The sequence below is a fragment of the Pedobacter sp. WC2423 genome, from assembly GCF_040822065.1.
GTDB lineage: Bacteria > Bacteroidota > Bacteroidia > Sphingobacteriales > Sphingobacteriaceae > Pedobacter.
Genome location: NZ_CP162005.1, coordinates 2,997,636 through 3,055,306, shown reverse-complemented (window position 1 = coordinate 3,055,306; position 57,671 = coordinate 2,997,636). Strand labels below are relative to the sequence as shown.

Below are 57,671 nucleotides of genomic sequence, written 5' to 3'. Positions count from 1 at the left end.
CCGGATAGTTTTCAGTCAATACCATTAATTTACCTAAGGCCTGTCCGATCTGGCCCTGGGCAGCCTGGAATTTTTCCAGCTTTTCAGGAGTTAAGTCATCTGCGCTTACTTTGATCTGGCTGGCTTGTGCACGTGCTTCAATGACAGCTGTCAAAGTACCCTGCTCAAATTTAGCTGCACCTTTTACAGTACTTACCAAATTAGGGATTAAATCAGAACGTCTCTGGTATTGTGTTTCTACCTGATTCCATTTAGTTTTTACATCCTCATCCAATTTAACCATGCTATTATAACCACAACTACTTAAGGTCGTGGTGATGAACAAGGCAGCGATAACTCCTAATATTGCTTTTTTCATTTTTATCATGTTTTGGTTTCTACGTGTTAATTTACACATTAGAACTCAATTTCCGTACCTTTGTTACATTTAGGGAGAAAAACCTGACAACTTGTATGTAAAAATATGATTTCATACGTCTGATGGCCTGTTTTGGCAGGTTCCGGATTATAATCCAGTTTTCTTATCTTTGCAGCCATTCAGGATAAATACCTGACGTAACCTATGCAAAAAGAGATAGAAATAACCATCGCCCCGGAAGAAGCAGGACAGGAAGAACAGCTATTAAACAAGCTTTCCACTGTTTTATCAATAGATAGAGTGCATATCAAAGGATACAAAATCCTTAAAAGATCAATCGACGCCCGTTCCCGAAAAGTTATCTTCAGGATGCAGGTTAAAGTATTCATTGATGAACCCCGCCCCGAAGAAGAATTTACAGTCAATTATCCGGATGTAAGTGACCGGAAAGAGGTTATTATTGTGGGTGCTGGCCCGGCTGGTCTTTTTGCAGCCTTGCAATGTATAGAAAACGGGATGAAACCTATTGTGCTGGAGCGTGGAAAAGACGTAAAACAGCGCAGAAGAGATCTTGCACTGATCAATAAAGAAGGGATCGTTAATACAGAATCAAACTATTGCTACGGAGAAGGTGGTGCGGGAACTTACTCCGACGGAAAGTTATATACCCGGTCTAACAAACGCGGTGATATCAACAAAGTACTCCAGGTTTTTGTTCAGCATGGTGCTACAGCCGACATTCTGGTAGATGCACGCCCGCATATCGGAACTAATAAATTACCACATATTATCACTGCTATCCGCGAAACTATCTTGAAAGCTGGCGGGGAAGTTCATTTTGATCAAAAAGTTACAGATTTTATCATTGAATCCGGAAAGATCAAAGGAGTAGTCGTGAATGAACTTTATACTTTAACTGCTGATTCGGTTATTTTAGCCACCGGACACTCAGCGCGTGATATTTATACTTTATTACATCAAAAAGGGATTTTGGTAGAAGCCAAGCCTTTTGCAATGGGGGTCAGGATCGAACATCCTCAAGCCATTATTGATGAAGCACAATACCATTGTCCGGTTAGAAGCGAATTTTTGCCACCGGCTTATTATAGCCTGGTTGAACAAGTGGGCAGCAGGGGGGTGTTCTCATTTTGTATGTGTCCTGGCGGGATTATCGCACCTTGTGCAACTGATGAGAATGAAATTGTAGTGAACGGCTGGTCACCATCCAAACGTAATAATCCTTTTGCAAACTCGGGAACCGTCGTTCAGGTTACTTTGGAAGATGTCCCCGGTGAAGATCCGCTGCGGATGATGAACTTTCAATCCGAAATCGAAGAAAAGGCTTTTACAATGGGTGGAGGTAATCTGGTGGCTCCCGCGCAGCGGATGATCGATTTTGTGGAAGACCGTCTTTCTGCCGATTTACCAAAGAATTCTTATCTGCCGGGTACTAAAAGTGTCATGCTGAAAGAGATGCTGCCCGATTTTATTGCGACAAGTTTAAAAAATGCACTTCCGCTTTTTGGTAAAAAGATGAAGGGGTATTATACCAATGAAGCCATTCTGGTAGGAATTGAAAGCAGAAGTTCATCACCAGTGAGGATACCAAGAGACAGGGAGACGTTTCAACATCCGGAAGTTACTGGTCTTTATCCTTGCGCTGAGGGTGCCGGTTATGCCGGAGGAATCGTTTCTGCGGCGATAGATGGTGTCAATTGTGCAAACGCGATCCTGAAGTTTAGCTAAACAATTTAAGAAAGGTGCTGTTTTTATCAACAGAATTGCAAGAGGTTTAACGATACCGGAGCGTAAAATAGAGCACAATGAAGAACACATTAATTATAGGTGCAAGTCCTGACCCATCAAGATATGCTTATCTGGCGGCAAAAATGCTGACAGAAAAAGGTCATTCAATTGTTAATGTAGGCATCAAAACCGGCGAAGTTGCTGGTGTTCCAATTGAGAAGCCTTCAGCAATTCATACCGATGTAGATACGATCACTTTATATATCGGGCCGCATTTACAGGCTGATTATTTTGATTATATTCTTAGAACGAAGCCAAAACGAGTGATTTTTAATCCCGGAACTGAAAATGATGAGCTGGAAGCTTTATTAAAAGAAAATAAAATAGAAGCTGTTGAGGCTTGTACACTGGTTTTATTATCTACTGGTCAGTATTAAAGCTATTCTTTTGATATAAGTAACGATGATAAATTACTCCGGAAGCAATTAATAACAGGCTGAAAGAAAGATATAAATTAGCTATTATAGCCATTATTGATAAGATTAGCAGAATGAATAGATGTCTGAGATATCTTTCCATATCTTCTTTAGTAAAATACAGCGACATCCGCAGGTAAAGCAGAATTCCTGAACAAAGTACTAGTCCTTTTAAGGTGTTTAAAATTGAAAATCCTGTAAGGTTACTGTAAAAAAATAGTTCGGGAGCCATGAGCGTCAGCATCGTAATCCATCTGAAAAATAAGCTGAGCCAGTTACTGATGGGAAGACTATTGACAAAGCTCATATAATTCTTCTCAAATTTCAAGGCTGTTGAAATCAGGATGCTATGTGAAATTGTAGCTGTCATTAAACTGAGTAAGTAAATCCTGACATCAGAACCGTTATCGGCAAACATCCAGATGATTCCTTTAAACAGCATAAAAGATAAAACTTTGCAAATGATAAGGGAGAGCGTCTGTTCTTTTAACAGGGCATAGAGCGGCCAGGTCCAATAAGGTTTTTTTACGGAGATTTTTGGATAATTAATTAAACGGATTGCTGGTTTGAAGGCGTAATTGACTGAACGAAAAGTGAAGTAAGCCGGGCTGGCGGATATCAGGATTATATAGCCAGTCAGCGTGGCTGCGGATAGATAAAAGTGTCCATAGATTCCAATTATAATAAGCATTAAATTAATAACATTTAGCGGACTATGTATAAACAAGTACAGGATAATCCAATGCTGCAACTGTACGCTTTTTACAGATGCACTACTGATTTTTACAAAATGATAAGTTGGATCGTTTAATTGCTTTTGTACAAAAAACAGGCATTTGATACTAAAAAGAAGGTTAATCAGTATCAATATCCCAAGAATTATAGGCGATGAATTGATGGTCATCCCTAATGCTATCAGATAATTTTTGAAATGATCTGGTGGTACTGCGCCGAAAATGATATAAAAAACAAAAAGAAACAGTCCGGCGTGTTGTGCGAAAAATTCTCTACCAAAGGTCTTTAACCATAATTTCAGCATAGTTTTAATTGCTGATTCTCAATTTCAAAAATACCGGTCAGGGAAATTCTGGAAGCGTCTGGTTCCTGATGGGATGAAATCAGAAATATTTTTCCTTCCTGAAGATGAGATTTGATCAGTGTATAAAGAACTTCAATAGCAGCCTGATCAATGGTAATCATCAGCTCATCCAGAATATATAATTTCACATGGCCGGTAAATGCACAGATCAATGATAACTTTTTCAGCATTCCACTGGAATATCCTGCGATTTTGTTTTTCATGTAATCTCCCATTTTAAACGCTTCAACTAGTTCGTCAGCAGTTTTTCTACCTGCCTTTCGTATACTTAAATGATATTCTAAAAGATCATTTCCTGTAAGAAACTTTGGATATTGTGGTTCTGCTTCTGCATAACTGAGCAAAGACCGGTAAGCTACCGGATGATTATTCAAAGTGATATGATCAATAGCTACTTCGCCTTTAAACGGGATTTGTCCGGAAATAATCTTAAATAAAGTCGTTTTCCCGGCTCCGTTACTTCCTTTGATTAAATAGATGCCCTCATTTACTTCCCAACGTTCAAATTCAAAGACCATATGGTTACCATATTGCTTGTTCAGATTTTTTAAGCTTAAAGTTGTCATCGTTATATTTTAGATTGGAGAGGACTCACAATGTTACAGCGGGTTATGATATCTTTTGATAGGATTAATTGCTAAAAGCATAAAACTTTGATAATTGATTAGTATTTTAGATAAATAGGATACTTGATGAGAAGAAATGCAAATTAAATGAAGAACCTGTCCCTGCTTAAAATAATTGTTTTTTATCTGTCGCTGGGATGTATAGCACTTCTTGTTGGGCATGGACTGATTAACTGGACTTCCATTGTTCTCAAATATGAGACGCTCTTAAACTCTCATATCCTGCTGGATTTGATATTGATGGTCATTGGAGCATTGATCCTGTTTTTCACGATCAGGTTTTACCAGAAAAATCAGGAGGCTACCGAGTTAAATTATCAAAGACTATTTAATTCCAGCCCGCTTCCAATTTATGTAGTGGCCAAATCAAATTTTAAAATTCTTTCTGTAAATGCAGCAATGACAAAATTGTATGGTTATACATTAGATGAATTTTCAGAGATGACCACATTGGATATCCGTCCGGAACAAGAGCATCAACGTATCAGGGATTTAATGGATCACTGTAGGGAGACTGACCTTGATTCTGAGGTCTGGTTGCACCGGAAGAAAAATGGAGAATGTTTTTATGTGAAAATAACTTTTCATCGTGTTCCTTTATTGAAGGATGGAGCATATCTGGTCATGGTCTTAGATATAGACAAGTCAATTAAAGATGAAAAGAAGATTAATGATTTGCTTCATTTGTATGAAATGGTCAACCATGCAACCAATGATGTAATCTGGGATTATGATTTCGTATCTGATCAGGTGAAATGGATGCAGGGGTATAATGAAACTTATGGGTATTCAAAAGATTCAAGTCATGATATTTTCAGGGCCATGGAAAAGATCCATCCTGATGATCGTTTATCGGTCATGGAATCCTTTCAGAAAATCCTGACGGATAAACAGAAATATTTTTTTGCGGAATACCGGTATATGTGTGCTGATGGTTCTTTCAAATATATAAGGGATCGTGGTTATGCGATTTTTGATCAGTGTGGAGAACCTGTCCGGATGATAGGGGCGATGCAGGATATTGATAAACAAAAAAAATATGAGCAGCAGTTGTTAAGCCAGAATGAGCAGCTTAAAGAGATTGCCTGGCTGAATTCTCATCAGGTGAGAAGGCCACTCAGTAATATACTTGCACTGATTAGTTTGATTAAGGATTCTCCGGTTAACCAGGATGTGCTGGAATTAATAAACTTTCTTGCGATATCTTCTAAAGAATTAGATGATGCGGTCATTATGATCAACAAGCAAACTATGGAAGGGAAGGCGCCCCAGCTTTCTTAGGATGTTGCTTGATCTCCTTATAGCTTAAGATTTTATTTTTTAATGAATCAGCCCGTTAGCTATGGGCTTGATACTATTTTGATTTGATTTTTTTTGATAAACCAGATACATATTGTGTAGGGGATAAGCAAATTACCACAAATCTATTTTCTTCACGAGCATAATAAGTCATTTTATATAGTGTTTTTGTCTGTTTCTTCTTCAGCAGGTTGCTTTTGAGGTGGAAGTCAAGTGAAATCAGTAAAATTCTCCTGTCATGTCAAGTGATTTGAGTACACTTATGGTATAGAAGTACTACTGTAGTGTATTAGAACGACCTTGAAAAGATCTTGGGATGAGGTTGGAATGACTGTGGTCATTGCAAGGTCATTCCAACCTCATCCCAACCTCATTCCAAGGTCATTTCAAGGCACTATTTAACCCCTTTTAAATACCTGTTTTATACGACGAGGCCATGTTTTGAGTTTTTCTGTACTTTATATCGTCTGATCATGAGGTTTGGAGGCTGGAATTGCTGTGCAGCCTGTCGGTTTTGGAATTCCTTTTGAACCGTTTAAAGCACCAATTAGCTATAGGCTGTAAAGGTTTCTGGCGGTTTTTAAAATCAATCCAGGCTGGTTGCTGCTGCGGGGGGATTTAGTTTGAAGTATTTCGTGTTGAGAATCATGCAGTTAGGGATTGTATACAATTATAAGTGCGTTATTGTTTGGTGGGCGGTATAATTTTCCTACTTTTGCATCCCGCTTCGGAGGAAGGGAAAGAGTGAAAAAGATGTAGTGCTGAAGATTGAAAGGATGTGAAGTAGAGGTTGTTGTTAAGCTCCTGGGAAGGAATTAAAACTTTCTGAAAATAAAAAATAAAAAGCTTGACAAAACGAAAAAGATTTCTACCTTTGCAGTCCCAACAAAAACGGGAAGATCACTAACGGATGTTAGCAGATCACAATAACAAGACTGAAACGATGAAATACCGGAAATGAATCAGGAACATGAAGACCTGAGAAATAGAAGGAATAACATTGCAACATATAAAGACTGGCCGTGAGGTACTGTCGAGAAGTTCATTAAAGAGATGTCATTTACAAACGTAGCGAGGTAAGCTAGTACAAGTTCAAAGTACATGAACCGCGCGAGTTTTTTAAGTCTATTCTGACAGACAAATAAGAATAAGACTATTATTAATACAAGTTAAGAATGGTCAGTGTTCAAACATAACATTTTACAATGGAGAGTTTGATCCTGGCTCAGGATGAACGCTAGCGGCAGGCCTAATACATGCAAGTCGAACGATACTCTTTAGCTTGCTAGAGAGGAAAGTGGCGCACGGGTGCGTAACGCGTATGCAACCTACCTTAATCAGGGGGATAGCCCGAAGAAATTCGGATTAACACCGCATAAAATCACAGCACAGCATTGTGCAATGATCAAATATTTATAGGATTAAGATGGGCATGCGTGACATTAGTTAGTTGGCGGGGTAACGGCCCACCAAGACCACGATGTCTAGGGGATCTGAGAGGATGACCCCCCACACTGGTACTGAGACACGGACCAGACTCCTACGGGAGGCAGCAGTAAGGAATATTGGTCAATGGAGGCAACTCTGAACCAGCCATGCCGCGTGCAGGAAGACAGCCCTCTGGGTCGTAAACTGCTTTTATTCGGGAATAAACCTATCTACGTGTAGATAGCTGAATGTACCGAAGGAATAAGGATCGGCTAACTCCGTGCCAGCAGCCGCGGTAATACGGAGGATCCAAGCGTTATCCGGATTTATTGGGTTTAAAGGGTGCGTAGGCGGCTTTTTAAGTCAGGGGTGAAAGACGGTGGCTCAACCATCGCAGTGCCCTTGATACTGAAGAGCTTGAATGAACTAGAGGTAGGCGGAATGTGACAAGTAGCGGTGAAATGCATAGATATGTCACAGAACACCGATTGCGAAGGCAGCTTACTATGGTTAAATTGACGCTGAGGCACGAAAGCGTGGGGATCAAACAGGATTAGATACCCTGGTAGTCCACGCCCTAAACGATGAATACTCGCTGTTAGCGATACACAGTTAGCGGCTAAGCGAAAGCGTTAAGTATTCCACCTGGGGAGTACGGTCGCAAGATTGAAACTCAAAGGAATTGACGGGGGCCCGCACAAGCGGAGGAGCATGTGGTTTAATTCGATGATACGCGAGGAACCTTACCCGGGCTTGAAAGTTAGTGAATCATTTAGAGATAGATGAGTCCGCAAGGACACGAAACTAGGTGCTGCATGGCTGTCGTCAGCTCGTGCCGTGAGGTGTTGGGTTAAGTCCCGCAACGAGCGCAACCCCTATGTTTAGTTGCCAGCACGTAATGGTGGGGACTCTAAACAGACTGCCTGTGCAAACAGAGAGGAAGGAGGGGACGACGTCAAGTCATCATGGCCCTTACGTCCGGGGCTACACACGTGCTACAATGGATGGTACAGAGGGCAGCAAGCTGGTAACAGCAAGCAAATCTCCAAAAGCCATTCACAGTTCGGATAGAGGTCTGCAACTCGACCTCTTGAAGTTGGATTCGCTAGTAATCGTATATCAGCAATGATACGGTGAATACGTTCCCGGGCCTTGTACACACCGCCCGTCAAGCCATGGAAGTTGGGGGTACCTAAAGTATGTAACCGCAAGGAGCGTCCTAGGGTAAAACCGATAACTGGGGCTAAGTCGTAACAAGGTAGCCGTACCGGAAGGTGCGGCTGGAATACCTCCTTTCTGGAGTAAGATAGATAACTCGCTGCGTAAATGATATACTATACCCATACAAACAGTAATAGTATATAAGTAAATGACAATAAAATCTCAAAAGAAAAACCCATAGGATGAAACATCAACATTAGTGTTGTTCACCTACTGAAAGAAGGAATTGACCGAGGAAAAGGAATTGTGCTGAGACACCTCAACAACAACCCTGACCCAGTTAAATAGTCCCGTAGCTCAGTTGGTTAGAGCACTACACTGATAATGTAGGGGTCAGCAGTTCAAATCTGCTCGGGACTACATTATATATTCTAAGGGGGATTAGCTCAGCTGGCTAGAGCGCCTGCCTTGCACGCAGGAGGTCAACGGTTCGACTCCGTTATTCTCCACGATTGTCCCGTAGTTAAGATAAAAGCTACAGGAAATAGGGTAAGATGGTAGCAATACTATAGTACCCGGGACAATAAAGTTCTTTGACATATTGGAAGAAGTTAATAAAGAAGAGCAAACAACAATAGAGACGTTGTTAGCTTGAAGGAAACACAAGTGTATTTATACACGAACTGAATCCGTAAGGGTTAATAACAGATTAAAAAAAGCATTTCCATAGGCGCAAAAGGCTATGGAGAGAAGAAAGTAAGAAAGAGTACACAGGGGATGCCTTGGCTCTCAGAGGCGATGAAGGACGTGATAAGCTGCGATAAGCTCCGGGGATTAGCAAATATGAATTAATCCGGAGATTTCCGAATGGGGAAACCTGGCTAGTTGAAGACTAGTCGCATTACGATGCGCAAACCTGCCGAACTGAAACATCTAAGTAAGCAGAGGAAGAGAAAATAATAATGATTTCCTAAGTAGTGGCGAGCGAACGGGAAAGAGCCCAAACCAGTTATGTTACGGCATAGCTGGGGTTGTAGGACTACAATATGGCATTAATGAAATGAAGTGGAACAGGATGGGAAGCCTGGCAAAATAGCGTGAGAGCCGCGTACACGTAAGTAACATTAGTCTAGTAGTATCCTGAGTACCGCGAGGTCGGAGACGCCTTGTGGGAATCTGCCGGCACCATCCGGTAAGGCTAAATACTCCTGAGAGACCGATAGTGAACCAGTACCGTGAGGGAAAGGTGAAAAGAACCCCGAACAGGGGAGTGAAATAGAACCTGAAACTGTGTACTTACAAGCGGTCGGAGCGTCCAGGTGGCGTGACGGCGTGCCTTTTGCATAATGAGCCTACGAGTTACTCTTCTCTGGCAAGGTTAAGTGTTTAAGACACGCAGCCGAAGCGAAAGCGAGTCTGAACAGGGCGTATAGTCAGGGGAGGTAGACGCGAAACCTTGTGATCTACCCATGGACAGGTTGAAGGTGCGGTAACACGTACTGGAGGACCGAACCGATAAACGTTGAAAAGTTTCCGGATGATCTGTGGGTAGGGGTGAAAGGCTAATCAAACTGGGAAATAGCTCGTACTCCCCGAAATGTTTTTAGGAACAGCGTGGTGGTTAAGTTTATTAGAGGTAGAGCTACTGATTGGGTGCGGGGGAGTCAAATCCTACCAAATCCAGACAAACTCCGAATGCTAATAAATATACACTGCAGTGAGGCCCGGGGTGCTAAGGTCACGGGCCGAGAGGGAAAGAACCCAGACCATCAGCTAAGGTCCCCAAGTTACTACTAAGTTGAACTAACGAGGTGCGATTGCCTAGACAGCTAGGATGTTGGCTTGGAAGCAGCCATTCATTTAAAGAGTGCGTAACAGCTCACTAGTCGAGCGATCGTGCATGGATAATAAACGGGCATAAAGTAGTACACCGAAGCTATGGGTAATATTAATATTACGGTAGGGGAGCATTCCAGCGGCAGCGAAGTTTTGGCGTAAGCCAGGGTGGAGCTTCTGGAAAAGCAAATGTAGGCATAAGTAACGATAAGGCAGGCGAGAAACCTGCCCACCGAAAGGATAAGGTTTCCTGATCAACGCTAATCGGATCAGGGTTAGTCGGGGCCTAAGGAGAACCCGAAGGGGAAATTCGATGGACAACTGGTTAATATTCCAGTACTTTTTATAACTGCGATGTGGGGACGGAGTAGTGACACTGCCGCGATCTGACGGAATAGATCGTTAAAGACTGTAGGTATAGGAGAGGTAGGCAAATCCGCCACTCTTGCTGAAGGTCGATAGTACCGCAAGCCTTCGGGTAAGTGGATAGCGCAGGTAATCAGACTTCCAAGAAAAACCGCTAAGCTTCAGGTTATAAAAACCCGTACCGCAAACCGACACAGGTATCCGGGAAGAGAATTCTAAGGTGCTCGAGTGAATCATGGCTAAGGAACTCGGCAAAATGGCCCTGTAACTTCGGGAGAAGGGGCGCTGACAGCAATGTCAGCCGCAGTGAAAAGGCCCAGGCGACTGTTTAACAAAAACACATGGCTTTGCAAAATCGAAAGATGAAGTATAAGGCCTGACACCTGCCCGGTGCTGGAAGGTTAAGAGGGGATGTCATCTGTTAAAGGAGAAGCATTGAATCGAAGCCCCAGTAAACGGCGGCCGTAACTATAACGGTCCTAAGGTAGCGAAATTCCTTGTCGGGTAAGTTCCGACCTGCACGAATGGTGTAACGATCTGGGCGCTGTCTCAGCCATGAGCTCGGTGAAATTGTGGTCCCGGTGAAGACGCCGGGTACCCGCAACGGGACGGAAAGACCCCATGCACCTTCACTACAATTTAACATTGACATTGGATACAGGATGTGTAGGATAGGTGGGAGACTATGAAGCGGCATCGCCAGGTGTTGTGGAGTCAACGTTGAAATACCACCCTTTTTGTATTCGGTGTCTAACCCTTGAATGAGGGGACATTGTTTGATGGGTAGTTTGACTGGGGTGGTCGCCTCCAAAAAGGTAACGGAGGCTTTCAAAGGTAAGCTCAATACGCTTGGTAACCGTATGAGGAGTGCAATAGCATAAGCTTGCTTGACTGTGAGGCAGACAAGCCGAGCAGGGTCGAAAGACGGATATAGTGATCCGGTGGTTCTGCATGGAAGGGCCATCGCTCAAAGGATAAAAGGTACGCTGGGGATAACAGGCTGATCTCCCCCAAGAGCTCATATCGACGGGGAGGTTTGGCACCTCGATGTCGGCTCGTCACATCCTGGGGCTGGAGAAGGTCCCAAGGGTTCGGCTGTTCGCCGATTAAAGTGGCACGCGAGCTGGGTTCAGAACGTCGCGAGACAGTTCGGTCCCTATCTGTTGTGGGCGTAGGAATTTTGAGTGGGGCTGACCTTAGTACGAGAGGACCGGGTTGGACTAACCTCTAGTGAATCTGTTGTTCCGCCAGGGGCATTGCAGAGTAGCTACGTTGGGAATAGATAAGCGCTGAAAGCATCTAAGTGCGAAACTAGCCACGAGATGAGAATTCCATATAGGACCGTAGCAGACTACTACGTTGATAGGTTACAGATGTAAAGCTGGTGACAGCATAGTCGAGTAATACTAATCATCCGAAGCTTTCAAGAGCAATAAACTGTTGTTTGTTCTTCATAACTAACTTCTTTCAATAATATGTCATCGTTTGATGGACCGGAGTTAAAACAGGAAAAGCAGTGATGCGGATCCTTTAAGCCCGGGAACGGAAAACAATTATAATATCAATCGAGCGATAATAACAAAAGCTATATAAATTAATAGCTGAAAATAACAAAAGCTGGATAAAGACATTTAGGTGCCTATATCGGTGGTGTCCACCTCTTCCCATTCCGAACAGAGAAGTTAAGCCCACCAGAGCCGATGGTACTGCGGTAACACGTGGGAGAGTAGGTCGGTGCCAAATCTTAAAGAAAGCCTGTAGGAAACTACAGGCTTTTCTTGTTATAAGCCTTTTTATATATTAATCATGGCTTTTAGCGCCGGGTCTGAAAAGAATATATAAATCTTTTTTATTTGCTCTAAATACGTTTTTTTAATTTGAGCAGCACAACATGCTTGTCATCACCTCTGTAGATTTCAATCAATAATTGTTTCCCATTGTGATCTTTTAGCATTTCTGTAAGATCATTCAGTTTATAGTGTATCACACTGGCAAAGTTTATAGCAGTGATCTCATCATTTTCTTTTAATCCAGCTTCTTCTGCAGGAGAACCAATTTCAATTCTGCCAATATAGTAACGATCTTTTATTCCTTGTATCACGTAAATTTCAAGACCAGACATGTCATGCTCAAATTTTGGAACATCATTATTGTTCTTCTTCAGGTATAAGAATCCGCCTGTATAATCAAACGTAACCAAAAAATGCCGGAGTATGTCAGAGCCCAGGCTACCATTCCTGGTCCTTCCTTCCATTGTAGAACGTTCAGTATTATATTCAGGAAAACCTGTCAGCACTTCGTTCAAAGTATAAGTTCCAAGTTTAATTGCATAAATTCTACCCATTGAGCCATTAATGATACCGTTAATTCCAACACCCAGATTGGCGGGGATTGTTTTTACAGGCAATGGGAAAGGTTTATTCTGCAGAGATTCCATCATTAGCGGATGGCTGGAGCCATTATCAATTAGCAGATCAACATCCATAGTGCCTAGTTCACTGGTTTGTATTTGTGTGGTTAAATAGGGTTTTCCACCTGTAATTTGTATCGGAATACTTGTCCCTTTATGCTCAAGTTTAGTGTCAGGATTATAAAACGTAAGCTTATTCGTATAATAATTGATTTTTACTGTAAAACTATTGAAAAAATAGTAGCCCAAAATACCGTAAATTTTAATACCAAGATAACTGGACAGATCGAAAATGTCTTTTTTAAAGATCGCAGTAGGGATATTTTTAATCGTAGCTTTGCCTATTTTGGCAGTGATATTTCTGGTTAAAACAGCTTCAATATTGTCACCGAATCCATATCCCTGAACCTTTACGGTCTGAGCTCTTTGGAGATCCAGATTCTCCAGAAAAGTAGTATCCGTAATAATCATTTGCGCCACGCCTGTGTCTAAGAGAAAATTATATGGTCCCTTGCCGTTGATGTACAGCGGAACTATAATCAGATTTTTGACCAGGGTAAAAGGAATGGACTGTTTTCTCCGCTTTCCGCTGAACTCAAATTTCTGTGCATAGACAGGAGGAGCTATTACAAACAGCAGGTATAACATTACGCCTCCGGTAAGCAATAACTGAGCATAGTTAATTTTCCTGGAGCGTTTTTGGATCATTATCATACCGGTTATAATTTCCAGAAAATATACCTTTTGAAAAATATAAGACAGATATACCCCAATGAGAGCTGGGGAAAGCTAAGCTTAGCAACAAGAAGTATATTTGGTTAGAAATTCTTTATATTAAATATACAAAAAATAATTGTTAAGCTAAGATTGGATAATTTGTTATTTATAGCGTTAATGTGATATTTTTAGCTATCTTTGAGCCATCAATAAGACATAAAAACATTGACTTGCGTAAGCAAAGATTGTTCGAAAATATTTAGGTGTCTATATCGGTGGTGTCCACCTCTTCCCATTCCGAACAGAGAAGTTAAGCCCACCAGAGCCGATGGTACTGCGGTAACACGTGGGAGAGTAGGTCGGTGCCAAATCTTAAAGAAAGCCTGTAGGAAACTACAGGCTTTTCTTGTTATAAACCATTTTTTTATTGGATTTAATGTTCCATAATTGGCTGTTTTATAGTATTAATTTACGAAGACATCAGTTGTTTTAACAGGGCCAGTGGTTACTATCTCTGTCATGCCCGCGATTTTAAACCCTTATCATTCAGGCACTCTATAAACTGGATGTAAAACAATAAAATATCATAAGTTAAGCCCAAAGAATATAGCTAGTTTTGTGCCGTCAATTGAAAATGAAATGAAATTAGCAATTAATGGTTTTGGCAGGATAGGGCGTATATTTTTGCGTACTGCTCTGGAAAAAAATATCAATGTGGTCGCTATAAACGATCTTGGTGATCCGGCAACTTTAGCGCACTTGTTTAAATATGATACTGTGCACCGTGGTTTTAAAGGAAAGGTGACTTTTGACCAGGAAGCACTGATTATTAACGGAAAACGAATTTACGTTTACCGCGAAGCCCATCCGGAAAATCTACCCTGGAAAGCTTTGGATATAGACATTGTACTCGAATCTACTGGTAAATTTACAACCAGAACAGGAGCAGGCAAACATTTACTGGCGGGTGCAAAACAGGTACTGATCTCTGCCCCGGCAGACAAAGACATTCCTATGTTCGTACTCGGAGTGAATGATTCCGTCCTGGACTTAACTGCAGAAATCATTTCCAATGCTTCCTGTACCACAAATAATGTAGCGCCAATGGTAAAGATCCTCGATGATAAATGGGGAATTCTTGACGGTTATATTACCACAATCCATTCTATGACTGGTGACCAAAACCTGCATGATGCGCCGCATAAAGATTTAAGAAGAGCAAGAGCTGCATCTGCTTCGATTATACCTACCAGTACAGGTGCTGCAAAAGCAATCACTAATATTTTTCCTCACCTGGAAGGTAAACTGGGAGGAGCAGGTATCCGTGTTCCGGTATTAAATGGTTCATTGACTGATTTTACCTGTATTCTTAAAGAGAAAGCGACTATAGAAGAAATAAATGCGGCTTTTAAATCTGCTGCTGAAAATGAAATGAAAACTGTACTGGAGTATACGGAAGATCCGATTGTTTCAGTAGATATTCTGGATAATCAGCACTCTTGTATTTTTGATGCGCAACTTACCTCTATCGTTGGTGACCTGGTTAAAGTAGTAGGATGGTATGATAATGAGTCTGGTTATTCCGCAAGACTGGCAGACCTGGTACTTAAAATCTCAGAAAATCATAATTAGAATAATTTTTTGCAATCAATGAGCTTAGATCGGTTCATGCTTCTTATATTTGGTGTAATGCAAGGACTCTTGCTGTAGGTTTTACAGCAGATCAGGGTTTGAAGTCATTTCTGAGGAATGCTGAATTTCAGGAGCCGGCCCGCATTTTGATAGGTTTAGCCAAATAGCCAGAAAATAAATTTATAACGTTAAAGTTGTGATTCATCGTAGATGATGCACATGACTTTTTTTAACACCTAAAAATTAGATACAAGATGAAAACAATTGACCAATGTGATTTCAAGGATAAGAAAGCTTTAGTAAGGGTAGATTTTAACGTGCCTTTAGATAAGGATTTCAATATTACAGACGACAAAAGAATGCGTGCTGCATTACCAACGATCACTAAAATTTTGAATGATGGTGGCGCTGTGATTTTAATGTCACACTTAGGCCGTCCAAAAGGAGGTCCTGAAAATCAATTTTCGCTGAAACATATTTTAGGTGATTTATCAAGAATGCTTGATCTTGAAGTTAAATTTGCTGATGATTGTATTGGTACTTCTGCTGTTGAGGCAGCAAGAAACCTTGTTCCGGGACAGGTTTTATTATTAGAAAACCTTCGTTTTTACAAAGAAGAAGAAAAAGGAGATAAAGATTTTGCAGCTAAGCTTGCAAAGTTAGGTGATGTATATGTAAATGATGCTTTTGGTACAGCTCACCGTGCGCATGCTTCTACTTCAATTATTGCTGAGTTTTTTCCAACAGAAAAATACTTTGGTTATCTGATGGCTGAAGAGCTGAAAAATGCAGAAAAAATCAACCACAATGCAGAGAAACCTTTCACTGCGATTATGGGTGGCGCGAAAGTATCAGACAAAATCCTTTTGATCGAGAGCTTACTTGAAAAAGTAGATAACCTGATTATTGGTGGTGGTATGGCTTATACTTTCAGTAAAGCACAAGGTGGTGAAATCGGTACTTCTTTATTGGAAGCAGATCGTATGGAGCTTTGTTTGCAATTGCTGGAAAAAGCGAAAGCAAAAGGTGTAAATATCATTTTACCACTGGATACTGTTATCGCTGATAAATTTGACAATAACGCTGAAAAGAAAAATGTTGATGCAGGTCATATCCCGGCAGACTGGATGGGATTAGATATTGGTCCTAAGTCTGTTGAGCTTTTTTCTGAAGTCATTAAGAAATCAAAAACGTTATTATGGAATGGTCCGATGGGTGTTTTTGAAATGGCTAATTTTGAGCAGGGTACGCGTGCAGTTGCGAACGCTGTTGTAGCGGCCACAAAAGAAAATGGTGCATTTTCTTTAATTGGTGGTGGTGACTCTGCTGCTGCGATAGCTAAATTCAACCTGGAAGATGAAGTAAGTTATGTTTCTACCGGTGGTGGTGCATTGCTTGAATACATGGAAGGTAAAGAACTGCCTGGTGTTAAGGCTATTAACGGATAAGGTTAAATCCAGTAAAATTTCCACAGGATCATGATCCTTTTTGAAGAGCCTGTATCATAAATCATGATTCAGGCTCTTCTTCGTTTTAAAGGACTTCTTTCTTCCTGATCTTAAGTAATTTAGGGCAAAATATTTCTGCTGATATTTGATTTAACAACTTGATTTTCATATATTTAAGCTGCAAACATTAGTAGAATATGTCAGTAAGAAAACCTATTTTCAGACCCTACCACCAGGATCAGCTCATGGCGCTCCCGCCTAATCTTGATGATCTAATCCCTACAGACCATACCGTAAGAATCGTCAATGATGTGATCAATGCAATCAATGTTGAACCACTTCTAAAAGCCTATCACGTACGTGGTGGCTCTAATTATCACCCGCTTATGCTTTTAAAAGTATTGGTTTATGGATATCTCACCAATATTTATTCCAGTCGTAAGTTAGCTGAAGCCTGCAGGGAAAGAGTTCCTTTTATGTGGCTGAGCGCGATGAATAAGCCTGACCACAATACGATCAACCGTTTTCGTGGGGTACGCCTTAAACATGCACTTCGCAGTGTTTTTGAAGAAGTTGTTAAGCTGCTGGCCAAAGAAGAGCTGCTGAGTATTGACCAGGTTTATACCGATGGGACCAAGATTGAAGCTAATGCCAATAAGTACACTTTTGTCTGGAAGAAATCAATCCAGACCAACAAGGAAAAGATGAAAAAGCAATTGGACGAGATCTGGAATTACGCACAAAGTGTTGCAGCCGATGAGGATATGATGCCTGAGCCACCCACTGCGACCACGATCAATAAGGAAAGTGTTAAGGCTACTGTTGAAAAGCTCAATAAAGTTCTGGCAGACAATGATCAGGTTGATAAAAAGGTAAAAGCAAAGCTCAGGTACATTAACCAGAACTTTCCTGTAAATATTGATAAATATGAGCAGCAGGAGGTTATTCTTGGAGAAAGAAACAGCTATAGCAAAACCGATACTGATGCTACATTTATGAGAATGAAGGAGGATCACATGTTAAATGGTCAGCTCAAACCGGCATATAATATTCAGATATCGACTTCTAACCAGTTCATTGTAAATTACACCATCCACCCAAATCCAACGGATACCACCACTTTAAAAACTCATCTGGAGCAGCATGAAAGTAGCTTTGGCAAAGTACCCAAAACCCTTACTGCAGATGCAGGATACGGCTCAGAAGAGAACTATACGCTGCTTGAAGGAAAGCAAATGGAAGCTTATGTGAAATACAATCTGTTTGACAAGGGCCAAAATGATACCTATAACAAAAAATACCCTTTTGCCGCAGATAAGTTGTTTTACAATAATCAGCTGGACGTTTATATCTGCCCGATGGGACAGCAGATGCATTACATCGGTGACACCACTAAAAAAACAACTACCGGATTCAAGCAGATCTACAGAAACTACCAGGCTAAAAACTGCAGTAAATGTCCTTTAAACGGCATTTGCCATAAATCAAAAACCAACCGCATCATGGAGATAAATGTTAACCTGAAAAGGTTAAAACAAAAGGCTCATGAACTGTTAAATACTGAAGAAGGAATAAGACATCGAAAAAAGCGATGCTTCGATGTTGAACCGGTCTTTGCAAATATTAAACAGAATCACGGATTCCGCCGCTTCATGCTCCGGGGCAAAGAGAAAGTGGAGATAGAATGGGGTTTATTAGCTATCGCACAGAACTTAAGGAAAAAAGCAGCCTAAGAAAGGCACTTTTTGCTGTTATTAGTCGAAATAACCAGTACAAATCCCAAAACTCCAAAATGGAGTAGTTATAAAATACTAAACACATAAAAAAGGCTGATCATTTTTTTTATCAATGATACAGCCTCTTTTTGCATGTATGGTGGTAGAATGTGGGACCTGATTTATGTTGATAACTTTTTTGTGGTAGATTGTGGTAAAAAGTGGTAGAAGTATCTATTTTTACACTACATAAAAAGTGTAGATACTAAAATGGTTCAACTACTTGGAGAATTTGATTGTAAATTGGATACGAAAGGCCGCATGATGGTCCCTTCGAATCTGAAAAAACAATTGCCAAACGTTGAGCAAGAGGGACTTGTGATAAACAGAGGTTTTGAAAAGCATTTAGTGATTTACCCTAAAAAAGTGTGGGAAGGCATAGTGGAAGAGCTGAGTAAACTGAACCAGTACGAGAAGAAAACGAGAGAATTTATTCGGTTTTTTACCCGTGGTGCGACGGAATTGACGCTGGATGCTTCGGGTAGAGTCAATCTTCCGAAGTCATTATTGGAATTTGCAGGTATAGATGGCGAAGTAATCCTGTCTTGTCAGTTTGATAAAATAGAGCTTTGGTCTAAAACTGCGTACGACAATTTACTGGACAGTGAGCCGGAAGATTTTGCAAATCTGGCAGAAGAAGTGATGGGAAATAAAAACAGGGGGGAAGATGGAAAATAATTATCATGTACCAGTACTTTTGCAGGAATGTATTGACGGGTTGAATATCAAACCTGATGGCGTATATGTGGATGTTACTTTTGGCGGAGGTGGCCATTCAAGAGAAATCTTGTCTAAACTGGGCAAAGACGGTGTACTCATCGCTTTTGATCAGGATCCTGATGCGCAACGTAACAAGATTGATGATCCCCGCTTTTTATTTGTTGATCAGAATTTCGCTTTCTTAAAAAATAATCTTCGTTTATTAGGTTATAAGCAGGTAGATGGTATTCTGGCTGATCTTGGTGTTTCTTCACATCAATTTAATGAGCCTGAAAGAGGCTTTTCTACCCGTTTCGAATCTTCTTTGGATATGCGTATGGATAAACAAGGCAAGCTTACTGCTGCTGATGTTTTAAATACTTATACTGAAGATAAACTGCATAAAATATTTGGGATCTACGGTGAGGTTAAAAATGCGAAATCATTGGCCAGAGCGGTGGTAACATCCCGTGCAGGACAGCCTATTGTAACCCTGGCTGATTTTAAAGCTGCCGCAGGAGCGCACATCCCTAAAGGAAAAGAAAATAAATACATGGCACAGGTATTTCAGGCTTTACGTATCGAAGTGAACGCGGAGATCGAGGTACTGGAAAACTTTTTACTGCAAACTGCTGAGGTGTTAAGCCCGGGTGGCAGATTGGTGGTGATGTCTTACCATTCACTGGAAGACAGGCCGGTAAAGAATTTTATTGCTAAAGGAAAAATCAGAGGCGAAGCAGATAAAGACTTCTTTGGTAATGAAGAAAAGCCATATAAAGTGATTACGCGTAAAGCAGTGATTGCTGAACAGGACGAGCTGGAAAGAAACAGCAGATCCAGAAGTGCAAAATTGAGAATTGGAGAAAGGATCTAAGATATGAACAACCAGTTCAGAGCAGATGAGGTAGAGGACGAAGAGGAATTACCAGAAGAACCGGTAATTCGCTTAAAAAAGCCTAAAAAAGAAAAGAAGGAGTCTGAAAATGCTAACCTTTTCTTTAAAAAGCTTTTTGTGGATGGTGTAGTGACTAAAGAAGCCGCTACTGCCATGTTGCCTTTTCTTATCTTTTTGTCGCTGTTAACGATGCTTTACATCGCAAACAGCCATATGGCGGTTAAAAATATAAGGGATATAGATAAACTTAATAAAGAAGTAAAAGAACTGAGCTGGGAATATAAGTCACTGAAAGCTGATCTAATGTTCAAAAGCAAGTTAACAGAAGTAGCTAAAAAAGTAGATACGTTAGGCATTAAGGAGCTAACAGAGCCTCCTAAAAAAATTATCATAAATAGTGATGAACATTAGAGCTAACATACTATTACGTGTTTATTTGTCCTTCGGACTGATTGTACTGCTTGCCGTGGCAGTATTGGTCAGATTATGCGATGTACAATTTGTAGAGGGGCATAAATGGCGTGCCATGGCCGACAGTCTCTCTACAAAGTATATCAATGTGGATGCTGCACGTGGTAATATTTATTCTAATGATGGAAGCCTGTTAGCTACATCTGTACCAGAGTATGAACTGAGAATGGATTTGTACGCTGGCGGAATTAGTGAGAATAAAGTTTTTTATGCCAAGGTGGATTCTCTGGCTATGAAACTTTCACAGTTTTTTGTGGATAAAACACCAAAGGAATATTCACGTATGCTGCGTACTGCCAGAGCAGACAGCGTCAGATATTTATTGATCAAGCGTAAAGTGAATTATCAGCAGCTCAAAGAATTGAGGACTTTCCCATTATATAATATTGGAAAGTACAGTGGTGGTTTAATGGCCATTCAGCAGAATAAAAGAATTTTGCCTTTTCAGAACCTTGCAAAAAGGACGATCGGGTATAAAAATGAAAACGTTTCCAATGGCGTAGGGCTGGAAGGGGCTTACGGAAATTATATTAATGGGGAAAGTGGTAAAAGATTAGTTCAACGTATTGCTGGTGGTGTCTGGATGCCGGTTAATGATGAGGCTGAAATTGCTCCTAAAGAAGGGGCTGATATCATTTCTACGATCGATATCAATATGCAGGATCTGGCACAGAGCGCATTAGAGAAACAAATGATTAAAAGTGATGCAGATCATGGGACAGTGATTTTGATGGAGGTGGAAACTGGTGAAGTCAGAGCAGTTGCGAATTTTACCAGGGAGAGTGAAGGTGTTTACAAAGAGATGTTCAATTACGCGATAGGTGGAAGCCAGGATCCGGGATCTACTTTTAAACTGGCCTCTTATATGGCTTTGCTGGAAGATAAAAAAATAGATACGAATACTACGGTGGATACTGGAAATGGTGTTTACAGGCTTTATAACCATAATATAAAAGATTCCCATGGGAGCGTAGGAGTGGTCACTGCTAAAAAGGCATTTGAGGTTTCATCCAATACGGCGGTAGCCAAATTTGTTTATAGCGCTTATAAAGATGACCCTAAAGAATTTACGGATCATTTATATAAGATCCATATGAATGAAAAGCTGGGACTGCAAATTCCCGGGGAAACCAAACCTGTCATTAAGAATCCTGCCTATAAATCCTGGAGTGGTCTGACTTTAGCGCAGATGGCTTATGGTTATGAAATGCAGATTACTCCGCTGCAGATTTTGACGTTTTATAATGCCATCGCTAACGATGGAAAATATATAGCACCAATTTTTGTAAAAGAAATCAGAAGGTTGGGAAACCCGATTGAACAGTTTCATGCCAGGGTAATCAGTGAGCGGGTTTGTTCTGAAACGACAGTGAAAAAATTACAGGCGATGCTGGAAGGTGTGGTCACAGAAGGTACTGGTAAACTGATGGGATCTCCGTTTTACCGGGTAGCTGGTAAAACAGGTACTGCACAGGTAGCTGATGGAAATAAAGGTTATAAAGCTAAGAGAAGTTATCAGGCTTCTTTTTGTGGTTACTTCCCGGCTGATAAGCCTAAGTACTCTATTATGGTTTCTATCAACGGACCTAAAAATGGCTATTACGGGGGATCAGTTGCCGGGCCGGTATTTAAAGAAATTGCAGATCGTATTTACGCAAGTGATGCGCAGATGTATAACAATGTGACTGACCATCTGGTTGGAAACACAAAAAGTCCTGAAGCGAAAGCAGGACAGAGTAAGGCAGTGAAAAGTGTTTACAATGCCCTGGGAATTAAAGCCCTTTATGCTGCGAAATCTGACTATTTCAATAGTGTGGATACCAGCAATGGAATTGTTTACCAGGAATATAGTTCTGTGAAAGGTATGATGCCTAATGTAAGCGGAATGGGCTTAAAAGATGCTTTATATCTTTTAGGGAATGCCGGTTTAAAAACACAGGTTAAGGGAAGTGGAAAAGTAATAAGCCAGTCGATTCCTTCAGGGATGAAAATTGGAAGAGGATTATTGGTACAATTAGAATTGAAATAAGATGCAGTTGCAGGATGTTTTATATGGAGTGGCGATTAAAAACCTGATTGGAAAAACCAACAGGGTAATTAGTGCGCTTACGTTTGACTCACGTGAGGTGCAGCAAGGTGCTGTATTTTTTGCGGTAAAGGGAACTTTGTCGGACGGACATACTTTTATTAACCAGACTATTGCTGCCGGAGCAACAGTTATTCTTTGTGAAGAAACACCGGCAGTGGTAAATCCTGAGGTGACTTATATCGTGGTAGAAAATACTTCGGTGGCATTGGGGATAATGGCATCCAATTATTATGGAAATCCTTCTTCTTCGTTGAAACTGGTTGGAATTACCGGAACAAATGGGAAAACAACCATTGCTACTATTTTATTTAAATTATTCAGAGGCCTTGGTTTCCATACCGGATTAATTTCTACGGTACAAAATCAGGTGAATGATCAAATCATTGCGGCTACACATACCACACCAAATCCATTGGCGCTGAATCAGCTCCTGAAGCAAATGGTAGAGCTGGGTTGTACTTACTGCTTTATGGAAGTAAGTTCTCATGCGATGGTGCAACACAGAATAGAAGGATTGACTTTTGCAGGCGGTGTGTTTTCAAACATCACACATGATCATCTTGATTTTCATCAAACATTTGACAATTATATAAAAGCTAAGAAATCATTTTTTGATGGTCTTCCAAAAGGTTCTTTCGCGCTGACCAATTCCGATGATAAAAACGGGATGGTGATGCTTCAGAATACGAAGGCTTCTAAAAAAACTTATGCCTTAAAGCAACTGGCTGATTATAAAGTAAGCATTATTGAAAACAGGTTCAGTGGCCTGAATCTTGAAATTGACCATACCGATGTGTTTTTCAAACTGGTAGGTTCATTCAATGCTTATAACCTGGCTGCCGTTTATGGTACGGCTATTTTATTGGGTCAGGATAAGCTTCAGGTATTAACGCTATTGAGCAACTTAACTGGTGCTGAAGGCAGATTTGAAGAAATACCTAACTCCAAACAGATTATTGGCCTGGTGGATTATGCACATACACCTGACGCTGTTCAGAATGTATTGAGTACAATTCATGATATCAGAAAAGGGACAGAGCAGGTAATTACAGTAATTGGTTGCGGTGGAGACAGAGATAAAACCAAACGTCCGGTAATGGCTCAGGTAGCTTGTGACTGGAGCGATAAAGTAATCCTGACTTCAGATAATCCAAGAACGGAAGATCCGCATCAGATTCTGGCGGATATGGAAGCTGGTGTATCGCCAACTAACCGCAGAAAAACATTAACGATTGCAGACCGCAAGGAAGCTATAAAAACAGCTTGTCATTTAGCCAGACCAGGTGATATTATCCTGATTGCGGGTAAAGGACATGAAAAATACCAGGATATCAATGGAGTAAAGTATCATTTTGATGATAAAGAAGTGTTAATGGAACAATTAAACTTAATCAGCTAATGCTATATTATCTATTTGAATATTTAAATGCACATTACGAATTTCCTGGATTAAGGTTGTTCCAGTATATTACTTTCCGTACTTCACTGGCGATTATCATTTCGTTGATTATTACCACTGTTTTCGGAAGAAGAATTATCAACTATCTGCACAAAATGCAGGTGGGGGAAACAGTAAGGAATTTAGGTCTGGAAGGACAAATGCAGAAACAAGGTACGCCAACTATGGGCGGGGTAATGATTCTGATGGGTATCCTGATCCCGACTTTATTACTGGCCAACCTGACTAATGTATACGTGTTACTGATGATTGTAACGACGGTATGGATGGGAGCAGTAGGTTTTGTGGATGATTATATTAAAGTATTTAAGAAAAATAAAGAAGGCCTTGCAGGAAGGTTTAAAATTGTCGGACAGGTAGGATTAGCGTTAATCATTGGCTGGACGATGTATTTCAATCCTAATATCGTAGTCAGACAAACTGTGGATGAAACCGGGGTGAGCAAAAATTCGGCGCCGATGGTATTGAGACAAAAGGGAGAGAAATTCTATTACACACAGGATGTAAAATCAACAATTACCAATATTCCTTTTTATAAAAATAATGAATTTGATTATGCTAAGGTACTTAAGTTTTTAGGCCCTGGTTATGAGAAATATGCAGTTTTCGTTTTTATCCTTTTTGTGGTGATTATCATCACAGCGGTTTCTAACGGCGCAAATTTAACGGATGGAATAGATGGCCTGGCAACGGGTACTTCTGCGATTATAGGGATTACGCTGGGCTTACTGGCTTACGTTTCGGGTAATACGGTGATTGCGGATTACCTGAATATCCTGTATATCCCCAATTCCGGTGAGCTGATGATTTTTGCGGGTGCATTTGTGGGCGCTTGTGTCGGATTTTTGTGGTATAATTCTTACCCTGCACAGGTTTTTATGGGGGATACAGGAAGTCTCGCTATTGGTGGGATTATCGCTGCTCTGGCAATTATGATCAGGAAAGAATTACTGATCCCGATTTTATGCGGGGTATTCCTGATTGAGGTAACTTCGGTTATGCTCCAGGTATCTTACTTTAAATATACTAAAAGGCGCTTTGGAGAGGGCAGAAGGATTTTTCTGATGTCGCCGTTGCACCACCATTACCAGAAAAAAGGATACCATGAAGCGAAAATTGTTACACGCTTCTGGATTGTAGGAATATTATTGGCCATCATCACCATCATCACTTTAAAACTGAGATAATGGAAAAGCAAAGAATCGTCATACTTGGAGCTGGTGAAAGCGGGGTAGGTGCAGCAATATTGGCACAGAAGCAGGGCTTTGATGTTTTTGTTTCAGATTTCGGGGCAATTGCCGGCCGTTATAAAGAAACATTAGTGGAACTGAATATTGCATTTGAAGAGAAGCAGCATACAGCTTCATCAATCATGAATGCAAATGAAGTGATCAAGAGCCCTGGAATTGCTGATTCTGTATCTATTATCAAAGAACTGAAGAAGAAAAATATTCCGGTGATCTCAGAAATTGAGTTTGCTAAAAGATATACAACGGCAAAAACTATTTGTATTACCGGTTCAAATGGTAAAACAACCACAACGATGCTGACTTACCATATCCTTAAAAAAGCAGGCTTAAATGTTGGCCTTGCAGGTAACATAGGACATAGTTTTGCAGCACAGGTAGCGACAGAGAATTTCGATTGGTATGTACTGGAAATATCGAGCTTTATGCTGGATGATATGTATGATTTCAGAGCTGATATCGCTGTACTTTTAAACATTACGCCTGACCATCTGGACAGGTACGATTACAAAATGACAAATTACGCAGCTTCAAAAATGCGTATTGTACAGAATCAGAGACCTGAAGATCATTTTATCTTTTGTGCCGATGATGAAGAAACCCTGAAGGCTTTAAAAGGCACGAAGGTGAATTCACAGAAATGTCCATTCTCTATTCGTAAAAAGGTAGAGGGCGGAGCTTATCTGGAAGGCAACAATATTCATATCAATATAAATCCAAAAGACCATTTAACCATGTCAATTTCAGAGTTAGCTTTACAAGGCAAGCATAATATCTACAACTCTATGGCTTCGGGCATAGTCGCTAAAGTGTTGGAAATCCGCAATGCGACCATCAGAGAAAGTATGGGAGATATTAAAAATATTGAACACCGGTTAGAGCATGTCGCCAGGATTTCGGGTGTGGATTACATCAATGATTCAAAAGCAACCAATGTGAATTCTACCTGGTATGCGCTGGAAAGTGTAAATACCGACGTGATCCTGATTATGGGTGGTGTGGATAAGGGTAATGATTATGATATGCTGAAAGACCTGGTGAAGCAAAAAGTGAAAGCTATTGTTTGCCTGGGTAAAAATAATAAACGTATTCACGAAGCTTTTGAGAATGATGTGGAAATTATTGTCAATACGTTCTCTGCAAATGAAGCCGTACAGGTAGCTTATCACCTGGCAACAAAAGGGAATACCGTGTTGTTGTCACCAGCTTGTGCAAGTTTTGATTTGTTTAAGAATTATGAAGACCGTGGAAACCAATTCAAAATGGCTGTAAAAGAATTATAAAAATGGGTACAGTACAGGCGCTTTTAGAGAAAACAAAAGGGGACCGCTGGATATGGCTGATCATTATCCTGTTGTCTCTGATCTCTATTTTTGCGGTTTATAGTGCAACTGGAACACTAGCTTATAAACAGGGCAAAACTGTAGAGAAAATACTGCTCACCAAACACTTGATTTTTGTGGTGATGGGGATTGGTATGATCTATATTGCGCATTTAGTGGATTATCAATATTATGCTGGGATTTCAAAAATCCTGATGATTATTACGATTCCGCTGTTGTTTTATACGCTGGTTTTCGGAACGAGCCTGAATGATGCTTCCAGGTGGGTTAAGATTCCTATTATCGGATTGACTTTTCAAACCTCCGATTTGGCAAAACTTGCGCTGATTACATTTCTGGCCAGGATGCTGACCAAGAAGCAGGAAAATATTAAAGATGTGAAGACTTCATTTATTCCGATTATGGGCTCTGTTTGTGTGGTCTTTGTTTTGATTGCACTGGCCAATTTATCAACAGCGCTGATGTTGTTTGGGGTAAGTATCTTATTATTAATTATAGGCCGGATCAGTATCAAACAAATCCTGGTGGTTTGTGCCGGCGGTTTTGTGCTGCTGATGTTTGTTGTTTTCCTGGGGCCGAGACGAGAGACTTACAAGTCACGTGTCAATTCTTATTTGCATCCTGAAACTCAGCATTCAGATAAAACATACCAGGCAGATCAGGCTAAAATTGCATTGGCATCTGGTGGGATTTTTGGAAAAGGGCCGGGAAATAGTACCCAGCGTAACTTCCTGCCTCATCCCTATTCCGATTTTATCTTTGCGATTATCGTAGAGGAGTATGGTTTGTTTGGGGCATTGATTATTATCGTCCTGTACCTGGTACTGCTGTACCGGTGCGTCAGGATTGTCACGCAGAGTCCGAAGGCCTTTGGGGCACTGCTCGCCGCCGGACTGAGTTTTAGTTTGACGATACAGGCTTTTGCAAACATGGCGGTAGCCGTAGGTTTAGGACCCGTAACAGGTGTCCCTTTGCCGTTAGTAAGCATGGGTGGTACTTCGATGATTTTCACGAGTATCGCTTTTGGAATTATCCTGAGCGTAAGCAGGGATGTAGAAGAGAATGGTAAAAAAGGGTTAAGCGAAGATCTGGCTAAACCAGCAAGTAAAGTAAATAAAGTGATTGTAGGTGAGTTACCTGCAATGACATAAAATATATAAAATGGGACCAACAAAAATAATCATTTCAGGAGGCGGTACTGGCGGACATATTTTTCCTGCCATTGCGATCGCAAATGCGCTCAAACGCATAGAGCCTGAGTGTGAAATATTATTTGTAGGCGCAACAGGCAGAATGGAAATGGAAAAAGTTCCTGCTGCCGGGTACAAAATTGTAGGCTTGAATATCAGTGGGATTCAAAGGGGATCAATACTCAAAAATCTCAGTTTACCTTTTAAACTGATTGACAGCATGCAAAAAGCATTGAAGCTGATTGCAACCTTTAAGCCTGATGTGGTAGTTGGTGTTGGTGGTTATGCTTCGGGGCCGATTTTATTTGCGGCTTCCTGGAAGAATGTTCCATACCTGATACAAGAGCAGAATTCATATGCTGGTATGACCAACAAAAGACTAGGGAAAAAGGCTTCGAAAATATGTGTTGCTTTTGATGGAATGGAGCAATTCTTTCCGGCTGATCGTATATTAAAAACGGGTAATCCGGTACGTAAAGATGTAGTTGAGATTTACAATAAGCGTTTCCACGGATCGGAATTGCTGAAACTGGATCCGCTAAAGAAAACTGTTCTGGTTACAGGGGGGAGTCTTGGTGCTGCCACATTGAATAAAAGTATTGAAAAGCATTTACAGGATTTTATAGCTCAGGATGTACAGTTAATCTGGCAAACTGGTAAATATTATTATGCAGGAATTATACAGCGTCTTGGCGCAAGTTTTCATCCGAATGTACGGATACTGGAATTTCTGAATCAGATGGATCTGGCTTATGCAGCTGCCGATGTGATTATCTCAAGAGCGGGAGCAGGAACAATTGCTGAACTCTGCCTGATTAAAAAACCAGTAATCCTGGTGCCTTCGCCTAATGTGGCTGAAGATCATCAGACTAAAAATGCCATGGCATTGGTGAAAAGAAATGCAGCTCTTTTAATCAATGACCGCTCTGCGGAGGATACTTTGGTTACGCAGGCGCTGGAATTATTAAAAGATGAAGTTCGTTGTGAACAGTTGTCGGTAAATATCGGGGAGATGGCTTTGCCACAAGCTGATGAACTGATTGCAAGCGAAGTATTTAAACTAGCAGTAAAGAAAGATATATAAATGGAACTGGATTTAATCAAACGCGTTTATTTTATTGGTGCCGGTGGTATCGGAATGAGTGCGCTTGCGCGTTACTTTAACAAACGCGGCTGCCTGGTTGGCGGATATGATAAAACCCGGACTGTTTTAACCAGCCACCTGGAAGCGGAAGGAATTCTGATTTCTTATGCGGATGAGCTGAGTACATTGCCTTCGGAATTTGAAGTGACAACGGCAGATACGCTGATTGTCTATACGCCTGCGATTCCGAAAGATTCAGTATTGCTGAATTATTTCAGAGCTAATGGTTTCAATTTGCAGAAACGTTCCCAGGTATTGGGGATCATTAGTAAAGGACAATTTTGTATTGCTGTTGCGGGTACGCATGGTAAAACAACTACCTCTTCTATTGTTGCACATATTCTGACGGATACAGGTTATGGATGTACTGCTTTTTTAGGTGGAATTACCACAAACTATCAAAGTAACTTCCTGCTTGGTGATAACAATGTTGTAGTGGTGGAGGCAGATGAGTATGATCGTTCTTTCTTAACCTTACACCCGGATATCGCAGTGATTACTTCTATGGATGCAGATCACCTGGATATTTATGGAGATGCAGCACAATTAGAGGAATCATTTCAGTTGTTTGCAAAACAGTTAAAGCCTGGGGGAACTTTGTTCTTTAAACAAGGATTACCGATTGCTGAGGGAATAAGTTATGGCAGTGATACAGTTGCTGCTGTACAAGCCTTAAATATCAGGGTAGAGCAAGGGAATTTTGTTTTTGATTATCAGGACGAAAGTGTGAGTATTACGGATATACCGTTGATGCTTCCTGGAAAACATAATGTAGAAAATGCTACTGTAGCGATGGCAGCTGCGTTGAAACTGGGGATTGATCCGGTCAAAGTGAAAGCTGCTGTTGCGAATTTTAAAGGCGTAAAAAGACGTTTTGAATATGTTGTCAGGGAAGATAAGCATATTTATATTGATGACTATGCACATCATCCTGAAGAGTTGCGTGCTTGTTTTCATGCGGTCAGACAATTATATCCGGACAAGAAGATGACTGTTGTATTTCAACCGCATCTTTTTAGCCGTACACGTGACTTCGCAACTGAGTTTGCGGAAGTTTTAAGTACGGTTGATGAATTGTTGCTGCTGGATATTTACCCTGCAAGAGAATTACCGATGGAAGGAATTACTTCCGCATTTTTAAGAGCGAAGCTAACGCTTGAAAACAGTGAGGTGTATTCGAAAGAAGAAGTGCTGAGATATGTAAAGGAAAACCAACCTGAATTATTGGTTACTGTGGGAGCAGGAGATATTGATACTTTGATTCAACCGTTAAAAAATATTTTGACCAATGTTTAAAAGGATTGACTGGAAATTTGTTTTCAAATGTTTTGCCTGGATTTTTTGTCTTGGCGGAATAGTTACCCTTATGAGCTTTATATCGGTAAAAAAACATACTGTCAATGTAACAAATATTAAAATCCTTATCCCTGGAGCAGATAATTTTATCGAAAGAGAGGAAATTGATGCGATATTGAAACAGAGTCAGGGACAATTAATTGGTCGTAAACTGGAAGGCATTAACCTGCACGCAATTGAAGAAAAAATTAAGTCAAATCCCTATATAGCTTTGTCTACAGTTTATGCAGATATGGACGGTGTAATTCATATTGAAATTAGTCAGAGACAACCTTTATTGAGAATTATAAGTTCGAGCGGACAAGATTTTTATATCGATAAATATGGACTTAAAATGCCTGTGTCTCCGAACTTTACGGCAAATGTTGTGGTCGCAAATGGTAAGATTCTGGAGCACTTTAGTGGCAGGGTAGATACCTTGATTACCAAGATGGCTTCAGATTTGTATAAAACGGCATTGTTTTTGAAAAAAGATACTTTGTGGGACTCACAAATTGAACAAATATTTGTTAATGATAAAGATGATATCGAATTGATACCAAGAGTGGGTAACCAGCGTATCATTTTAGGAAATGCGGATTCTCTTCAAACGAAAATGACCAACCTGAGGACCTTTTATAAAGAGGCCATGCCAAAGGTAGGATGGGACACGTATAAAACCATAAACATAAAATACACCAATCAGATTGTTTGTGAAAAAAGCAATATGGATTCCATATTGGGGTCGGCTGGTAAAACCAGACCTGCAAAACCAACAATTGCTTCTGCAAGGAAAGTAATGGATTCGCTGGTGAGGGCTGAGGTTGCAGCGGAGCTCCGGAATAATCCACAGGGAATTCCAGAGGGTGAGTCTGCGGAAAAAGTAAATACGCCGGCTGTAGTTAAAGCGACACCAAAACCAGGGATGGTGATCCATAAACCGGTAAAGGTTGTGCCGCGTCCGGCAAAAGCTGCCGTAGTGAAACCGGTACATAAACCTGTAAAAACAGAAAATAAGCCAGTAACGCCTGAAAAAAAGTGGGTGAAACCTGAGCATAAACCAGTGAAAGCTGGACAAAAATCAGTAAAGGCTGTCATTAAGCCAGCTGTAGCAAAACCAGTAAAAGCTAAAGTGACAACAAAACCAGTAAAAGAAACAAAACACACCAGTGATAATAATTAGTATATAATTCGACAAATAAATATAGTTATGGGCAAAGAAAAAACCACCGTTCAGTCTCCAATTGTAGTGGGGTTGGACATCGGTACCACAAAAATCTGTGTGATAGTTGGTCGCAGAACACAGCATGGCAAGATTGAGGTTTTGGGTATTGGGAAAGCAGAGTCTGCGGGCGTAACCCGTGGTGTGGTTTCCAACATACAAAAAACTGTACAGGGTATTTCACAGGCCGTTGAATTGGCGAGCGGTCAGTCCAATGTGGAAGTACGTGTTGTAAATGTTGGTATTGCAGGTCAGCATATCAAGAGTTTGCAGCACCGTGGAATCCTGACCAGAAGAGAACTGAATAATGAGATCAGTAAAAAAGATCTGGATAAGTTAATTGATGATATGTTCAAACTGGTTATGCCCCCGGGAGAAGAGATCATTCATGTACTGCCTCAGGAATTTACTGTCGATAATGAACCGGGAGTTAAAGATCCGATTGGTATGGCAGGTGTTCGTTTAGAAGCGAATTTCCATATCATTTCAGGTCAGGTAACCGCGGTGAAAAATATTATGAGATGTGTAACCAATGCTGGTTTACAAACTCAGGAACTGATTTTAGAGCCGCTTGCATCTTCAGAATCTGTTTTAAGTGATGAAGAAAAAGAAGCTGGAATTGCTTTGGTGGATATAGGTGGTGGTACTACTGATATCGCTATTTTCCATGAAGGTATTATCCGTCATACTGCGGTTATCCCTTTCGGTGGAAATAGTGTGACTGAAGATATTCGTGAAGGCTGTTCAGTAATGAGAAATCAGGCTGAACTGTTGAAGACACGTTTCGGTTCTGCTTTAGCTGAAGAAAATAAAGAAAACGAAATTATTTGTGTACCAGGTCTGCGTGGCAGAGAACCAAAAGAAATTTCAGTAAAAAACCTTGCTTATGTGATCCAGGCCCGTATGGAAGAAATCATTGAGCACGTTTATTACGAGATAAAATCTTCTGGTTATGAGAAAAAACTAATCGGTGGTGTAGTAATTACCGGTGGCGGAGCGTTATTAAAGCATCTCTCTCAATTGGTTGAATATGTTACAGGACTGGATTGTCGTGTAGGTTATCCGAATGAACATTTGTCGAAATATGAGGATATGCCAAAAACTATTTATGATGACCTGAAAAGCCCGATGTACGCGACCAGTGTTGGCTTGCTGATTAAAGGAATTCAAAAAGCTGAAGAGTTAATTGAAGAGTTGAAGCAGCCTGGTGTTTATGTCGAGAGACCAGCAGTTGTAAAAGATAAAGTGAAGCGCCCGGGAGGTGGATTATTTGATAAATTACTGGCAAAAACCAAGGATTTCATCAAAGACGACATGAACGTAAGCGATGAGGATTATATAAAACCGTAATATTTATCCACAATGGACGATTTTTCCACATTTTTAACACTTGTGGAAAACGTGTGTTGAAAAAGTGTTAATATTACATTGAGAGATGAACAGGTAAAACCAATTTTTAAGTAACTGATTCATAAATATATGTATTTTGAAATGTTAAAAGATAAGTCATCAATCATCAAGGTAATTGGTGTTGGTGGCGGTGGTGGTAATGCGGTTAACCATATGTACCGTCAAGGAATTGCAGGTGTAGACTTTATAATCTGTAACACTGATGCCCAGGCATTGGAGTTCAGTCCTATACCGAATAAAGTACAGTTGGGTGCAAGTTTGACCGAAGGAATGGGTGCAGGCTCAATTCCGGAAGTGGGGAAAAATTCGGCTATTGAAAATATAGACGATATCAAAAGCATGTTAGGCAGTACTACAAAAATGCTGTTTATTACTGCGGGTATGGGTGGCGGAACAGGAACTGGTGCTAGTCCGATCATTGCGCAGGCAGCGAAAGAACTTGACATTTTAACTGTTGCTATTATCACAACCCCTTTCTCTTTCGAAGGTAAAAGACGTAAAATGCAGGCTGAAGATGGTCTGGATGAACTGAAGAAATACGTGGATTCTTATCTGGTTATTTCTAATGATCGTTTACGTGAAATATTTGGTAACCTCACTTTAGGTTCCGCTTTCGCACAGGCAGATGATATTTTAACTACTGCAGCAAAAGGTATTGCCGAAATTATAACAGTTCCGGGTTATATCAACGTGGATTTCAAGGATGTGCGTACAGTGATGAAAGACAGCGGTGTTTCTATCATGGGTAGTTTTGCCTGTGAAGGGGAAAACCGTGCTTTGAGTGCTGTTGAAGGTGCATTAGCTTCTCCGCTGTTGAAAGACAATGAGATTGAAGGAGCAAGATACATCCTGCTGAACATCAGTTCCGGTTTAAAAGAAGTGACCATGGATGAAGTGGCTATTATCACGGATTATATTCAGGATAAGGCTGGTTTAACTGCAGATTTGATCTGGGGTAACTGTATTGACGAAAATCTGGGTGAAAAACTTTCAGTAACGATTATTGCGACAGGGTTCCAGACTACGGAACAACGTGCACATGATAAAAAGAACGTAAAGAAAATTTCTTTGCTGACTCCTGAAGAAGCTCCGCTGGTAAAACCATTAGAGCCTGTTAACTCATTTATTGAGCCAAAAGCAGGTGCTTACACGAATGAACCGGTGATGAAACTGAAAGATGATCTGAAACAATCTGATCTGTTCGGTGACATGTACAGTGGGAACAGGAACAGAAGAGATGACGCGGATAGCGGAATTATCAGACATACTTTAGTAGAAGAAGAATCTGCACCTGCGGAAAATAAACAGGAAGCAGGAACAGATTTTGAATTGAAAACATCAGAAACTGATTTCGTTTTTGAAGCACCTAAATCAAATTATAATGAACCTGCTGTGCCTGCACAAGAGGAAATCATTGTACCTGGTCTGGATGATGACAAAAGTGATGAATCTATTGAAGACCAGCTGAAAAAATCTAAAGAAAGGATTATGAGGCTGAAAGATCTGAGCATGAAATTGCGTACAACCAATGGATTGCAGGAGCTTGAAAACGAACCTGCTTATAAACGTAAACAAACGCAGTTGCAACAGGTACAGCATTCTTCGGAATCGCAGGTATCTAGGTTTACTTTAAGCAATGATGAGGAAGGCAGTACAGAGATCAGACCTAACAATTCATTTCTTCATGATAACGTTGATTAATCAATCGCTATAGAAAAATAAATTAAAAGCCTTAGCAATTCATTGTTAAGGCTTTTTTGGCATAATAATGGATTGCTGGACAGCGGGATTACTGGTTTTCAGGCAATCTTGTATTTCAGCCCCAGAAAGCTTAAATTTGCATAAAATAATAAGACAACTTAAAGACAGATACATTGGATATTTTTGAAAAGATAGCAAAGCATATGGGCCCGCTTGGGCAACACCAAAAATGGTCACATGGATATTTTTCCTTTCCGAAGTTAGAAGGAGCCATTGCGCCGCATATGAATTTTCGGGGTAAAGAACATTTGGTTTGGAGTTTAAATAATTATCTGGGATTAGCTAATCACCCGGAAGTAAGGGAAGCGGATGCAAAAGGTGCAGCCGATTTTGGTATGGCTTATCCGATGGGTGCCAGAATGATGTCTGGAAATTCTAAATATCATGAGCAATTAGAACAGGAACTTGCAGAATTTGTTGGTAAGCCTGATGCATTCCTGCTGAACTATGGTTACCAGGGAATGTTGTCTATCATTGATTGTCTGGTAGACAGAAATGATGTGATTGTTTATGATGGAGAGTGCCATGCTTGTATTATCGATGGTTTGCGTCTTCATTTAGGTAAACGTTTTGTTTATCAGCATAATGATATTGACAGCGCCCGCAAACAACTGGAACGTGCTACTAAATTGGTAGACAGCTCAGGAGGAGGTATTCTTGTGATTACTGAAGGGGTTTTCGGAATGTCTGGTGCACAGGGTAAACTAAAGGAAATTATTGAATTGAAAAAAGACTTCAATTTCCGTTTGTTAATTGATGATGCACATGGATTTGGTACAATGGGTAAAACTGGTGCCGGAACACATGAAGAACAGGATTGTATTGAAGGTGTGGATATCTATTTCGGAACATTCGCAAAGTCAATGGCCGGAATCGGTGCTTTTGTTGCTTCTTCAGAAGAAATAACTAATTTTTTCCGTTATAACATGCGTTCTCAGACTTTTGCGAAAGCATTGCCAATGCCAATGGTCATTGGTTTACTGAAGCGTTTAGAACTGCTTAAAAATAATCCTGAGCTTAGAGAGAAACTCTGGAATATCGCAACTACTTTACAGAAAGGATTAAGAGCACGTGGTTTTGATTTAGGAATTACCAATACGATGGTTACTCCTGTATTTTTAAAAGGTGAATTGCTGCAGGCTACTGCATTGACAATGGATCTTCGCGAAAACTATAGTATCTTCTGTTCTATTGTCGTGTATCCGGTTATTCCTAAGGGCCTAATTGAACTTAGACTGATACCAACTGCAATGCATACTTTAGAAGACGTGGAGCGCACACTGGAAGCTTTCAGTGAGGTTGCAGAGAAGTTGAAAAGCGGCTATTATAATGACAATAAATTCAGCCCGGAATAGCTGATTTCAATAAATAAAAAAAGGCCCTTTACTTAACTGTAAAGGGCCTTTTTTGTTTTGCTTATTTTGTATCTTGTTGTTTATCAATGATATATCTTATGTTTTTTGATGAATTTGTGAATAACCATGCTTTTTGTGGATAAAAACAGGGTTTTCCTCGTCCTAATTGTGCTATTAATCTTTCATTTATTAGAATAAACCGCTTACATTAGTAATTGAGTATTAATCAACCCTAAAAAATAAACCAAAAAGGTAATTAGAAATGAAAAAATTTGATGAGTTAAAAAAGCTTGTTACCACATTAGAAGCTGATGCAGACAAGTTTTACAACAAAGCCAACAGTGCTGCCGGAACACGTGTCCGTAAAGGAATGCAGGATCTTAAAAACATAGCTCAGGCTATTCGTTTAGAGATTCAGGAGACCAAAAACAAAGAGGCTTAAACCCATTTTCCTGGTTTGAATTTTATAGCGCCCCGGTAATACCGGGGCGTTTTTTTTAGCGCTGTTTTAAGCTGAAGCTTAAAGGCTGATTTGTTTGATTTGAGTGCTGATCAGCTGAACGAGGCGGCCGGATGCGGGTACTAATGGTAAACGTACCTGATCGCCACAAATGTTAAAGTATTTTAAAGCAGCTTTAATTCCTGCCGGGTTACCTTCTTCGAAAACCAGCCTTGTGAATTCAACTACTTTCAGGTGAAGTACCTGAGCAGCTTTGAAATCACCTTTAAGAGATAATCTGATCATTTCTGAGAATAAAAGAGGGAATGCATTTCCAATTACAGAAATTACACCTGCTGCGCCTAATGAAATCATGGGTAAGGCAACAGGATCATCACCAGAGATCAATAAGAAGTCTGCTGGTTTATCTCTCATAATCTGATTGAACTGGTCAAAGCTTCCTGAGGCTTCTTTGGTTCCGATTATATTTTTACAGTCTGTTGCTAAACGGCAGGTTGTTTCTGCACTTACATTACTTGCAGTACGGCCCGGGACATTGTAAAGCAATACATCCAGGTCTGTAGACTCACTGATTGCTTTATAGTGCTGATATATTCCTTCTTGTGTAGGTTTATTATAGTATGGACTTGCTGAAAGTATCGCGTCATAACCTGAAGCGTCAAATTCTTTGATCTCCTGAATAACTTCTGCTGTATTGTTACCGCCGATACCAGCAATCAATGGTAATCTGCCGTTGTTTATTTCTGCTGTAAATGCCGAGATCTTCTTCTTTTCGTCCTTATTGAGTGTTGCTGTTTCACCTGTAGTACCTAACGATACCAGGTATTCTACCTTACCGTCAATCTGATAGTTGATCAGTTTTTTCAAACCGTCGTAATCTACCGATCCGTCTGTGTTAAATGGTGTAACGAGAGCTACACCTGTTCCATGAAATTTGTTCATTTTTTTAATCTTTATTCAACATCTCTAATAAGTCGTTCTCCGAAATCAGGGGAACATTCAACTTCTGGGCTTTCTCTAATTTTGAGGGACCCATATTGTCACCTGCGAGCAGATAATTCAATTTAGCGGAAATACTACTTAATATCTTTCCACCATTGTTTTCAATCAGATCTTTCAGTTCTTCTCTGCTGTATTGTTCGAAAACTCCCGAAATTACGAATGTTTTTCCAGTTAATTTGTCACTATCAAGTGTTATTATGGTCTGAATGGCCTCAAATTGTAATCCATGTGCTTTTAACTGGTTAATCTGATCAATATGAGCCTGTTTACTGAAGTATTCCAGTATACTTTCTGCTATACGGCCCCCAATTTCATCAATTGCTGTTAATTCTTCAAGTGTAGCAGCAATTAAGCGATCAATATTTCCGGTTCCGATGGCTAGTTTCCTGGCCACTGTTTCTCCGACATATCTGATCCCCAAACCAAAAAGTACCTTTTCAAAGGGCATCTGTTTAGATAATTCTATGCCTTTTAACATGTTTTCAATAGAACGTTCTCCGAACCTTTCTATATTCTTTAGTTCTTCAGCTCTGTCTTTTAAAGTATATAAGTCACTGATATGGCTTAATAAGCCTCTGTGGTAAAAAGATTCTATGGTTTCATCACCTAATCCATCAATGTTCATCGCTTTTCTGGAAATGAAATGCTGAATTTTACCCACAATCTGCGGACGGCAGCCTTCATCATTCAGACAGTAAAAAGCAACTTCTCCTTCTTTACGAACTAGTGTAGTACCGCATTCAGGGCAGATAACGGGATAAATAATGGGTTGTGCGCCTTCTTTTCTTTTTTCCAGGTTCACCCCGATGATCTTTGGAATAATTTCACCCCCTTTTTCTACAAATACACTGTCTCCAATGTGTAAGCCCAATCTTTCGATCTCATTGGCATTATGCAGTGTAGCCCGCTTAACCGTTGTTCCGGCAAGTTGTACTGGTTTTAAGTTCGCTACAGGAGTTACTGCGCCGGTACGTCCAACCTGGTAGCTTACGCTTTCCAGCATAGTTTCTACTTCTTGTGCTTTATATTTATAGGATATTGCCCAGCGTGGAGATTTAGCGGTAAAGCCTAGTTCCTGCTGCTGAGTAAAGCTGTTGACTTTAATAACAATCCCGTCAATGTCATAGCTGAGTTTGAAACGTTCATTTTCCCAGTAATGGATAAATTCCAGTACTTCTTCAATACTGCTGCTCAGTTTAGTATGTTCAGAAACATGAAAACCCCATTTGTTAAGTTCCTGCAGGCTTTCCCAATGTGTTTTGAAATATTCTTTTTCAGTATGCAGCGAATAAAAGAAAGCATCAAGAGGTCTTTTAGCTACTTCTTTGGGATCCTGCATTTTTATCGTCCCTGAAGCAAAGTTCCTTGGATTTGCATAAGGTATTTCTCCAAGTTCTTCTCTTTCTTTGTTCAGCCTTTCAAAGGCTGCACTGTGCATTAATATTTCCCCTCTGATCTCAAATAATGCAGGTGTGTTTGCTTTTTTCAGGTGGTGGGGAATATTGCTGATGGTTTTTACATTGGCCGTAACGTCATCACCTTTAGTTCCGTCTCCACGGGTAACTGCTCTTAAGAGTTTGTTATCCTGGTAAGTCAGACTAATAGAAAGTCCGTCGAATTTCAGTTCGCATACGTACTCAAAATTATCACCTATTGATTTTTTGATCCTTTCGTCGAAATCACGGAGATCCTGTTCGTTATAGGTGTTACCCAATGAAAGCATTGGCCATCTGTGTTTAACGGTGACGAAGTTTTTGGTGATATCACCCCCAACTTTCAGCGTCGGAGAGTCAGGATCAGCAAATTCGGGATGTTCTTTTTCAAGTTTTCCCAAGGCTTCCAGTTTCTTGTCAAACTCGTAATCGGCAATGGTTGGCATTGCGAGTACATAATAATTATAACTGTGCTGGTTAAGTTCATTAACCAACGCGTCCATAGTGTCTTTAATAGTGGATTGCGACATAAGGCGAAGTTACTAAATCGGCTGATTTGCTTGTTTATTTTAATGGTTTTTTTTGTATTCAGAAGGATTGTCCGGCCAGTTCAAGCTCGATCTGATCGAATATAGTCAGAAATCCCTGCTTGTCCAGCTGCTGCTTAAATTCCTGGAGCTTCTGCGTTAAGATTTCCAGCTGCTCTTCTGTAAATGGATTAAGCCATAACCGCATACAAATGCGGTTGAGTGCATAGGTAATATGCTCAATTTTCTCATAGCTGAATAGGTATTCACTGGAAATAAACTTGTCCAGAAAATGAGCAAAACGGGGCTGATCTGTTAATCCGGCATATTTTAAAAAACCAGTCAGCGATTCAGTATGGGCATGGCCGAGCTGCTGATAAAAAAGTGCAGTGTCTACTTTTTTCTGGGTTAACAGCAGGTGATCAAGGACTAGTTCCAAACCGATATGCGCTAAAAAGAATGGCTTAACCGGGCCGGTTTGCAGGGCTGGTAAAATCAGTTGTTTAAGGATAGCGGTTTGTTCTTTAAAAAAATCGGAAGAATGAAATAAACGGTCTACTTCCAGATGTCTTTTCCATCCGCTAAGCAGGGCGGCATATTCAGGGACATCCCTGAAAAGGTATTCATCTTTTTGCGGATTGAGGTTCCAGTCTTTGTCTGCATTTTTAATCAGGTCGGGCAGTACCACGCCCATCACCATATAATCATTGGAGTTTTGCCGTTCAAAATAAAAGTGCGAAAGAAAGTTCATTGTTCTAAAAATAGCGATTTTTTAATGAGCCGGCCGGAGAAATGGCGCAGATAACCCATAATTATTTATACCTGACAAGAATCTGTCCAAGATCAGCTTTTATGGGCTGCTAAGTTTAAACGGTTTCTTATCTTTGCCGAAATTATAAAGCGATGACCAATTTTGTTGATGAATTAAGATGGAGAGGCATGTTACATGATATCATGCCCAATGCAGAAGATAAATTAAATGAAGGCATGTGCTCAGGATATATAGGTTTTGATCCTACGGCTGATTCGTTACATGTTGGTCACCTGACACAGATTATGACATTAATCCACTTTCAGCGTGCTGGTCACAAGCCTTATGCACTTGTTGGCGGAGCGACTGGTATGGTCGGTGATCCGTCTGGTAAATCTGAGGAAAGAAACTTACTGACTGAAGAAATACTGGCCCATAACCTGGATGGAATTAAAAAACAGCTGAATCAATTCTTAAACTTCAGCGCGGCAGGTAATGGAGCGGTGATGGTGAACAATGCAGATTGGTTTAAAAGCTTCAGTTTCCTTGATTTTATCAGAGACGTAGGTAAACACATCACTGTGAACTATATGATGGCCAAAGACAGCGTGAAAAAGCGTTTGGAGGGTGATACCGGGATGTCTTTTACAGAATTCAGTTACCAGCTGATCCAGGGTTATGATTTCTATTATTTATGGAAAAATAATAACTGTACAATCCAGATGGGCGGTTCTGATCAATGGGGAAATATAGTGACCGGAACAGAATTCATCAGAAGAAAAGACAGAGGTACAGCTTATGGATTGACTACACAACTGATCAAAAAATCGGACGGTACTAAATTCGGAAAAACGGAAAGCGGAGCAATCTGGTTAGATCCGGAGAAAACTTCTCCTTATAAATATTACCAGTTCTGGTTGAACGCGACAGATTCGGATGCGAAATCATGGATACGTATCTTCACTTTGCTGAATCAGCAGGAATTGGAGAAATTAGAGTCTGAACATGATGCAGCCCCTCATTTGAGAATTTTGCAGAAAGCACTGGCTACTGATATTACCATCAGAACACACTCTGAGGCTGCTTTGGAAACGGCGGTGAAAACTTCCGAATTCTTGTTCGGTAATGGTTCTTTATCATTTTTGGAGAGCCTGAGCTCTGCACATATACTGGAAATCTTTGAAGGTGTACCTCAGTTTGTAATTAGCCGTGAAGAATTAGCATCAGGTATAGATGTAGCTACTTTACTGGCAGAGAAAACGACGGTATTTCCATCTAAAGGTGAAGTGAAGAAAACTATCCAGGGTGGTGGATTGAGTATGAATAAAGAAAAAGTAGCAGAGGTTACTGCCAGTTATACGGTCAGCAACCTGATCAATGACAAATATATTATCGTTCAGAAAGGTAAAAAGAACTATTTCCTGTTAATAGCGGAGTAGTTTACTGAACCAGCAGGTTACAACCTCTGATGTCTGCATTGTCAAAACGGCCAAGTACTTCAAAGGAACCGCCAGGCAATAACCGGCCCAGATCTTGTGTAGCGATGAACGAGCAGGAGTTAATATTGGCAAGATCAATAATATTAATGCCTCCTGTCTGATTAGAATTGAGGAGTGTTAGGGGATCATTCGTGTCCCTTAACACAATCTTCATCCAGTTTGGACAATCAAATATACCTTCTCCTGAAGAATAAGCTTGTGAAAGCAGCTCAGTCATTCCGTATTCACTGTGAATAGCAGCTACACCAAATCCGCTTTTTAATATTTCGTGTAGTTCTTCTCTGACCATTTCTTTCCTTTTTCCTTTCATACCTCCTGTTTCCATCACGATTAATTCGGGAAAGTCCAGCTGATGGGTTTCAAGAAAGTCAAGCAGGGCATAAGTAACACCAATTAACAGCGTTGGCTGACCTGCTTTTTTTAAATAGGTTAACTTTTGGAAAAGCGCTTCGTGGTTATGTAAGAAATAACCGCTATCGGGATGTTTGCTTTGATTCAGCAATGCATCAATCATATAGATTAGCGAAGAACCATCTCTTTCCAGATAGGATGGAAGTAAGGCCAGCAGACAGGTGTCTGTAACCGGACCATAAAATTGCTCAAATGCTTTGTTAAAGCTTTCTTCGTATACACTCAGGTCTGTCACCGCATGTTTACTTTGCACCATTCCTGTAGTTCCGGAACTGCTGAAAACAATCTCCTCTGGTTCATTAGTACTGACTACGCGGTGGCTTTTGAAAAAGCTGATCGGTAAATAGGGGATATCGGCTACCTGTGTGATCTGTTCAGGTTTGACATTCAGGTGGGTGATAAACTGACGATAAGGTACACAAAACTCCGCCTGGTATTTGAAAATGGCCAGTGCGGTTTCATTAAACTGTTGTGCGTTGCGGATAGAAAATATTTGAGGAATTAAAGCTTTCACGCCGCAAAAATACATAAACAGTTAGATAAATCTTATGCCGTTGTTTTTTTTACCAGTACTGCTTTTCTGAACTGGTAACCACAGTAACCGCTTACCGCAGCCACAAAGCCGCCCAGCAATGCTGAAACCAACAGGACTAACCACCAGGTATGGAGACCAAACATCTCTGCCACACGCGAAACCAGCAGGTTATGATTCGGCAGGCTCTGATATAAAGCGACGCCTGTCCATAATAGCGCAATCGCAAAGAAAGGTTGCCACAAAGATAGTTTTGCTGTTTTACCGATTAACCCGCAGGTCGCAAAAGAAAGGATGACGATGATCCACCAGGGTAAAATCATTTGTAATAAAAAAGAGGCGATAAGTATAACGAGAAAGACCATGTGCTATTTTTTAGAAATTTTTAAACGTGAAAGAACTTTACCCTGGGTATCCTCTGCCGATTGCATCAGGTAGAGGTCATATAATTTGCCATCTGCCCAGGTACTCAGCATATCATCATAGAAAAAGCTGCCTGGATTACCCGATTGTCCGCCTGGATATACGCCGTGACCTTTTGGCGTTTTTCCAAGCTCAACGACCATTCTCCAGGATGGGCCATTTTTTTCGTCTAAGGCATTAATGGTGCTTTTCGCCCCTCCGATCAGCAGTGTTTCAGAGCCCATTCCCGGTATATTCGCTAAGTGAGGTACATGTGTTTGTTTCACATTAGCCCATTGCCATCTTTTACCAATCGGCCCGTATTTCCTTTCCAGACTATCACAGGTGTATTTAAAAGCCTCATTAACGAGGTCATTTAAGGTTTCCTTTTGTGGAGTATTCACATTATCGAACCATTTTGAACCCGGGTCTTTTAAAATCAATTCTACAGTCCGGTCTTTGGAAGGGTATCGCATGGGTACAGAGGCAATCGTAAATTCATCATCCCAGATGTCTTTAAACAAGCGTTTAGTCCACAGATCGAAAATACTGCCGCCAATTGCTTTAGCTGTAAAGAACTTATCCCATTTAGTGGTGATTTCCAATGCTTCTTTTTGTGTTGCATTGAGTTTTGCCGGGTCAATTTTTGAAATTAGTGCGGGTAGCAGGTCCTGCGCCAGAATACTATAACTGTCGCTTTGCATGATCCGGATACTGTCGGCTGTTGCTTTTGTCATTGCTTTCAGCCTGTCATTAATTCTTTTACCACGTTCATAGGAACCAAATTCCCAATTGATATAATAAGGGTAGGATGGGTCAGTAGAGGATTGATTTGCTGAGCTGACAAAGTTTCTTTCCGGATTCTTAACGGTTGGATTCTCTGCGTAGGGTATCCATCCCTGCCAGTCATTTTTTGGATCGGAGCCATCGAGTATAAATTTACCCTGACCTTTCCATTTCAATGGAAATTTTCCATTTGCTGTAATGGCAATATCATTTGCTGAGGAAGCAAAAATAAAGTTCTGTGCAGGTGCTGTATAGTAAGTAAGTGCTTTCCGGTAGTCATTGTAATTTTTACCTCTGTTCAATAAATAGAAAGTCATCAGCTCATTTGATTTATCATGCGCTATCCAGCGCAGTGCATTACCGGTTGGCACATTGTCGGCCATGCTGAGTTTTTCTGGTTTTTGAAAATAAACAACCGGGCCATGATGGGTATAAAAAACGGTATCTATTTCATTTTTAGCACCTCTGATTTTTATCGTTTCCAGTCTAACGGTTGTGTTTTTCCAGGTATTGTTATATTTATATTGCTTATGCGCAGCGTCTTTAAATTTGATCTGGTAGAAATCCAGGACGTCTGCGGCAACATTGGTTACGCCCCATGCAATGTCTTTATTGAAACCAATCGTGATACCCGGAGCACCAGGTAGTGAGACGCCATAGGCGTTAAGTCCGGGTGCATTTAACTGGATCTGATACCAGATAGAAGGTAAGGTTAAATTCAGGTGAGGGTCATTGGCGAGAATCGGATATCCTGAAGCTGTTTTAGCACCAGAGAGTGCCCAGTTATTACTTCCGATCCCATCTTCCAATACTTTGGTTTTTACTTTACCTGTGGTCATTTCAGTAAAACTGGCAGGTGTTTTTGGAAGTTGCAGGGGGTTGAAATCCCATTGGGTACCTGCAGGGATAATCGGATCTTCACGGAAGGGATAATCAGGGAATAAATCGGCTGTTATTTCAGGCCCGTATTTTTTCAGGATGTTACTCATGTAAAATTCGTCTGAACCCATAGCCAGTACGGCCGACATTTGTTTGAGGAGCAAGGCACATTTAAGGGGTGTCCAGTCTTCGGGCGTGAAATCCAGTATCTTATATTCTAATGGAAGCTGCGCACTGGAAAGCGAATGGATATAGTCATTAATTCCGGCGGTATAGGCTTCAATCATGGCTTTTGATCTGGGGTCTTCCATCATTCCTTTTAAAGAGTTTTCAGCGCCATAAACCATTCCCATACGGCGTTGGTATCTATCTACTTCAATAGCTTTGGCTCCTACCACTTCAGAGAGTCTGCCGGCTGCAAAACGGGTCTGGAAATCCATTTGCCATAAACGGTTCATCGCGGTAATATAGCCTTGTGTATAATAAACATCGTGGTCATTTCCGGCGAAAATATGAGGGATCATCCGGTCATCAAAAACTACTTCTACAGTTTGTTCGGCCCCTTTTAGACGGATTGCACTTTTTTTGGCAATACTCATCTTTTCTGCATTCTGCCAGAAACCGGTAAATGGGTTAAGGAATTTTAAAAGCGGGGGTAAGGAACCAAATTTAGTGTTGAGTACAAAGGCTAACAGTATAGGTATAATGACGCAAATGAATGCTTTAAATTTGTTCTTCATATGAGATTGAATTACCGGTTAAAGAATTGGTATTCTATGGCAATTTAAGATAAAAGTGTATGGATTGCTAATCTTAATCATATTTGTGATTTTCGGCTGAATAGGAGTGCTGATTTGTTCCATAAAAAGCTAAATAGATTCAGCTAACGGCATTTTGATTTTGCCGGTTAGAATTTCTCTTTGAATTATATCTGAAAAATCTTGTGTTTTGGCATAATAATTAACACTTTAGCTTGGTCAATCAGACAGTTTACACATATAAACAGATTACGGAAACCTTTTTATGGAAGAATTCGAAGAGCAAGGAAACGAAATAACGGACAGCGAAAATATCAAGGAAATAGTTGAATCCACTATTCAGCATTTAAACAATCCGGTATTAGCTTTAAAACCGATAGTTAAGAAATATCTAACGCAAGTTCGGGAAGTCCGTCAGGATGGGAACAAATTTTTCTTCTCAGACGGGGAAGCCAGCGTAGAGGTCAGAGTAGTGAGTAACGAAATTATACGTGTCAGACTCGCACCTCACAGTGTTTTTCTGGAAGATTTCTCTTATGCTGTTCCGGTTGTGGATCAGAAAGTAAGTACTTTCAATTTCGATGAGGAAGAAGATTATTATGCGATAGCAACCAATACGGTAACCTGTAAAATCAGAAAAGAGGATTTTCATATTTCATTTACGGAAAATCTGTCTCAGCTTGTAATGAGTGAGGACGCCTCTCCAATGCACTGGGAAGAAAATGCGGACTTTGGTGGGTACTATGTTTTTGCTACTAAGAAATGTTTTCCGGAAGAGAACTTTTTCGGCCTTGGTGATAAATCAGGAAATATGAACCTGCGCGGCCGTCATTTTCAAAACTGGAATACGGATGCTTATTCTTTTGGATGGGATCAGGATCCTTTATACAGAACAATCCCATTTTATACCGGCGTTCATCAAAAATCTGCTTACGGTATTTTCTTTGATAATACTTTCCGCTCTTATTTTGACTTTGGTAAAGAAGACAATGATAAGACCAGCTTCTGGTCGGATGGTGGTGAGTTGCAATATTATTATATCCATGGGCCACATATGATGGATGTGGTTAAACGTTATCAAACTTTAACCGGAACGCATCCTATGCCTCCTAAATGGGCATTGGGGTATCATCAGTGCCGTTGGAGTTATTATCCGGAAACCAAGGTAAAAGCCATTGCAGAAGGGTTCCGTTCCAGGGATATTCCTTGTGATGCGATTTACTTCGATATCGATTATATGGATGGCTATCGTTGTTTTACCTGGAATAAAAAACACTTCCCTGATCCAAGGAAAATGATCAAAGAATTAGCAGACGATGGATTTAAAACCGTTGTGATGATTGATCCGGGAATAAAAGTGGATGATAATTACTGGGTTTTTAAAGAAGGAAAAGAGAACAATTATTTCTGTAGAAGGAGCGACGATTATTTTATGGAGGGTCATGTGTGGCCAGGCAGATGCCAGTTCCCTGATTTCACGAATCCGGCGGTAAGAGAATGGTGGGGCGGATTATATAAAGAGCTTGTAGACATGGGGGTTGCAGGGGTTTGGAATGATATGAATGAGCCGGCAGTATTCGGCGCAGGAACTTTTCCAAACGATGTACGTCATAATTACGATGGGCACAGAGGTTCGCACCGGAAGGCTCATAATGTTTATGGGATGCAGATGGTACGTTCAACTTATGACGGCTTAAAAAAGCTGATGCGTAATAAGCGTCCTTTTACGATTACCCGTGCAGGATATGCCGGAATGCAGCGTTATGGTTGTGTATGGACAGGTGATAATGTAGCAAGTTGGGAACATTTAAAAATAGGAAATATACAGTGTCAGCGGATGTCAGTTTCGGGAGTTCCTTTTTGCGGAACGGATATCGGAGGATTTAGTGGTGAACCGGATGGAGAGTTATTTACCCGCTGGATTCAGCTGGGAACATTTTCTCCTTTTATGCGGGCACACTCTGCGGGTGATACAGCCGAAAGAGAGCCATGGAGTTTTGGAGAGCCTTATACCGCGATCAACCGGAAGTTTATTGAATTGAGATACCGTTTAATGCCTTATTTTTATTCTGTATTCTGGGAGCATCACCGTTATGGTTTCCCGATTCTGAGACCTTTGGTGATGTTGGAGCAGGAAAACGTAAGCAATCATTTCAGACAAGATGAATTTGCTTATGGAGATAAAATACTGGTTTGCCCGATTTTAGAGCAAGGTGCTGTTTCAAGAACGGTGTATTTGCCAAAAGGACAGTGGTATAACATCTGGACGCATGAATTGCTTGCTGGGGAAAACGAGCATTTAGTAGACGCGCCATTAGAGAGTATGCCTATTTTTATTAAGGCGGGCGCTGTTATTCCGGAGTATCCGGTGATGCAGTATGTGGGAGAAAAACATATAGACGAAGTATTGCTGAATATCTTCTATGCGGACTATGAAGTGAATTCATTCTTCTTTGAGGATCATGGCGATACTTTTGCCTATGAGCAGGATATTTATTCGGAGAAAAAGTTTACAGTTAAAGGAAATGATCGCCGCCTGCTGATCCAGCAGAAGCTGGAAGGCTTATATACACCGAATTATGAAACCTATGATTACAACATAATTGGCATTCCTTTTGGAGTTAAGAAGGTCATTGTAGACGGATTGGAAATTAAAGACTATTTTACTGACGATAGAAACTGCTTACGTTTCAAAAGCAATAAGAACTTCTCTGTGATACAAATTCAGGGAGAAATATAACCTTAAAATAATGGCTAAAGCGAATCAGGGTAAACCTGTTAAAGAAAATATTGCCGTATCTGCAGATGCACCTGTCTGGATTTTTAGTTTACTGACAGACTTTGACGTCGCTTTATTTATTTCAGGCAAACATTTTCGTTTGTATGAAAAAATGGGAGCGCACCTTTTAAGTGTAAATAATAACAAAGGAACTTATTTTTCAGTATGGGCGCCTAATGCGCATGATGTATATGTGGCCGGAGATTTTAACCAGTGGCACGCAACTTCACACCGGTTATATAAACGACTGGATGAATCGGGAATCTGGGAAGGTTTTATTCCCGCAGTAGGAAAAGGAGCAGTTTATAAGTATTTTATCAAAGGGTTTGACGGGAAAGAATATGAAAAGGGAGATCCTTTTGCAACCCGGTGGGAGCATCCGCCGCAAACAGCTTCAGTAGTGTGGGATACGGATTATACCTGGAAAGATAAAGCATGGCTGAAGAAACGTCCTGTATTAAATGCACTGGATCAGCCAATGTCTGTTTATGAAGTACATCTGGGTTCATGGCAGCGCGATCCTTCAGAACCCGACCGGATTTTAACTTATAAAGAAATAGCCAATAGCCTGGTGCCCTATGTACTGGAAATGGGCTTTACCCATGTCGAGCTGATGCCGATTATGGAGTATCCTTATTATCCTTCGTGGGGTTATCAGATTACCGGATATTTTGCAGCCAGTTCCAGGCATGGAACACCACAGGAGCTGATGTACCTGATAGAACAGTTTCACAAAAATGATATTGCCGTAATTCTGGACTGGGTACCTTCACATTTTCCGGGAGATGCGCATGGATTGTTCCATTTTGATGGGACACATTTATATGAACATGCGGATATGCGTAAGGGCTTTCATCCGGACTGGAAATCATATATATTCAATTATGACAGAAATGAAGTCCGTTCTTTCCTGATCAGTAATGCCATGTACTGGCTGGATCAGTTTCATGCGGATGGTTTACGTGTAGATGCAGTAGCTTCTATGTTATATTTTGATTTCTCCCGGAAATCAGGGGATGCAGCAACTAATGAATTTGGTGGTTCAGAAAATCTGGGAGCTATTCAGTTTCTAAAAGATCTGAATGAATCTATTTATACAAATTTTAAAGGTGTTCATACGATTGCTGAAGAAAGCAGTACTTACCCGGGGGTAACACATCCGGTAGCTGAAGGAGGTTTGGGCTTTGGAATGAAATGGATGATGGGCTGGATGAACGATACGCTGAAGTATTTCAAAACTGATCCGATAGACAGGAAGTATAATCACCATCAGCTGACTTTTAGTATTACTTATGCATTTTCTGAGAAGTTTATGCTGCCATTTTCTCATGATGAGGTGGTGCATGGTAAATCTTCTATAATTTATAAAATGCCGGGTGATGAGTGGAGAAAACATGCAAATCTGCGTCTTTTATATGCTTATATGTTTACTCAGCCTGGTACAAAACTTCTTTTTATGGGAAATGAGTTTGCACAGAACGGGGAATGGAATTTTACCAATTCACTGGACTGGGACTTATTGCGGTATAAGTCTCATTCAGGGATGCAGACTTATGTGAAGGCGCTTAATAAATTATACCGGACAGAGCCGGGACTGCATGATTTTAATTTTTCTGCTGAAGGGTTTGAATGGATCAGTGCAGATGACAGGGATCATTCTATTTACGTTTATACGCGTAAAGGGCATAAAGCAAAGGATACCTTGATCATCATTTTAAATATGACTCCTGTTTACAGACAGAATTATAAAATAGGTTTACCGTTTAAAGCTTCGTGGAAAGAAATCTTTAACAGTGATGCGACGGAGTATTTTGGTAGTGGTAAACTCAATACAACTGCTTTTCTGCCAGAAGCAGCTTCGGTGAATGGAAGGGAGTATGCTATTTCGGTTAATATTGCGCCTTTGGGTGCAATGATATTAAAAACAGTATAACAGATGGAAATCCGGATAGAAACGGAAAGGTTGATACTCCGGGAATATGTGCAAGCAGACTGGGTGGCTGTCCATGAATACGCAAGCCAGGAGAATATCCTGGTTTATGAAAACTGGGGGCCTAATACGCAGGCTGATACCTTAATTTTTATTGAAGAAGCCCTCAGACAGAAAGAAATTTTACCCAGAACCAGCTTCGAACTGGCTATTGTACTGAAAGAGGAAAACAGGCTGATTGGGGGCTGTGGTTTTAGATTTGACAAGCAGGAAGCACATAAAGGAAATTTAGGTTATATTGTTAATCCGTTATATTGGAGAATGGGATATGCTAAAGAAGCTACAAATGGTTTGATCCGGTTTGTAGCTTCCGAATTAAGCATAAAGACTATTGAGGCAACTTGTGATGTTTTAAATCTTGCCTCCCAGGCCGTATTAAAGCATTGTGGTTTCTTCAGAATCAAGTTAATTAAGAAACACTTTGAGATGAAAGGAAGAGTCAGGGATACTTTTGTTTACGAGAGAAATACTTAGCACTCTGTTTTCGCCACCACAATCCGTTTCGTTTATCAGTCAGGTTATAGGCATTCAGCTGGATGTTATATTTTCCGCTGCGGTAGTTAAATTTTGTACTGCTTATGATGAATATGCTTTAAATGCTTTCAAAACGAATGGTATTGATTACATTTTAAAGCCATTTACAAATGGTATCAGCAAAGAAAAGACTCCTCAGGTTCTGGATTGGCTGGCCAGAAAATAGTAGCATGTTTACCGGTTATTTTTGACCGTTCACCGCCAATTTTGTGCATTTCGGCCTTAAATGCCTTTGGATAGTTGATTTGTTAGCTCATCTTTAGCTTAGCAGTTTCTGCCAGCCCACAGCAAATTATTCGTGAGCAGGGCTGAATCTTGAACTATTTAACTATAAATGATGAATGTAATTATATTTAAAACATCAGTCCAGGACAAAGGTGATCTGGATTGTGTGAGGCCAGCGCTCGATGTCTTTCTGGGGGAAAAGAACTGGACATTCGATTTAGAAGATATAGATAAAATTCTGAGAGTAGTGAGCCCGGTAATCTGTACGATTGCAGTAGAACAGTTACTGCTGGAAAAGGGATTCTTGTGTATAGAAATGCCTTATTCTCTGGATGAGTTTAATACTTAAAACCAGAAAGGGATCTTCCTTGTGGAAAATCCCTGTTCTAACTACCTATGAATCTGTTTGAACAGATGTTATTTTAAGTTTCCGTAGTACTCTACGAATTTAGCTAATGCTGAAGAATAGCCCCATTCGTTATCATACCATGAAACAACTTTAACGAAGTTATCATTCAATGCAATACCTGCGTTTGCATCAAAGATAGAAGCGTGGTCATCACCAATAAAGTCAGAAGAAACCACTTCATCTTCAGTGTAACCTAACACACCTTTTAATTCACCTTCAGAAGCTGCTTTCATCGCGTCTTTAATCTGTTGGTAAGTAGCAGGTCTTTCTAAACGTACAGTTAAATCTACTACTGATACATCAGCAACCGGAACACGGAAAGCCATACCAGTCAATTTACCTTTTAATTCAGGAATAACCTTAGTTACTGCTTTAGCAGCGCCTGTAGCAGAAGGAATGATGTTAGAGAAACCACCACGTCCGCCTCTCCAGTCTTTTGCAGAAGGACCATCAACAGTTTTCTGTGTAGCAGTAACTGCATGTACAGTACTCATTAAGCCTTCAGCAATACCCCAGTTGTCATTTAACACCTTCGCGATTGGCGCAAGGCAGTTAGTAGTACAAGAAGCATTAGAAACAACAGTTTGATCTGCTGTTAATTTATCATGATTCACACCCATTACGTAAGTAGGGATTGAATCATCTTTAGCCGGAGCAGAAAGAACAACTCTTTTTGCACCTGCAGTAAGGTGTTTCTCTGCATCAGCCTGAGTTAAGAATAACCCTGTAGACTCAATAACAGTTTCAACACCTACTTCATTCCATTTTAAGTTAGCTGGGTCTCTCTCAGCTGTAATACGGATAGTTTTTCCGTTAACGACTAAATGTCCGTCAACTACTTCGATAGTTCCATCAAAACGACCATGCGTAGAATCATACTTCAACATATAGGCCATGTAATCTGGCTCTACAAGATCATTTATTGCAACGATGTCCAGACCTCTTTTTAACGCAGCTCTAAAAACTAATCTGCCGATACGGCCAAAACCGTTTATTCCAATCTTTGTCATTATTATTAATTTGAATAGTAATTAAGTAAATTATATATTGGTTCTTTGGTAATCGTAGTAATTTCAAAACCATTCTTCTTTGCCACAGCACGCAAACGGTCTTGAAAGTTCCCTGCCACTATCCCTACAAAATGTACTTCCTCACCAGGATGAAGTTTGATTGTCGGTAACAGGTAAGTATCTATATAACGCTGAAATCCGTTATCTAGTAGCTGCTGAATATATTCATGTTCCCTGTTTTCTATAAAGAAGTCCAGGAAAGAGCTCAGAAACTGCTGAGCCATAGTTTTCTTGTATACTTTATCCAGTATTTCTGACCTGTTGAGGTCATACTTTTTACTGAATTTTTTCATCAGATCGGCTGGCAGCTTCTCCTGAAGGTAATATTTCAGGATCATTTTACCCAGGTAGGTAGCGGAACCTTCATCACTGAGAATAAAACCCAGGCCGTAGTTATTAGGTTCAGGTTTTGTACCGTCAAAATAAGCACAGTTAGCGCCACTTCCAAGGATACCGACAACTCCGCTTTTATTGAAACAGGCAGCGATAGCAGCACCATATAGATCATCCTGAACAGTGATCTTACTATATTTAAAGAACATCCTTAAAGAAGCTACTAGTTCATTCCGGCGGTCTAAGGAAGTTGCTCCGGCGGCAAAAACATGGATCTTTTTAATCTGTTCTGCATTGTTGATTAAAATAGATTTCTTATTCAACTGCTGCAACAACGATTTCTGATCTACAAAAAATGGATTTATACCGGGCATACTACATTCTGCAATGGTTTTCCCATCTTTAGCTATTTTCCACAGGGCAGTTTTTGAGCCGCTATATACTACCGCTATCATGTTAAATTGATAAAACTTTAGTCATTTCCAAAAGATCACTTTCTAATTTAAAACTATGCTCTGTCAACGCTTCGTCCAAGCTGGTTAACCTGATATCATTGCCACGTAAGCCTACCATCTGCTGTGTACTGCCTTTCAGCAATTCATTTACAGCGGCGTAACCTAAACGGCTTCCTAAAATCCTGTCAAAACTGCTCGGGCTTCCGCCGCGTTGCAAGTGTCCTAATATAGTGACCTTTGTGTCATAATGATTGAACTTTTCTTTAACATGCTTTGCAATGTCATATGCGCCACCTTGTTTATGCCCTTCGGACACAATTACAATGCTGGATGATTTTTTTGTTGCTGCCCCGATTTCCAATTGTTTAATCAGTTCATCAAGACTTGTTGCTTTCTCTGGTAGCAAGACCGCTTCAGCTCCACAGGCAATAGCACTTCTTAAAGCGATACAACCCGAATCCCGGCCCATTACTTCTACGAAAAATAAACGGTCATGTGAATCTGCAGTGTCCCTGATCTTATCTATAGCTTCAATAACGGTGTTAATTGCAGTATCATAGCCTAAAGTAAAATCAGATCCGTATAAGTCATTGTCGATTGTACCAGGAATGGCAATTACATTGATATGATGTCTTTGAGCAAAACGACGGGCTCCGGTAAAAGTACCATCTCCGCCAATCACAACAAGGGCATCTATTTGGTGCAGTTTAAGGTGCTCATAAGCAAGATCCATTCCTTCGTCGGTTTTAAACTCTAAACAGCGTGCTGTTTTAAGTACTGTTCCGCCTAAATGGATTATGTTGCTCACTGAACGGGCATCCATAGGAATAATATTGTTAGTTATTAATCCTTGATAACCTTGCAAAACTCCAAACATATTTATACCATTGTAAATACCGGTACGTACTACTGCTCTGATGCATGCGTTCATTCCGGGAGCGTCACCCCCAGATGTCAATACAGCGATATTTTTGATATTTGGTTTCATCTGTTTATATTACGAATATACCGTGTAGATATTACACTAAGTAATTTATTTTGATTTATTTTATGTAAATCGCAAACAAGTATATTAATTTGCTTTAGTTTTTAAAAATTTAATGTTTTGAAAGAAGTCTTACCACAGCTTAATTCCACCTTCTCAATTGATTGTGTTTTATTCGGATTTGATGAAGGAGAATTAAAAGTTCTGCTGATTGAAAGGAATGAAGAACCTTTTAAAGATTGGTGGGCCCTTCCGGGGTATCTGGTCAATGAGAACGAAAGTCTGGATCAGTCCGCGGCCCGTATCTTGCACGAACTCACGGGGATAGAGAATGTATACATGGAACAGTTTTATACTTTTGGTGATGTAGGCCGTCACCCTCAGGGGAGAATTATATCCGTAGCTTATTATGCGATGTTGCGGTTGGGGGGAGATAAAGCGCTTAAACCGATCAGCAATTATGCAAAACAAGCGCACTGGATTAATGTCAAGGATTTACCTCCGCTGGCATTTGACCATCAAAAAATATTTGATCAGGGACTTGAAAAAATAAAAAGAAGGATCAAACATCAGCCAATTGCTTTTGAATTACTTCCTGAGAAATTCACTTTGACACAGTTGCAAAATGTGTATGAAGTGATTTTGGGCAAGAAATTAGATAAAAGGAATTTCAGGAAAAAGATGCTGAGCTTTAATGTTTTGAAAGATCTGAATGAAAAGCAAAAAGGGGTTTCTTTCCGCGCAGCAACCTTATACCGTTTTGATAAAAGAAAATATGGAAAGTTATTTGGAAAAGAAATCTCTTTTTAAATTTCCCTCTTTCCTGTTTTAACTAAAAAAATCCCGGTTATTTATAACCGGGATTTTTAATATCGCTTGTTTTTTTTCTATTTCAGACTTCTGGCTGGTTGCATATGGTAATCAACAAGATCATCTATAGGGGAACGGATAATTTTTCCTACGCCCATTTCATATCTGTCTGCAACAATACTTAAAATATCTCTGAAACTATAACCTACAGAACCTACACAGTTCAGGCTGTATTCTTTATAATTCGGGTAATGGATAACCAGGTTTTCAAAGAATGCTGTAAAAGCATATTCAACTGTAGAGAATGCATAATCCTCGTAGTTATCTTTGAAATCATATAGGAATTTACTAAATCCTGCACAAAAACGATTTGGAAGAGGTTTGTTGTAAATATGATCAAAGATATCTTCGTTCGTCAAAGCGAAGTTGTCATAAAAACTTTCTCTCAAGCCTTTAGGCATGTAACCTTTCATGTAATCCCCAAGGATACGTTTACCGATATAGCAACCGCTACCTTCATCTCCCAGGAAATATCCCAGAGAATCAATGTTTAAAGAGATATCACTTCCGTCATAAAGACATGAGTTTGTACCTGTACCTAAAATTGCGGCAAAACCTGGTTCATCACCTAGTAATGCTCTGCAAGAAGCCAGTAAATCATGTCCAATAAAGATAATTGCATTAGGGAAAACCTGTCCCATAGCATCCGCTACAATTTTTTTATTCGCGTCAGTTGAACAACCTGCGCCGTAATAATATACTTCTGTTAGCTTATCTGCCTCTAAATGATCTGGTAAAGATTTTTTTAAAGATTCAACGATATAATCTGTACGGGAAAAATACGGATTGTAACCTTCGGTATTAAAATGAATTTTTCTACCAGCTTCATTAATTAAGCACCAATTGGTTTTGGTTGAACCACCATCTGCAATAACTATCATCTTAATTTGTTTTTTTTGGGGTAAAAGTAAATATTCCTGACACTTCAAACATGTTTTTTTCCATTTTCAGTTTTTTTTCTGATTCCTGCGTTTATCCTTGTAAGTTATTTTTCAATTTTATTATTATTCCTTCTATTTACTGGTTATTAGCCTTCCCAGTTCAAATATCTTCTTCTCTTGCTTCTTTGTAAACCGCAAATATTCAGGTATTAAACCATCTTAATTAAGATATTGTTAAATTAACACTAAGATAAAATTACACTAGTTATTTTAAATTCCAAATTTTAATATTTTATCGGGGAAGACAAATGTCATAATATTCTTTTAAAATACCCAATCATTCAATTTTAAAACACTCATAAAGAGCAATTAAAGAATTTTATGTGGTATTTAACGAACGCACGAATAAAAATACTTTGATGTAAGCTGTAATTGTGATAATTTCACCTTTAAGGATTAAAAGAAGCGCAAATAACTAAATTGTATGCTGTCCTGTTTTTTCTATGCAAAATAAAATAGATTTTAGAAGTGATACGGTAACTATACCCACACCAGAAATGATCGCTGCGATGATGACGGCAAAGGTTGGTGATGATGTGTATGGAGAAGATGAGACCGTAGCTGCACTTGAAAGTAAACTATCGGTGCTTTTTAATATGGAAGCCGGACTTTTTTGTCCTTCGGGAACTATGACCAACCAAATTGCAATTAAATGTTTTACTCAGCCTATGGATGAAGTGATTTGCGATCAGACTGCTCATGTTTACCGGTATGAAGGCGGTGGTATTGCTTTTCATTCGGGAGCGTCAGTCAGGTTACTGAATGGCCCAAGAGGAATTTTAAGCCCCGAACTCATAGGCCCGGAAATTAATGAGGATAATATCCATTATCCGAATTCAAGTTTAGTCGTTCTGGAAAATACCGTGAATAAAGGGGGAGGGGCCTGCTATACACTGGAACAGATTGCGCCAATTGCGGAATTATGTAAAAGCAGAGGATTGAAACTTCATTTGGATGGGGCAAGGATCTTTAATGCACTGGTTAAAACCGGGGATGCTGCGGCAGATTACGGGCAGTATTTTGATGGAATTTCTATCTGTCTTTCTAAAGGACTGGGGGCACCGGTAGGCTCTGTATTGTTAGGTACTAAGGAGACTATTCACAAGGCAAAGAAGATCCGTAAAGCGTTTGGCGGTGGAATGCGACAGGCAGGTTTTCTTGCTGCTGCGGGCATTTACGCTTTGGATCACCAGGTTACAAGGCTTGCTGAAGATCATCTGCATGCACAGTTACTGGCTGATGCTTTGGGCACTGCTGATTTTGTAGCGGCTGTAATGCCCGTTGAAACAAATATTGTAATTTTTAAAATAGCTGAAAGCTATACAACAGCAAGTGTATTGGATAGTCTGACAAAAAGCGGGATTTTATGCGGTGCTACAGGCCCCGATACCTTAAGGTTTGTGACGCATCTGAATACAGATGCCAATCAGATTGCGCAGGCTGTCCAGCTGATCAAGGAACTGAAACCAGTGAAAAAATCCTAAACAGATTGATATGAAGAAGATTTTAATTGCCAACAGGGGTGAGATCGCTTTGCGTATTATGCGCTCTGCAAAGGAAATGGGTATTTTAACAGTTGCTGTATTCTCAGAAGCTGATAGAGAAGCGCTGCATGTACGTTATGCAGATGAAGCAGTTTTTAT

Annotated in this window: 44 protein-coding genes, 2 tRNA genes and 4 rRNA genes (2 of these 50 cut by a window edge); 36 read left to right on the top strand and 14 right to left on the bottom strand. The window is 40.3% G+C overall.

The genetic code is table 11. From position 1 onward, the window contains the following. A protein-coding gene (locus tag AB3G38_RS12505) for a LemA family protein (protein ID WP_068406961.1) crosses the window boundary here: on the bottom strand, nt 1-358 show its 5' portion. The gene continues 224 nt to the left of window position 1, outside the view; 358 of the gene's 582 nt are visible here — the first part of the coding sequence; the start codon lies at nt 356-358; its stop codon lies beyond the left edge, outside the window. A gap of 204 nt (nt 359-562) precedes the next feature. On the opposite strand from AB3G38_RS12505, the gene AB3G38_RS12500 reads away from it, so the two are divergent. Both AB3G38_RS12500 and AB3G38_RS12495 read left to right on the top strand, forming a co-directional pair. Then, nucleotides 563-2,104 (top strand): NAD(P)/FAD-dependent oxidoreductase, encoded by a 1,542-nt coding sequence (locus AB3G38_RS12500; protein WP_367864246.1) that lies wholly within the window; start codon nt 563-565, stop codon nt 2,102-2,104. 77 nt (nt 2,105-2,181) lie between these two features. Continuing rightward, a complete protein-coding gene (locus tag AB3G38_RS12495; protein ID WP_367864245.1) occupies nt 2,182-2,541 on the top strand; it encodes a CoA-binding protein in 360 nt (119 codons plus the stop codon). Here AB3G38_RS12495 and AB3G38_RS12490 read toward each other — a convergent pair. Together AB3G38_RS12490 and AB3G38_RS12485 are read right to left on the bottom strand one after the other, a co-directional pair. Further along, nucleotides 2,525-3,619, bottom strand: coding sequence for a hypothetical protein (locus tag AB3G38_RS12490; protein WP_367864244.1), 1,095 nt, complete (start codon nt 3,617-3,619; stop codon nt 2,525-2,527). The genes AB3G38_RS12495 and AB3G38_RS12490 overlap by 17 nt on opposite strands. Then, complete coding sequence (locus tag AB3G38_RS12485; RefSeq protein WP_367864243.1) at nt 3,613-4,245, bottom strand: ATP-binding cassette domain-containing protein; 633 nt, start codon at nt 4,243-4,245, stop codon at nt 3,613-3,615. The genes AB3G38_RS12490 and AB3G38_RS12485 overlap by 7 nt, the downstream gene beginning before the upstream one ends. Before the next feature lie 147 nt (nt 4,246-4,392). On the opposite strand from AB3G38_RS12485, the gene AB3G38_RS12480 reads away from it, so the two are divergent. The 6 genes from AB3G38_RS12480 to rrf (AB3G38_RS12455) all read left to right on the top strand — a co-directional run bounded on the left by AB3G38_RS12480 (nt 4,393) and on the right by rrf (AB3G38_RS12455) (nt 12,138). Then, nucleotides 4,393-5,586 (top strand): PAS domain-containing protein, encoded by a 1,194-nt coding sequence (locus AB3G38_RS12480; RefSeq protein ID WP_367864242.1) that lies wholly within the window; start codon nt 4,393-4,395, stop codon nt 5,584-5,586. Nucleotides 5,587-6,806: 1,220 nt separating this feature from the next. After that, nucleotides 6,807-8,328: ribosomal RNA gene (locus AB3G38_RS12475) — 16S ribosomal RNA — on the top strand. 211 nt (nt 8,329-8,539) lie between these two features. Then, nucleotides 8,540-8,613 (top strand) — tRNA-Ile (locus AB3G38_RS12470). Nucleotides 8,614-8,628: 15 nt separating this feature from the next. After that, a tRNA-Ala gene (locus AB3G38_RS12465) sits at nt 8,629-8,702 on the top strand. A 241-nt stretch (nt 8,703-8,943) separates the two neighbouring features. Continuing rightward, a 23S ribosomal RNA gene (locus tag AB3G38_RS12460) occupies nt 8,944-11,824 on the top strand. Between the two features lie 202 nt (nt 11,825-12,026). Beyond that, a 5S ribosomal RNA gene (gene rrf, locus AB3G38_RS12455) occupies nt 12,027-12,138 on the top strand. A gap of 115 nt (nt 12,139-12,253) precedes the next feature. Here the strand turns inward: rrf (AB3G38_RS12455) and AB3G38_RS12450 are convergent. Beyond that, nucleotides 12,254-13,513: an aspartyl protease family protein gene (locus AB3G38_RS12450; RefSeq protein ID WP_367864241.1), complete on the bottom strand. Its 1,260-nt coding sequence runs from the start codon at nt 13,511-13,513 to the stop codon at nt 12,254-12,256. A gap of 268 nt (nt 13,514-13,781) precedes the next feature. Here AB3G38_RS12450 and rrf (AB3G38_RS12445) point away from each other — a divergent pair. From rrf (AB3G38_RS12445) to AB3G38_RS12355, 19 genes are all read left to right on the top strand, one after another. Beyond that, nucleotides 13,782-13,893 (top strand): 5S ribosomal RNA (rrf, locus tag AB3G38_RS12445). The 16S, 23S and 5S rRNA genes sit together here with 2 tRNA genes alongside, the layout of an rRNA operon. Before the next feature lie 268 nt (nt 13,894-14,161). Further along, a complete protein-coding gene (gap, locus tag AB3G38_RS12440) occupies nt 14,162-15,154 on the top strand; it encodes a type I glyceraldehyde-3-phosphate dehydrogenase (RefSeq protein ID WP_367864240.1) in 993 nt (330 codons plus the stop codon). 254 nt (nt 15,155-15,408) lie between these two features. Continuing rightward, a complete protein-coding gene (gene pgk, locus AB3G38_RS12435; protein ID WP_367864239.1) occupies nt 15,409-16,602 on the top strand; it encodes a phosphoglycerate kinase in 1,194 nt (397 codons plus the stop codon). A gap of 197 nt (nt 16,603-16,799) precedes the next feature. After that, entirely contained in the window at nt 16,800-18,335 is a 1,536-nt protein-coding gene (locus AB3G38_RS12430) for an IS1182 family transposase (protein ID WP_367864238.1), read from the top strand. A gap of 252 nt (nt 18,336-18,587) precedes the next feature. Continuing rightward, a complete protein-coding gene (gene mraZ / locus AB3G38_RS12425) occupies nt 18,588-19,055 on the top strand; it encodes a division/cell wall cluster transcriptional repressor MraZ (protein WP_041883311.1) in 468 nt (155 codons plus the stop codon). After that, on the top strand, nt 19,045-19,950 hold the full coding sequence (gene rsmH / locus AB3G38_RS12420; protein WP_367864237.1) for a 16S rRNA (cytosine(1402)-N(4))-methyltransferase RsmH: 906 nt from the start codon (nt 19,045-19,047) through the stop codon (nt 19,948-19,950). The genes mraZ and rsmH overlap by 11 nt, the downstream gene beginning before the upstream one ends. A gap of 3 nt (nt 19,951-19,953) precedes the next feature. Next, nucleotides 19,954-20,382 carry an FtsL-like putative cell division protein gene (locus AB3G38_RS12415; protein WP_068395002.1) on the top strand — a complete coding sequence of 143 codons (429 nt, stop codon included), beginning with the start codon at nt 19,954-19,956 and terminating at the stop codon, nt 20,380-20,382. After that, entirely contained in the window at nt 20,372-22,471 is a 2,100-nt protein-coding gene (locus AB3G38_RS12410) for a penicillin-binding protein (RefSeq protein ID WP_367864236.1), read from the top strand. Before AB3G38_RS12415 ends, AB3G38_RS12410 begins: the two co-directional genes overlap by 11 nt. Before the next feature lies 1 nt (nt 22,472). Continuing rightward, complete coding sequence (locus AB3G38_RS12405; protein ID WP_367864235.1) at nt 22,473-23,930, top strand: UDP-N-acetylmuramoyl-L-alanyl-D-glutamate--2,6-diaminopimelate ligase; 1,458 nt, start codon at nt 22,473-22,475, stop codon at nt 23,928-23,930. Then, on the top strand, nt 23,930-25,177 hold the full coding sequence (gene mraY, locus AB3G38_RS12400) for a phospho-N-acetylmuramoyl-pentapeptide-transferase (RefSeq protein ID WP_367864234.1): 1,248 nt from the start codon (nt 23,930-23,932) through the stop codon (nt 25,175-25,177). Before AB3G38_RS12405 ends, mraY begins: the two co-directional genes overlap by 1 nt. Next, entirely contained in the window at nt 25,177-26,520 is a 1,344-nt protein-coding gene (gene murD / locus AB3G38_RS12395; RefSeq protein WP_367864233.1) for a UDP-N-acetylmuramoyl-L-alanine--D-glutamate ligase, read from the top strand. The genes mraY and murD overlap by 1 nt, the downstream gene beginning before the upstream one ends. A 2-nt stretch (nt 26,521-26,522) precedes the next feature. Continuing rightward, a complete protein-coding gene (locus AB3G38_RS12390) occupies nt 26,523-27,731 on the top strand; it encodes an FtsW/RodA/SpoVE family cell cycle protein (protein WP_367864232.1) in 1,209 nt (402 codons plus the stop codon). Nucleotides 27,732-27,741: 10 nt separating this feature from the next. Next, nucleotides 27,742-28,854 (top strand): undecaprenyldiphospho-muramoylpentapeptide beta-N-acetylglucosaminyltransferase, encoded by a 1,113-nt coding sequence (gene murG / locus AB3G38_RS12385; protein WP_367864231.1) that lies wholly within the window; start codon nt 27,742-27,744, stop codon nt 28,852-28,854. Beyond that, a complete protein-coding gene (gene murC / locus AB3G38_RS12380; protein ID WP_367864230.1) occupies nt 28,855-30,210 on the top strand; it encodes a UDP-N-acetylmuramate--L-alanine ligase in 1,356 nt (451 codons plus the stop codon). Further along, nucleotides 30,203-31,432 (top strand): cell division protein FtsQ, encoded by a 1,230-nt coding sequence (locus AB3G38_RS12375; RefSeq protein WP_367864229.1) that lies wholly within the window; start codon nt 30,203-30,205, stop codon nt 31,430-31,432. The genes murC and AB3G38_RS12375 overlap by 8 nt, the downstream gene beginning before the upstream one ends. Before the next feature lie 27 nt (nt 31,433-31,459). Next, nucleotides 31,460-32,821 carry a cell division protein FtsA gene (gene ftsA / locus AB3G38_RS12370; protein WP_068395018.1) on the top strand — a complete coding sequence of 454 codons (1,362 nt, stop codon included), beginning with the start codon at nt 31,460-31,462 and terminating at the stop codon, nt 32,819-32,821. 129 nt (nt 32,822-32,950) lie between these two features. Beyond that, nucleotides 32,951-34,582 carry a cell division protein FtsZ gene (ftsZ, locus tag AB3G38_RS12365; RefSeq protein ID WP_367864228.1) on the top strand — a complete coding sequence of 544 codons (1,632 nt, stop codon included), beginning with the start codon at nt 32,951-32,953 and terminating at the stop codon, nt 34,580-34,582. 173 nt (nt 34,583-34,755) lie between these two features. Continuing rightward, entirely contained in the window at nt 34,756-35,997 is a 1,242-nt protein-coding gene (locus AB3G38_RS12360) for an aminotransferase class I/II-fold pyridoxal phosphate-dependent enzyme (protein ID WP_367864227.1), read from the top strand. Between the two features lie 262 nt (nt 35,998-36,259). Continuing rightward, complete coding sequence (locus AB3G38_RS12355) at nt 36,260-36,439, top strand: histone H1 (protein ID WP_068395023.1); 180 nt, start codon at nt 36,260-36,262, stop codon at nt 36,437-36,439. 78 nt (nt 36,440-36,517) lie between these two features. Here the strand turns inward: AB3G38_RS12355 and dapA are convergent, their stop codons facing one another. Genes dapA through AB3G38_RS12340 form a run of 3 tightly spaced genes read right to left on the bottom strand, consistent with a single transcriptional unit; the run spans nt 36,518 to nt 40,170 of the window. Continuing rightward, complete coding sequence (gene dapA / locus AB3G38_RS12350) at nt 36,518-37,399, bottom strand: 4-hydroxy-tetrahydrodipicolinate synthase (protein WP_367864226.1); 882 nt, start codon at nt 37,397-37,399, stop codon at nt 36,518-36,520. 4 nt (nt 37,400-37,403) lie between these two features. Next, the gene (gene ligA, locus AB3G38_RS12345; RefSeq protein ID WP_367864225.1) at nt 37,404-39,422 is read right to left on the bottom strand and encodes an NAD-dependent DNA ligase LigA; all 2,019 of its coding nucleotides are present in this window, start codon (nt 39,420-39,422) and stop codon (nt 37,404-37,406) included. Between the two features lie 58 nt (nt 39,423-39,480). Continuing rightward, nucleotides 39,481-40,170, bottom strand: a complete 690-nt coding sequence (locus tag AB3G38_RS12340) for a hypothetical protein (RefSeq protein WP_367864224.1) — start codon at nt 40,168-40,170, stop codon at nt 39,481-39,483. Nucleotides 40,171-40,322: 152 nt separating this feature from the next. Between AB3G38_RS12340 and tyrS the strand changes: the two genes are divergently transcribed. Continuing rightward, a complete protein-coding gene (gene tyrS / locus AB3G38_RS12335) occupies nt 40,323-41,609 on the top strand; it encodes a tyrosine--tRNA ligase (RefSeq protein WP_367864223.1) in 1,287 nt (428 codons plus the stop codon). Between the two features lies 1 nt (nt 41,610). On the opposite strand, the gene AB3G38_RS12330 is transcribed toward tyrS, so the two are convergent. The 3 genes from AB3G38_RS12330 to AB3G38_RS12320 are packed head-to-tail and all read right to left on the bottom strand — an operon-like array spanning nt 41,611 to nt 45,419. Then, nucleotides 41,611-42,609 (bottom strand): acyl transferase, encoded by a 999-nt coding sequence (locus AB3G38_RS12330; protein WP_367864222.1) that lies wholly within the window; start codon nt 42,607-42,609, stop codon nt 41,611-41,613. Nucleotides 42,610-42,626: 17 nt separating this feature from the next. Further along, complete coding sequence (locus AB3G38_RS12325; protein WP_367864221.1) at nt 42,627-42,977, bottom strand: hypothetical protein; 351 nt, start codon at nt 42,975-42,977, stop codon at nt 42,627-42,629. A gap of 3 nt (nt 42,978-42,980) precedes the next feature. Next, nucleotides 42,981-45,419 (bottom strand): penicillin acylase family protein, encoded by a 2,439-nt coding sequence (locus AB3G38_RS12320; RefSeq protein WP_367864220.1) that lies wholly within the window; start codon nt 45,417-45,419, stop codon nt 42,981-42,983. 283 nt (nt 45,420-45,702) lie between these two features. Between AB3G38_RS12320 and AB3G38_RS12315 the strand changes: the two genes are divergently transcribed. The 5 genes from AB3G38_RS12315 (at nt 45,703) to AB3G38_RS12295 (ending at nt 51,314) form a co-directional block, all read left to right on the top strand. After that, nucleotides 45,703-48,177: a glycoside hydrolase family 31 protein gene (locus tag AB3G38_RS12315; protein WP_367864219.1), complete on the top strand. Its 2,475-nt coding sequence runs from the start codon at nt 45,703-45,705 to the stop codon at nt 48,175-48,177. A 10-nt stretch (nt 48,178-48,187) separates the two neighbouring features. Beyond that, complete coding sequence (gene glgB, locus AB3G38_RS12310; protein ID WP_367864218.1) at nt 48,188-50,149, top strand: 1,4-alpha-glucan branching protein GlgB; 1,962 nt, start codon at nt 48,188-48,190, stop codon at nt 50,147-50,149. 3 nt (nt 50,150-50,152) lie between these two features. Continuing rightward, nucleotides 50,153-50,680: a GNAT family N-acetyltransferase gene (locus AB3G38_RS12305; RefSeq protein WP_367864217.1), complete on the top strand. Its 528-nt coding sequence runs from the start codon at nt 50,153-50,155 to the stop codon at nt 50,678-50,680. Continuing rightward, nucleotides 50,658-50,906, top strand: coding sequence for a hypothetical protein (locus tag AB3G38_RS12300; protein WP_367864216.1), 249 nt, complete (start codon nt 50,658-50,660; stop codon nt 50,904-50,906). Before AB3G38_RS12305 ends, AB3G38_RS12300 begins: the two co-directional genes overlap by 23 nt. Nucleotides 50,907-51,074: 168 nt before the next feature. After that, nucleotides 51,075-51,314 carry a hypothetical protein gene (locus AB3G38_RS12295; RefSeq protein ID WP_367864215.1) on the top strand — a complete coding sequence of 80 codons (240 nt, stop codon included), beginning with the start codon at nt 51,075-51,077 and terminating at the stop codon, nt 51,312-51,314. A 68-nt stretch (nt 51,315-51,382) separates the two neighbouring features. Here AB3G38_RS12295 and gap (AB3G38_RS12290) read toward each other — a convergent pair whose 3' ends face one another. The 3 genes from gap (AB3G38_RS12290) to pfkA are packed head-to-tail and all read right to left on the bottom strand — an operon-like array spanning nt 51,383 to nt 54,220. After that, nucleotides 51,383-52,384: a type I glyceraldehyde-3-phosphate dehydrogenase gene (gene gap / locus AB3G38_RS12290; protein ID WP_068395060.1), complete on the bottom strand. Its 1,002-nt coding sequence runs from the start codon at nt 52,382-52,384 to the stop codon at nt 51,383-51,385. 5 nt (nt 52,385-52,389) lie between these two features. Further along, nucleotides 52,390-53,232, bottom strand: coding sequence for a hypothetical protein (locus AB3G38_RS12285; RefSeq protein ID WP_367864214.1), 843 nt, complete (start codon nt 53,230-53,232; stop codon nt 52,390-52,392). Between the two features lies 1 nt (nt 53,233). Beyond that, nucleotides 53,234-54,220 carry a 6-phosphofructokinase gene (gene pfkA / locus AB3G38_RS12280; protein WP_367864213.1) on the bottom strand — a complete coding sequence of 329 codons (987 nt, stop codon included), beginning with the start codon at nt 54,218-54,220 and terminating at the stop codon, nt 53,234-53,236. Between the two features lie 117 nt (nt 54,221-54,337). Here pfkA and AB3G38_RS12275 point away from each other — a divergent pair, with 117 nt between their 5' ends. Then, nucleotides 54,338-55,027 (top strand): NUDIX domain-containing protein, encoded by a 690-nt coding sequence (locus tag AB3G38_RS12275; protein ID WP_068395066.1) that lies wholly within the window; start codon nt 54,338-54,340, stop codon nt 55,025-55,027. Nucleotides 55,028-55,104: 77 nt separating this feature from the next. Here the strand turns inward: AB3G38_RS12275 and AB3G38_RS12270 are convergent, their stop codons facing one another. Continuing rightward, a complete protein-coding gene (locus AB3G38_RS12270) occupies nt 55,105-55,968 on the bottom strand; it encodes an N-acetylglucosamine kinase (protein ID WP_183869523.1) in 864 nt (287 codons plus the stop codon). 503 nt (nt 55,969-56,471) lie between these two features. Between AB3G38_RS12270 and AB3G38_RS12265 the strand changes: the two genes are divergently transcribed. Together AB3G38_RS12265 and accC are read left to right on the top strand one after the other, a co-directional pair. Next, entirely contained in the window at nt 56,472-57,512 is a 1,041-nt protein-coding gene (locus AB3G38_RS12265; RefSeq protein ID WP_367864212.1) for a low specificity L-threonine aldolase, read from the top strand. 10 nt (nt 57,513-57,522) lie between these two features. Beyond that, nucleotides 57,523-57,671, top strand: the beginning of a protein-coding gene (gene accC, locus AB3G38_RS12260; RefSeq protein ID WP_367864211.1) for an acetyl-CoA carboxylase biotin carboxylase subunit. 1,336 nt of this gene lie beyond the right edge of the window; 149 of the gene's 1,485 nt are visible here — the first part of the coding sequence; the start codon lies at nt 57,523-57,525; its stop codon lies beyond the right edge, outside the window.

Bases quoted from the DNA above. Each gene is read 5' to 3' on its own strand.
- AB3G38_RS12500 (WP_367864246.1), top strand. From the start codon at position 563: ATGCAAAAAGAGATAGAAATAACCATCGCCCCGGAAGAAGCAGGACAG.
- AB3G38_RS12495 (WP_367864245.1), top strand. From the start codon at position 2,182: ATGAAGAACACATTAATTATAGGTGCAAGTCCTGACCCATCAAGATAT.
- AB3G38_RS12490 (WP_367864244.1), bottom strand. From the start codon at position 3,619: ATGCTGAAATTATGGTTAAAGACCTTTGGTAGAGAATTTTTCGCACAA.
- AB3G38_RS12485 (WP_367864243.1), bottom strand. From the start codon at position 4,245: ATGACAACTTTAAGCTTAAAAAATCTGAACAAGCAATATGGTAACCAT.
- AB3G38_RS12480 (WP_367864242.1), top strand. From the start codon at position 4,393: ATGAAGAACCTGTCCCTGCTTAAAATAATTGTTTTTTATCTGTCGCTG.
- AB3G38_RS12450 (WP_367864241.1), bottom strand. From the start codon at position 13,513: ATGATCCAAAAACGCTCCAGGAAAATTAACTATGCTCAGTTATTGCTT.
- gap (WP_367864240.1), top strand. From the start codon at position 14,162: ATGAAATTAGCAATTAATGGTTTTGGCAGGATAGGGCGTATATTTTTG.
- pgk (WP_367864239.1), top strand. From the start codon at position 15,409: ATGAAAACAATTGACCAATGTGATTTCAAGGATAAGAAAGCTTTAGTA.
- AB3G38_RS12430 (WP_367864238.1), top strand. From the start codon at position 16,800: ATGTCAGTAAGAAAACCTATTTTCAGACCCTACCACCAGGATCAGCTC.
- mraZ (WP_041883311.1), top strand. From the start codon at position 18,588: ATGGTTCAACTACTTGGAGAATTTGATTGTAAATTGGATACGAAAGGC.
- rsmH (WP_367864237.1), top strand. From the start codon at position 19,045: ATGGAAAATAATTATCATGTACCAGTACTTTTGCAGGAATGTATTGAC.
- AB3G38_RS12415 (WP_068395002.1), top strand. From the start codon at position 19,954: ATGAACAACCAGTTCAGAGCAGATGAGGTAGAGGACGAAGAGGAATTA.
- AB3G38_RS12410 (WP_367864236.1), top strand. From the start codon at position 20,372: ATGAACATTAGAGCTAACATACTATTACGTGTTTATTTGTCCTTCGGA.
- AB3G38_RS12405 (WP_367864235.1), top strand. From the start codon at position 22,473: ATGCAGTTGCAGGATGTTTTATATGGAGTGGCGATTAAAAACCTGATT.
- mraY (WP_367864234.1), top strand. From the start codon at position 23,930: ATGCTATATTATCTATTTGAATATTTAAATGCACATTACGAATTTCCT.
- murD (WP_367864233.1), top strand. From the start codon at position 25,177: ATGGAAAAGCAAAGAATCGTCATACTTGGAGCTGGTGAAAGCGGGGTA.
- AB3G38_RS12390 (WP_367864232.1), top strand. From the start codon at position 26,523: ATGGGTACAGTACAGGCGCTTTTAGAGAAAACAAAAGGGGACCGCTGG.
- murG (WP_367864231.1), top strand. From the start codon at position 27,742: ATGGGACCAACAAAAATAATCATTTCAGGAGGCGGTACTGGCGGACAT.
- murC (WP_367864230.1), top strand. From the start codon at position 28,855: ATGGAACTGGATTTAATCAAACGCGTTTATTTTATTGGTGCCGGTGGT.
- AB3G38_RS12375 (WP_367864229.1), top strand. From the start codon at position 30,203: ATGTTTAAAAGGATTGACTGGAAATTTGTTTTCAAATGTTTTGCCTGG.
- ftsA (WP_068395018.1), top strand. From the start codon at position 31,460: ATGGGCAAAGAAAAAACCACCGTTCAGTCTCCAATTGTAGTGGGGTTG.
- ftsZ (WP_367864228.1), top strand. From the start codon at position 32,951: ATGTATTTTGAAATGTTAAAAGATAAGTCATCAATCATCAAGGTAATT.
- AB3G38_RS12355 (WP_068395023.1), top strand. From the start codon at position 36,260: ATGAAAAAATTTGATGAGTTAAAAAAGCTTGTTACCACATTAGAAGCT.
- dapA (WP_367864226.1), bottom strand. From the start codon at position 37,399: ATGAACAAATTTCATGGAACAGGTGTAGCTCTCGTTACACCATTTAAC.
- ligA (WP_367864225.1), bottom strand. From the start codon at position 39,422: ATGTCGCAATCCACTATTAAAGACACTATGGACGCGTTGGTTAATGAA.
- AB3G38_RS12340 (WP_367864224.1), bottom strand. From the start codon at position 40,170: ATGAACTTTCTTTCGCACTTTTATTTTGAACGGCAAAACTCCAATGAT.
- tyrS (WP_367864223.1), top strand. From the start codon at position 40,323: ATGACCAATTTTGTTGATGAATTAAGATGGAGAGGCATGTTACATGAT.
- AB3G38_RS12330 (WP_367864222.1), bottom strand. From the start codon at position 42,609: ATGTATTTTTGCGGCGTGAAAGCTTTAATTCCTCAAATATTTTCTATC.
- AB3G38_RS12325 (WP_367864221.1), bottom strand. From the start codon at position 42,977: ATGGTCTTTCTCGTTATACTTATCGCCTCTTTTTTATTACAAATGATT.
- AB3G38_RS12320 (WP_367864220.1), bottom strand. From the start codon at position 45,419: ATGAAGAACAAATTTAAAGCATTCATTTGCGTCATTATACCTATACTG.
- AB3G38_RS12315 (WP_367864219.1), top strand. From the start codon at position 45,703: ATGGAAGAATTCGAAGAGCAAGGAAACGAAATAACGGACAGCGAAAAT.
- glgB (WP_367864218.1), top strand. From the start codon at position 48,188: ATGGCTAAAGCGAATCAGGGTAAACCTGTTAAAGAAAATATTGCCGTA.
- AB3G38_RS12305 (WP_367864217.1), top strand. From the start codon at position 50,153: ATGGAAATCCGGATAGAAACGGAAAGGTTGATACTCCGGGAATATGTG.
- AB3G38_RS12295 (WP_367864215.1), top strand. From the start codon at position 51,075: ATGATGAATGTAATTATATTTAAAACATCAGTCCAGGACAAAGGTGAT.
- gap (WP_068395060.1), bottom strand. From the start codon at position 52,384: ATGACAAAGATTGGAATAAACGGTTTTGGCCGTATCGGCAGATTAGTT.
- AB3G38_RS12285 (WP_367864214.1), bottom strand. From the start codon at position 53,232: ATGATAGCGGTAGTATATAGCGGCTCAAAAACTGCCCTGTGGAAAATA.
- pfkA (WP_367864213.1), bottom strand. From the start codon at position 54,220: ATGAAACCAAATATCAAAAATATCGCTGTATTGACATCTGGGGGTGAC.
- AB3G38_RS12270 (WP_183869523.1), bottom strand. From the start codon at position 55,968: ATGATAGTTATTGCAGATGGTGGTTCAACCAAAACCAATTGGTGCTTA.
- AB3G38_RS12265 (WP_367864212.1), top strand. From the start codon at position 56,472: ATGCAAAATAAAATAGATTTTAGAAGTGATACGGTAACTATACCCACA.